General features: G+C 45.4%; 52 protein-coding genes and 3 pseudogenes (1 of these 55 running past the window's edge). 21 read left to right on the top strand and 34 right to left on the bottom strand.

What is annotated here, in order from left to right:
- From LRP50_RS12695 to LRP50_RS12665, 7 genes are all read right to left on the bottom strand, one after another.
- On the bottom strand, positions 1 to 379 hold the 5' portion of the coding sequence (locus tag LRP50_RS12695; RefSeq protein ID WP_274164838.1) for a chloramphenicol phosphotransferase CPT family protein. It extends 197 nt beyond the left edge of the window; only the first 379 of its 576 coding nucleotides appear in the window; the start codon lies at positions 377 to 379; its stop codon lies beyond the left edge, outside the window.
- 174 nt (positions 380 to 553) lie between these two features.
- The gene (locus LRP50_RS12690; protein ID WP_274164837.1) at positions 554 to 1,834 is read right to left on the bottom strand and encodes a cytosine deaminase; all 1,281 of its coding nucleotides are present in this window, start codon (positions 1,832 to 1,834) and stop codon (positions 554 to 556) included.
- Between the two features lie 44 nt (positions 1,835 to 1,878).
- Complete coding sequence (locus tag LRP50_RS12685; RefSeq protein WP_274164836.1) at positions 1,879 to 2,415, bottom strand: DUF4136 domain-containing protein; 537 nt, start codon at positions 2,413 to 2,415, stop codon at positions 1,879 to 1,881.
- Positions 2,416 to 2,700: 285 nt separating this feature from the next.
- Positions 2,701 to 3,363, bottom strand: a complete 663-nt coding sequence (locus tag LRP50_RS12680) for a hypothetical protein (protein ID WP_274164835.1) — start codon at positions 3,361 to 3,363, stop codon at positions 2,701 to 2,703.
- Between the two features lie 312 nt (positions 3,364 to 3,675).
- Positions 3,676 to 4,425: a LytR/AlgR family response regulator transcription factor gene (locus LRP50_RS12675; RefSeq protein WP_274164834.1), complete on the bottom strand. Its 750-nt coding sequence runs from the start codon at positions 4,423 to 4,425 to the stop codon at positions 3,676 to 3,678.
- Positions 4,413 to 5,438 carry a sensor histidine kinase gene (locus LRP50_RS12670; RefSeq protein WP_274164833.1) on the bottom strand — a complete coding sequence of 342 codons (1,026 nt, stop codon included), beginning with the start codon at positions 5,436 to 5,438 and terminating at the stop codon, positions 4,413 to 4,415. Before LRP50_RS12670 ends, LRP50_RS12675 begins: the two co-directional genes overlap by 13 nt.
- A gap of 363 nt (positions 5,439 to 5,801) precedes the next feature.
- The gene (locus LRP50_RS12665) at positions 5,802 to 7,622 is read right to left on the bottom strand and encodes a diguanylate cyclase domain-containing protein (protein WP_274164832.1); all 1,821 of its coding nucleotides are present in this window, start codon (positions 7,620 to 7,622) and stop codon (positions 5,802 to 5,804) included.
- Positions 7,623 to 7,939: 317 nt separating this feature from the next.
- Here LRP50_RS12665 and LRP50_RS12660 point away from each other — a divergent pair, with 317 nt between their 5' ends.
- Positions 7,940 to 9,532, top strand: coding sequence for an ABC-F family ATPase (locus tag LRP50_RS12660; protein WP_274164831.1), 1,593 nt, complete (start codon positions 7,940 to 7,942; stop codon positions 9,530 to 9,532).
- A 95-nt stretch (positions 9,533 to 9,627) separates the two neighbouring features.
- Here the strand turns inward: LRP50_RS12660 and LRP50_RS12655 are convergent, their stop codons facing one another.
- The 3 genes from LRP50_RS12655 to LRP50_RS12645 all read right to left on the bottom strand — a co-directional run bounded on the left by LRP50_RS12655 (position 9,628) and on the right by LRP50_RS12645 (position 13,006).
- Positions 9,628 to 10,431: a M48 family metallopeptidase gene (locus tag LRP50_RS12655; protein WP_274164830.1), complete on the bottom strand. Its 804-nt coding sequence runs from the start codon at positions 10,429 to 10,431 to the stop codon at positions 9,628 to 9,630.
- Between the two features lie 394 nt (positions 10,432 to 10,825).
- Positions 10,826 to 12,634, bottom strand: coding sequence for a M3 family oligoendopeptidase (locus LRP50_RS12650; RefSeq protein ID WP_274164829.1), 1,809 nt, complete (start codon positions 12,632 to 12,634; stop codon positions 10,826 to 10,828).
- Positions 12,635 to 12,796: 162 nt separating this feature from the next.
- Complete coding sequence (locus LRP50_RS12645; RefSeq protein WP_274164828.1) at positions 12,797 to 13,006, bottom strand: DUF2986 domain-containing protein; 210 nt, start codon at positions 13,004 to 13,006, stop codon at positions 12,797 to 12,799.
- A 335-nt stretch (positions 13,007 to 13,341) separates the two neighbouring features.
- Between LRP50_RS12645 and LRP50_RS12640 the strand changes: the two genes are divergently transcribed.
- Both LRP50_RS12640 and LRP50_RS12635 read left to right on the top strand, forming a co-directional pair.
- A complete protein-coding gene (locus LRP50_RS12640) occupies positions 13,342 to 13,863 on the top strand; it encodes a DUF3332 domain-containing protein (protein WP_274164827.1) in 522 nt (173 codons plus the stop codon).
- Between the two features lie 103 nt (positions 13,864 to 13,966).
- Entirely contained in the window at positions 13,967 to 14,317 is a 351-nt protein-coding gene (locus LRP50_RS12635; protein ID WP_274164826.1) for a DMT family transporter, read from the top strand.
- A gap of 165 nt (positions 14,318 to 14,482) precedes the next feature.
- Here LRP50_RS12635 and LRP50_RS12630 read toward each other — a convergent pair whose 3' ends face one another.
- Positions 14,483 to 15,433, bottom strand: a complete 951-nt coding sequence (locus tag LRP50_RS12630; protein WP_274164825.1) for a sensor domain-containing diguanylate cyclase — start codon at positions 15,431 to 15,433, stop codon at positions 14,483 to 14,485.
- 160 nt (positions 15,434 to 15,593) lie between these two features.
- On the bottom strand, positions 15,594 to 17,567 hold the full coding sequence (locus LRP50_RS12625) for a methyl-accepting chemotaxis protein (protein ID WP_274164824.1): 1,974 nt from the start codon (positions 17,565 to 17,567) through the stop codon (positions 15,594 to 15,596).
- Between the two features lie 340 nt (positions 17,568 to 17,907).
- Here LRP50_RS12625 and LRP50_RS12620 point away from each other — a divergent pair, with 340 nt between their 5' ends.
- Complete coding sequence (locus tag LRP50_RS12620) at positions 17,908 to 18,222, top strand: hypothetical protein (protein WP_274164823.1); 315 nt, start codon at positions 17,908 to 17,910, stop codon at positions 18,220 to 18,222.
- Positions 18,223 to 18,315: 93 nt separating this feature from the next.
- On the opposite strand, the gene LRP50_RS12615 is transcribed toward LRP50_RS12620, so the two are convergent.
- Positions 18,316 to 18,609 (bottom strand): hypothetical protein, encoded by a 294-nt coding sequence (locus tag LRP50_RS12615; RefSeq protein ID WP_274164822.1) that lies wholly within the window; start codon positions 18,607 to 18,609, stop codon positions 18,316 to 18,318.
- 292 nt (positions 18,610 to 18,901) lie between these two features.
- On the opposite strand from LRP50_RS12615, the gene LRP50_RS12610 reads away from it, so the two are divergent.
- On the top strand, positions 18,902 to 19,624 hold the full coding sequence (locus LRP50_RS12610; protein WP_274164821.1) for an alpha/beta fold hydrolase: 723 nt from the start codon (positions 18,902 to 18,904) through the stop codon (positions 19,622 to 19,624).
- Positions 19,625 to 19,806: 182 nt separating this feature from the next.
- Positions 19,807 to 20,076 (top strand): hypothetical protein, encoded by a 270-nt coding sequence (locus LRP50_RS12605; protein ID WP_274164820.1) that lies wholly within the window; start codon positions 19,807 to 19,809, stop codon positions 20,074 to 20,076.
- A gap of 156 nt (positions 20,077 to 20,232) precedes the next feature.
- Here the strand turns inward: LRP50_RS12605 and LRP50_RS12600 are convergent, their stop codons facing one another.
- The 5 genes from LRP50_RS12600 to LRP50_RS12580 all read right to left on the bottom strand — a co-directional run bounded on the left by LRP50_RS12600 (position 20,233) and on the right by LRP50_RS12580 (position 25,678).
- Complete coding sequence (locus LRP50_RS12600) at positions 20,233 to 21,024, bottom strand: substrate-binding periplasmic protein (protein WP_274164819.1); 792 nt, start codon at positions 21,022 to 21,024, stop codon at positions 20,233 to 20,235.
- 122 nt (positions 21,025 to 21,146) lie between these two features.
- Entirely contained in the window at positions 21,147 to 22,205 is a 1,059-nt protein-coding gene (locus LRP50_RS12595) for an endonuclease/exonuclease/phosphatase family protein (protein WP_274164818.1), read from the bottom strand.
- Positions 22,206 to 22,338: 133 nt separating this feature from the next.
- A complete protein-coding gene (locus LRP50_RS12590) occupies positions 22,339 to 23,610 on the bottom strand; it encodes a quaternary amine ABC transporter ATP-binding protein (RefSeq protein ID WP_274164817.1) in 1,272 nt (423 codons plus the stop codon).
- A complete protein-coding gene (locus tag LRP50_RS12585; RefSeq protein WP_274164816.1) occupies positions 23,603 to 24,502 on the bottom strand; it encodes an ABC transporter permease in 900 nt (299 codons plus the stop codon). The genes LRP50_RS12590 and LRP50_RS12585 overlap by 8 nt, the downstream gene beginning before the upstream one ends.
- A gap of 183 nt (positions 24,503 to 24,685) precedes the next feature.
- Positions 24,686 to 25,678: an ABC transporter substrate-binding protein gene (locus LRP50_RS12580; protein WP_274164815.1), complete on the bottom strand. Its 993-nt coding sequence runs from the start codon at positions 25,676 to 25,678 to the stop codon at positions 24,686 to 24,688.
- 421 nt (positions 25,679 to 26,099) lie between these two features.
- Here LRP50_RS12580 and LRP50_RS12575 point away from each other — a divergent pair, with 421 nt between their 5' ends.
- Positions 26,100 to 26,852 (top strand): response regulator transcription factor, encoded by a 753-nt coding sequence (locus LRP50_RS12575; RefSeq protein ID WP_274164814.1) that lies wholly within the window; start codon positions 26,100 to 26,102, stop codon positions 26,850 to 26,852.
- Between the two features lie 93 nt (positions 26,853 to 26,945).
- Positions 26,946 to 28,613, top strand: a complete 1,668-nt coding sequence (locus LRP50_RS12570) for a sensor histidine kinase (RefSeq protein ID WP_274164813.1) — start codon at positions 26,946 to 26,948, stop codon at positions 28,611 to 28,613.
- A gap of 43 nt (positions 28,614 to 28,656) precedes the next feature.
- On the opposite strand, the gene LRP50_RS12565 is transcribed toward LRP50_RS12570, so the two are convergent.
- On the bottom strand, positions 28,657 to 29,712 hold the full coding sequence (locus LRP50_RS12565; RefSeq protein ID WP_274164812.1) for an HlyD family secretion protein: 1,056 nt from the start codon (positions 29,710 to 29,712) through the stop codon (positions 28,657 to 28,659).
- Positions 29,713 to 30,054: 342 nt separating this feature from the next.
- Between LRP50_RS12565 and LRP50_RS12560 the strand changes: the two genes are divergently transcribed.
- Complete coding sequence (locus tag LRP50_RS12560; protein WP_274164811.1) at positions 30,055 to 30,612, top strand: dienelactone hydrolase family protein; 558 nt, start codon at positions 30,055 to 30,057, stop codon at positions 30,610 to 30,612.
- 126 nt (positions 30,613 to 30,738) lie between these two features.
- Positions 30,739 to 31,116, top strand: coding sequence for a nuclear transport factor 2-like protein (locus LRP50_RS12555; RefSeq protein ID WP_274164810.1), 378 nt, complete (start codon positions 30,739 to 30,741; stop codon positions 31,114 to 31,116).
- Positions 31,117 to 31,307: 191 nt separating this feature from the next.
- Here LRP50_RS12555 and gcvA read toward each other — a convergent pair whose 3' ends face one another.
- Positions 31,308 to 32,228, bottom strand: coding sequence for a transcriptional regulator GcvA (gene gcvA, locus LRP50_RS12550; protein WP_274164809.1), 921 nt, complete (start codon positions 32,226 to 32,228; stop codon positions 31,308 to 31,310).
- 116 nt (positions 32,229 to 32,344) lie between these two features.
- Here gcvA and LRP50_RS12545 point away from each other — a divergent pair, with 116 nt between their 5' ends.
- Entirely contained in the window at positions 32,345 to 32,632 is a 288-nt protein-coding gene (locus LRP50_RS12545) for a hypothetical protein (protein WP_274164808.1), read from the top strand.
- A 118-nt stretch (positions 32,633 to 32,750) separates the two neighbouring features.
- Here the strand turns inward: LRP50_RS12545 and LRP50_RS12540 are convergent, their stop codons facing one another.
- From LRP50_RS12540 to LRP50_RS12505, 8 genes are all read right to left on the bottom strand, one after another.
- Entirely contained in the window at positions 32,751 to 34,364 is a 1,614-nt protein-coding gene (locus tag LRP50_RS12540; RefSeq protein WP_274164807.1) for an AMP-binding protein, read from the bottom strand.
- A gap of 311 nt (positions 34,365 to 34,675) precedes the next feature.
- A complete protein-coding gene (locus LRP50_RS12535) occupies positions 34,676 to 35,182 on the bottom strand; it encodes a gluconokinase (protein ID WP_274164806.1) in 507 nt (168 codons plus the stop codon).
- 76 nt (positions 35,183 to 35,258) lie between these two features.
- Positions 35,259 to 36,575 (bottom strand): TRAP transporter large permease, encoded by a 1,317-nt coding sequence (locus tag LRP50_RS12530; RefSeq protein ID WP_274164805.1) that lies wholly within the window; start codon positions 36,573 to 36,575, stop codon positions 35,259 to 35,261.
- On the bottom strand, positions 36,568 to 37,125 hold the full coding sequence (locus tag LRP50_RS12525; protein ID WP_274164804.1) for a TRAP transporter small permease subunit: 558 nt from the start codon (positions 37,123 to 37,125) through the stop codon (positions 36,568 to 36,570). The genes LRP50_RS12530 and LRP50_RS12525 overlap by 8 nt, the downstream gene beginning before the upstream one ends.
- 77 nt (positions 37,126 to 37,202) lie before the next feature.
- Complete coding sequence (locus LRP50_RS12520) at positions 37,203 to 38,219, bottom strand: TRAP transporter substrate-binding protein (protein WP_274164803.1); 1,017 nt, start codon at positions 38,217 to 38,219, stop codon at positions 37,203 to 37,205.
- 441 nt (positions 38,220 to 38,660) lie between these two features.
- Positions 38,661 to 40,154 carry a CoA-acylating methylmalonate-semialdehyde dehydrogenase gene (locus LRP50_RS12515; RefSeq protein ID WP_274164802.1) on the bottom strand — a complete coding sequence of 498 codons (1,494 nt, stop codon included), beginning with the start codon at positions 40,152 to 40,154 and terminating at the stop codon, positions 38,661 to 38,663.
- Between the two features lie 16 nt (positions 40,155 to 40,170).
- Positions 40,171 to 41,331: an iron-containing alcohol dehydrogenase gene (locus tag LRP50_RS12510; RefSeq protein WP_274164801.1), complete on the bottom strand. Its 1,161-nt coding sequence runs from the start codon at positions 41,329 to 41,331 to the stop codon at positions 40,171 to 40,173.
- A complete protein-coding gene (locus tag LRP50_RS12505) occupies positions 41,328 to 41,618 on the bottom strand; it encodes a BCCT family transporter (RefSeq protein ID WP_274164800.1) in 291 nt (96 codons plus the stop codon). Before LRP50_RS12505 ends, LRP50_RS12510 begins: the two co-directional genes overlap by 4 nt.
- A gap of 341 nt (positions 41,619 to 41,959) precedes the next feature.
- Between LRP50_RS12505 and LRP50_RS12500 the strand changes: the two genes are divergently transcribed.
- Entirely contained in the window at positions 41,960 to 42,886 is a 927-nt protein-coding gene (locus LRP50_RS12500) for a LysR substrate-binding domain-containing protein (protein WP_274164799.1), read from the top strand.
- Between the two features lie 157 nt (positions 42,887 to 43,043).
- Positions 43,044 to 45,563: a CoA transferase gene (locus tag LRP50_RS12495; protein ID WP_274164798.1), complete on the top strand. Its 2,520-nt coding sequence runs from the start codon at positions 43,044 to 43,046 to the stop codon at positions 45,561 to 45,563.
- A gap of 166 nt (positions 45,564 to 45,729) precedes the next feature.
- Here the strand turns inward: LRP50_RS12495 and nhaC are convergent, their stop codons facing one another.
- Together nhaC and LRP50_RS12485 are read right to left on the bottom strand one after the other, a co-directional pair.
- Positions 45,730 to 47,160, bottom strand: a complete 1,431-nt coding sequence (nhaC, locus tag LRP50_RS12490; protein WP_274164797.1) for a Na+/H+ antiporter NhaC — start codon at positions 47,158 to 47,160, stop codon at positions 45,730 to 45,732.
- 534 nt (positions 47,161 to 47,694) lie between these two features.
- Complete coding sequence (locus LRP50_RS12485) at positions 47,695 to 48,195, bottom strand: hypothetical protein (RefSeq protein WP_274164796.1); 501 nt, start codon at positions 48,193 to 48,195, stop codon at positions 47,695 to 47,697.
- A gap of 244 nt (positions 48,196 to 48,439) precedes the next feature.
- Between LRP50_RS12485 and rbsK the strand changes: the two genes are divergently transcribed.
- The 3 genes from rbsK to LRP50_RS12470 all read left to right on the top strand — a co-directional run bounded on the left by rbsK (position 48,440) and on the right by LRP50_RS12470 (position 51,304).
- Positions 48,440 to 49,378, top strand: a complete 939-nt coding sequence (rbsK, locus tag LRP50_RS12480; RefSeq protein WP_274164795.1) for a ribokinase — start codon at positions 48,440 to 48,442, stop codon at positions 49,376 to 49,378.
- Positions 49,379 to 49,412: 34 nt separating this feature from the next.
- Positions 49,413 to 50,315 carry a patatin-like phospholipase family protein gene (locus LRP50_RS12475; RefSeq protein WP_274164794.1) on the top strand — a complete coding sequence of 301 codons (903 nt, stop codon included), beginning with the start codon at positions 49,413 to 49,415 and terminating at the stop codon, positions 50,313 to 50,315.
- Between the two features lie 77 nt (positions 50,316 to 50,392).
- On the top strand, positions 50,393 to 51,304 hold the full coding sequence (locus LRP50_RS12470; RefSeq protein ID WP_274164793.1) for a pyridoxal-phosphate dependent enzyme: 912 nt from the start codon (positions 50,393 to 50,395) through the stop codon (positions 51,302 to 51,304).
- Positions 51,305 to 51,408: 104 nt separating this feature from the next.
- On the opposite strand, the gene LRP50_RS12465 is transcribed toward LRP50_RS12470, so the two are convergent.
- Positions 51,409 to 51,792 carry a RidA family protein gene (locus tag LRP50_RS12465; protein WP_274164792.1) on the bottom strand — a complete coding sequence of 128 codons (384 nt, stop codon included), beginning with the start codon at positions 51,790 to 51,792 and terminating at the stop codon, positions 51,409 to 51,411.
- A gap of 56 nt (positions 51,793 to 51,848) precedes the next feature.
- Entirely contained in the window at positions 51,849 to 52,247 is a 399-nt protein-coding gene (locus LRP50_RS12460; protein ID WP_274164791.1) for a hypothetical protein, read from the bottom strand.
- A 212-nt stretch (positions 52,248 to 52,459) separates the two neighbouring features.
- Here LRP50_RS12460 and LRP50_RS12455 point away from each other — a divergent pair.
- Together LRP50_RS12455 and LRP50_RS25745 are read left to right on the top strand one after the other, a co-directional pair.
- A pseudogene (locus tag LRP50_RS12455) lies at positions 52,460 to 52,870 on the top strand (site-specific integrase); the annotation flags it as partial.
- 132 nt (positions 52,871 to 53,002) lie between these two features.
- A pseudogene (locus LRP50_RS25745) lies at positions 53,003 to 53,175 on the top strand (IS91 family transposase); the annotation flags it as partial.
- 257 nt (positions 53,176 to 53,432) lie between these two features.
- Here LRP50_RS25745 and LRP50_RS12450 read toward each other — a convergent pair.
- Complete coding sequence (locus LRP50_RS12450) at positions 53,433 to 54,017, bottom strand: DUF6630 family protein (RefSeq protein ID WP_274164790.1); 585 nt, start codon at positions 54,015 to 54,017, stop codon at positions 53,433 to 53,435.
- Positions 54,018 to 54,304: 287 nt separating this feature from the next.
- Between LRP50_RS12450 and LRP50_RS12445 the strand changes: the two are divergent.
- Positions 54,305 to 55,175 (top strand): annotated as a pseudogene (locus tag LRP50_RS12445) (IS110 family RNA-guided transposase); the annotation flags it as partial.
- A 1,319-nt stretch (positions 55,176 to 56,494) separates the two neighbouring features.
- On the opposite strand, the gene LRP50_RS12440 reads toward LRP50_RS12445, so the two are convergent.
- Positions 56,495 to 56,812, bottom strand: coding sequence for a hypothetical protein (locus LRP50_RS12440; protein WP_274164789.1), 318 nt, complete (start codon positions 56,810 to 56,812; stop codon positions 56,495 to 56,497).
- A 115-nt stretch (positions 56,813 to 56,927) separates the two neighbouring features.
- On the opposite strand from LRP50_RS12440, the gene LRP50_RS12435 reads away from it, so the two are divergent.
- Positions 56,928 to 57,083 carry a hypothetical protein gene (locus LRP50_RS12435; RefSeq protein WP_274164788.1) on the top strand — a complete coding sequence of 52 codons (156 nt, stop codon included), beginning with the start codon at positions 56,928 to 56,930 and terminating at the stop codon, positions 57,081 to 57,083.
- Positions 57,084 to 57,299: 216 nt separating this feature from the next.
- Complete coding sequence (locus LRP50_RS12430; protein WP_017014722.1) at positions 57,300 to 57,455, top strand: hypothetical protein; 156 nt, start codon at positions 57,300 to 57,302, stop codon at positions 57,453 to 57,455.
- The last annotated feature ends 216 nt before the right edge of the window (positions 57,456 to 57,671 follow it).

Genomic DNA, 57,671 nt, shown 5'->3' with positions numbered 1-57,671 from the left:
GGCGTTCTCTCTCCATAGCTACAAGTAAGTGGCATTTGACTCCCACGAGACAAACATCAAACTCAGAAAATGCTTCTAGCATGTCACGTTTTTCTTCATCTGGGATCCATGCATTATCGAGGATGAGTTTACATCCTGCGTTTGCAAGCCCTTTTGCTGCTTGGTGATACCCGCGTACCAGAGTGGGGTAATCATATCCTTGGCGTGTAATGGCTTTTCCTTCCATCATTTTTTCAAGGTCACTAGGCGGTAAAGCGTAGAGTACGCTATCAATGCTGAAGTTAAGGTATTGAACGGGCAACTGTTCAATCAAGGTGTTAGCTATACTGGTTTTTCCTGAGCTACCTGTACCATTGAGCAAAATGATTTGTGGATACATGACGTTTTCAACCTAGCGGAATGACATTAAGTGATTTAAACACACAGATTTTTCAGGTGTATAGGCATGTCATAACCAATTGAATAGGGAGTCGCAAATTTATTAGGAGAGCGCCAGTGTTTTTGCACTTACTTCTCATTCCCCCTAAGTATGACTTCAATCCGTTCAGAGTTCTTAGCGCTTGAACGTCACATTTTCAGTGGTGTTGAGGTGAACGGATGTAATTGAAGGCTGGGTTTGCGCGATCACCCGTCCAAAGCGAATGGAATACCTCACGGGCACTTGCCGACGAACGGCATCAAAATCATTGTCAGCAGGCAGGATGATAAGATTCCCTGGTTTACCAACGGCGATCCCATAGTTAGCCTCGATGTTTAGTGTGCGTGCTGAATGGTGAGTAATTAGATCGAGAGATTGGTTGAGTTGGTCATATCCCATGATTTGACAAACATGTAGCCCCATATGCAGTACCTGCAACATGTTCGCTGTACCGAGTGGATACCAAGGGTCAAAGATATCATCGTGGCCAAAACATACATTGATGTTCGAGGCCAGCATCTCTTTGACACGAGTGATACCACGACGCTTTGGGTAGTCATCAAAGCGGCCTTGCAGATGAATGTTGACCAGAGGGTTGGCAACAAAGTTAATTTCAGACAGTTTCAGTAAGCGGAATAATCGAGAGGTATACGCGCCATTGTACGAATGCATCGCTGTGGTGTGACTGGCTGTGACCTTGCTGCCCATACTGTATTTATGCGCCAGTGCTGCCACGGTTTCAACGAAACGGGACTGCTCATCGTCAATCTCATCGCAATGTATGTCGATGAGACAGCCATATTGATGGGCCAATTCAAAGGCAAAATGCAGAGATTCAATGCCGTATTCACGAGTGAACTCAAAGTGAGGAATTGCGCCGACAACGTCTGCACCCAGTTTGACGGCTTCTTCCAGAATCGCTTTTCCATTAGGGTATGAAAGGATGCCTTCTTGTGGAAAGGCGACAATCTGAATATCAATCCATTCTTTCATCTCCTCTCTAACTTCTAGCATTGCCTTTAATGCTGTGAGTGTCGGGTCAGAAACATCAACATGGGTTCGAACGTGTTGGATACCGTTGGCAATTTGCCATGTTAGTGTTTGTTTGGCTCGTACCTTCACGTCTTCAATCGATAGCGTTGCTTTACGTTCTGACCATCGTTCAATTCCTTCAAATAAGGTTCCTGAAATGTTCCAACTCGGTTCGCCAGCCGTTTGGGTTGTGTCTAAATGAACATGCGGCTCGCAAAATGGGGGAAGTACCAATCCGCCTTCAGCGTCAATCGTAACAACATTGGATTCAACGTGAATATCGTTGGCATCAATGGCGCAAATTGTCCCACTCTTTATCAATATATTGGACGGGGCACTTTGGCCTCGAATGACGGCATTAGTAATTAGCAAATCAGTTGTCATTTAGCGCACTTCCCTACCATTGAATATTCATCGTCGACCTAAGATTAATACTCAGGCTCCGTTGTTGTCGGCGGAAACTCTTCGAACATCTCTTTAATCTGCTCTTGTATAAAGGCATTTTTACTTGCTGGCGTCATTCGGTCAGTCAGTTTTCTCTTCGATACGGCGCGCCAAATCACTTGGTTGGATGTCGTGTTGACCATTTCTACAACGAGTTGCCCGTAGCTTCTTTCTTCATAGCGAGTTGGCGTTTCATAGCCCACGCCGAATCGTCGAGAGCCATATCCAAATCGAACGGATGAACCATAAGCGACATTCTCGGTTTTGGGCTCAATGAAGTAACGAACGTTTACGTTTGGCTCACTGCCAGTTTCAATGAGTCCCATGGCGGTCAACTCCTTTTTCACCGCTTGCTTCACACGTCCATCGTCTAGCGATGTCGGGTTTGAACCGGCGGGACTGACAATCTTGTAAGACTGTATGTCGCTATAGTCATATTGTTGATCATAATCGGTATAAACACTTTTTGCGCATCCTACCAACGTCAGAATAAAAATGAGTGAAATCAGGCGTAAGTACATAGTGTTTTCTCGGGTTCAGTGAAATCTATGCTTCGCTAACGAGAGGTGGCCAAGCATGATGGGTATTCGCTTTAGGTATTGCTTCATTGTCCTAGGTGCTTTCTTAGCACGATATTAACGTTAACATTCCAAATGTGAACAGGACTTGAATAAGACCACCAAAAATCTGAAAAAGTTGCCAGAGAGTGAACTTGGATTTCAACAGACAGTAAATGAAAGACTTTTATACCCAAACAACTTAAAGGTGCTTGGGTATGGAGAAAATGAGCGTGTGTGACGTCTTGATTAAGCTTTGGTGGTGAGAGAAAGTGCTTTTTTAGTCATTGGGTGTGTAGGTGCCAGTTTTTGCATGTTTTGAGCCCACCCTTTAGCCACTTTGTCGTCTTTCATGGCTAGCGCAGCTTCTACTGCACCAATATGTATCCACGCTTGCGGTCCAAAGGGATAATTTTGTAATTGCTCAGAAGCCATCATGTGCTTCAACATCTCATAGCCACGCTCTTTTTGATGGAAGTAATCGGGACTGTTGACGAATGTGATTGCGGCGATCGATTGAGTGAAAATTCCTTCGTTAAGGCCATAATAAGGCTTGGAATAGGCATCCATGCTCAAAAGATTTAACGATTTATTGAGGTTTTCTAAGCCAAGTTCAATGTATTCTTCTTGCTTCCAGGGGAGCCAAGAATCCCGAGCTTTCATGCTCAGTGTACTACCGTAATAGGCTGTCAGTAGCGGGTCATTTGGGTATTGTCTCAGTAGGCTCTCGACTGAACTCAATACCACCTCTCTTGCTTCACTTCTTCCTGATGATGCGTCGAGAAAGAATTCTTGCAGTGTTCTAGGGGCTGGATCAGCATTCACTTGGGCGAACCAAATGGGAAAAATGCTGGTTAATACAACGAAAACGAGGATCAGTGACCGACCAAATAGATTGTTTTTAAGGGTCATATCCTTGACTCCATTCATGTACCGCTGGTTTTTGATGAGTACCAAGTGGTTTCAACATACTTGGTTATTAGGGTCACTCTATCCTGATTAATGACAATGAAAAGTGCGGTGCGACAAACGGTGAATCCTGACGATGAATGGCAAACATTTGCGTTTGTAATGAGCTGGGCGGAAAGAATTAATGAAACGAATTGATAAAACTACAGCGCTACCTGATACCCAAGCTACCCAAAGTGAACGATTGAATGTCTTTTTTTATTCTGCTGATTTAGATTGCTGGAAAGGAATGAAATTAAGGATAATTCTGTTGTGTTACATTTGTTTGAATAGCGCGTTTGCATTTCGGCTTACGGGCAATTTATGAGCACTGTCATTGAGTTCGACGACCATTTTTCCCGTTATGTCTCGAGATACGCGGTGAATCGATGAGACTTTGACGATAATTGAGCGGTGTATCTGCCAAAAAGTGTCACTACATAAATTTCTCGAGAGGTTTTTCAGCGGCGTTCGAATAATGTATTCACTGCTCTGTGTCACTACAGTGACGTATTTGTCTTCTGCTTTAAAATACTCGACATCGTCTACATGGATGAGATGGATATCCTCACCTTTCGCTGCTTTTAGCCACGTAAGCGGCGCTTCTTTTTTAACTTGAGTTTGCGACAGTATGTTGATCAACTCTTCACGATTTAACGATTGTTCTTGCTGGCATTCAAGTCGCTCACATGTTTTTAGCAGTCGAGATTCGTCAATGGGCTTAACGAGGTAGTCGACAGCGCCCTGCTCGAAGGCCTCAATCGCGTAGTGGTCGTAGGCTGTAACGAAAATAATACGAGGCAACACATCTAGTTCGTTAATGATGGTGGCGACCTCTAGGCCATTTAGCCCTGGCATTCGAATGTCTAAAAACACGATATCAGGTTTGAGCGCTTTGATTTTTTCAACGGCTTCTATCCCATCTTTAGCACTTGCAACTACTTCAATAGATGAGCTTAGTTCACCCAGTAGCTTGCTCAAATGGTGTCGTAGTAACGGTTCGTCATCAGCAATCACTGCTCGCATTGAATAGAGATCCTTGTCGTGAATCCACCTCTGCTATGAGGAATAAGTTCTAACTTTCCGCCTTCACCATAAAGGGCAGAAAGGCGCTGTCGCACATTTTTCATGCTGAGCCCGTGACCTTTTGATGCGTCATTGAAACCAATGCCATTATCCGTCACTTCAACCGTTATCCTATTGCCCTCTTTTGAGATGTTAAGTTGAACGTGTCCCCCTTTTATCGAAGGCTCTATTCCGTGGACAACGGCATTTTCAACTGCGGGTTGAATCAAAAAGGGGGGGATAAGCGTTTGTGGCGAAATGGAATCATCAAGTGAAATCGTATAACCCATTCGATCGGAAAGTCGTATTTGTTGGATTGATAAGTAGCTATCTAACAGACGTAATTCATCTGTTAGAGAAATGGTATCTTTGCGGTGCTGCTTAAGACTTGCACGAAGCAGATCTGTGATTTTTTCGAGTAACATTTTTGCTTTGTGAGAATCGCTATCAATCAATACTTGGATGTTCGCCAAGGTGTTAAACAAGAAATGTGGCTCCATTTGCCCCTGTAGGCTTCTTAATTGACTATTGATCAGTGCTTTTTCTTGCTCAGCTTGTTGTAGCTTAATGTCCTTCAATTGTGACTCTGCTGTGGTCGCTCGCGCTTGCGTAATAAAAAAATAAGCAATACAAAAAGCAATGGCTGTGGTGATAGCAAGAGCAGGGAGAATACTATCTGTTTCTGATAATCCCTTGTAGTAGTTCATCCAAAACAACATGTTTGCACCACCAAAGGGCATACCGACTAAAGTGGCGACAATGACATTTTTCCAATGAGGTCGATTAGGGTAAGTTTTAGCAATGAAATTGTTGGATAGGGTAAAGGTTAAGCAATATCCGAAGGAAATAGCGACATGGTAAAGGTATGAACCTGCAAATAGAAATTGGGTGAGAAAAGCAACAATAAAGCATAGAACAACGGTGTATGAAATATTAGATAAATTGATAACTTTGTATGTTGGATTATTGTCCATTTGTCGGTGCCTCTTGAGTCATAGACGATGTTAATTTTTATCAAGGCAATTCGAAACATCTATATAGATGAATAAGAGTGATAAGTGTCGCGGAAACTAAAATTATTTGGTTTCAATCATTCGGAACCGAAAATGGATGCATGTTGAAACATTCATAAAAAATAGGCGCAGCAAAAAATATGCGCGCCTTTCGATAAGGTATTTCGGATGCACAGTGGCTTTTCCGTCATGTTTGGGAAAACAGTTTGGAAAAACAACCAACACAAGCACGTTAACTAAAACTGTGTTAGTCGTCAGTATGATGAGATAAGCGTCATTATGACGCGATAAGTGGTTTTAAACTGGAGTAAACGGCGAGGATACTCATGTTCCATTCGATGTGCTTGACGAAGAGTGTAGAGAAATAACTTCAGATTGAGTGCCGTTTCCGCCTTTTCGTTCTGCATCAAGGCGCATCATTTCACTGGTATTGAACATATGTTGAGGATTAATTCGATCTTCGGTACTTTCGAGTGAAGATAAGCCAATACTCAGAGTTAAAGCCCCCGTTTGGGAAAGCATAAATGGAAGGGTTTTGTGTTTCAGTCCACTATGAAGTTTTTGGCACACGACCTGAGAGTTGTCTCGTGTTGTATGTGGCAAAATGATCGCAAACTTTGCGTTGTGAAGGAAAGCAAGAACATCAGAGGAGCGCTGGCAAGTGTCTTTGATAATTTGACTAATGGCCATCAATTGCTTGTCTGCATCTTCTTGCCCTTGCGTATTTACGTACGCATCAAATTGGTCAACAGAAATGAGCAATAAGCTCAAGGGCGTTTTGTAGCGACTGGCTCGGCGTAACTCTTTGTCCAACATATCATTGAAATGACGAGTATTTCCCAATCCGGTTAGCTCATCTACGATATTGACTTCTTCTAACTGATGGGTAACGTCATCAAGTGCTTCTTGGTTTAGGTCTAACGCCTGATTAAGTTCGACGTTTTCATCGCTCATCTGATGTATGGTTTCTGTTTGGCGTCTTGCGAGTAATACAAAGGCAAGTACCATCGAACTGAGCCCAAACACGATGACAAGGGTAGTTAGCGCTTCCGTTTTATATTCTTGCCAAATGGGGGCTTGGTAGTTTATGAACCGAGAACCTTCTGGCAGCATCGTTGAGTCAATTTGATGCTTTTCAACCGCTTCCAAATCAAAAAACAGTGATGCAGGTGCAACCTGATCGGCAGGCAAGGGCGCATCAATGTCTTGATTAAGCACTTGTAAGGCGAGCTGTGCTGCCGCTTTACCTTGACTGAAACCTGTTACGATTTGTCCTCCTACGGGACCATGACCTATGTGGGAGTGCCAAAAAGTATAAACAGGTAATGGTGTTACAGAAGCTAGCAGGCGTGCAGTTTCTGCTGGGCTGTATAGGCTACCGTCCATTTTGGGAATAGTATTACTTAGTGCGAAGATGATTGTGTTGGCTGATAGGTGGCTTAGTGATTCATCAAGTTCATCCAGGGGTTTATCGAGATAGATTTCAGTGTTTATTTTCGTTGAAAGTGTAGGGAGAACATTATCCTTAATGACATCAACCATATGTTGGTTGTGCCCCTCGCGCTCAGAGCCAATAAACGCGATGCTATCAGCGTCTGGGTGAAGCGTTAGGGCGACGTCAATGGCATTGAGGTAATCGGTAAATTCCGAAATACCAGTGATACGTGGGGCATTATCCATTGTCTCGGTTGAAGAGTCGGTAAGTGCGGTATAGATAATAGGTTGTCGTGGAAACAAAGTGTTTTGATGCGTCAATGCAAATTCAATAGCGGGCTTGTCTGAAGTGATAACGAGATCAATCGCTTCGTTAACATTCTTCAACGCAAGAATATCGGCAAGTTTGTCTTTAATCGGGACGGCATCGTGGCGAAGCGTATCAAGGTATACGACAGAAAGCTCGATTGGCTGGCCAGAAGCGGAGAGCGTTTCTCTCAAACCATTTTCGACCTCGTCACTCCATCCATATCCTCGATGGAATGAATTGATGAACAGTATTTTCTTGGCACTTGTTTCTGCTGAGACGGGCGATGATGAAAGAGAAACGGCGCTTGCTGAAAGCAGAAAAATCATCACGATACTTGCAAATTGAATATTGAAACATCGAGCGATTAGGGCTGTGACCGTAAATAGAAAGCGTTTGCTCATAGCGTTCTCATCTGCTTTTTTGTCATATTTAGTGATCGTCTGACTCATAAGTGAGCCGATTAGCTTGTAAGTGTAGTTACATTTTCAGCTGTTAAGTCAAACAAATAGCAAGTTTTGAGATGTGTGAACAGTTAGCATTTTTTAGGGCAATGACTGGTAGTGTTAATGACAATGATTGTTCTGAGTCATCATTCGCTTTCTCAGTAGCCGATTTTTTATGACAAGTCTGTGACTCAATTCGCTGTTTGCTTGAAGTAATGGAGCAATCTCTGTACTCTTGCGGCGTTTTGTATTCATAGCTCAGGATTGTAATCACTTTGATTAGTACAGCGAATATCACCCAGCAATTTGGCGCCAAGCCCCTTTTCGAAAACATTTCGGTTAAGTTTGGCGATGGCAATCGTTACGGCCTTATCGGTGCAAATGGTTGCGGAAAATCAACCTTCATGAAAATCCTGAGCGGTGAGCTGGAGCCAAGCGGCGGTAACGTGAGCGTTGATCCTAATGAACGTGTTGCCAAGCTAAACCAGAACCAGTTCGCATACGAAGAATATTCGGTAATTGATACCGTTATCATGGGCCACAAAGAGCTGTGGAACGTGAAACAAGAACGTGACCGCATTTATGCGCTCCCAGATATGAGCGAAGACGATGGTATGCGTGTTGCTGATCTGGAAGTGGAGTTTGCTGAAATGGATGGCTACATGGCAGAGTCAAAAGCAGGTGAACTGCTTCTTGCTGTGGGTATTCCATTGGAGCAGCATTACGGCCTGATGAGCAGCGTTGCTCCAGGTTGGAAATTACGTGTTCTTCTGGCTCAGGTGCTTTTTGCTGATCCAGATATCATGCTGCTTGATGAACCAACGAACAACTTGGATATCGACACTATCCGTTGGTTGGAAGATACGTTGAATGAACGTAACTGCACCATGATCATTATCTCGCACGACCGTCACTTCCTAAACTCAGTGTGTACACACATGGCGGATTTGGATTACGGTGAATTGCGCGTATATCCAGGTAACTACGATGAGTACATGACAGCGGCCTCTCAAGCCCGTGACCGTTTGTTGACTGACAACGCGAAGAAGAAAGCACAGATTGCTGAATTGCAAACCTTCGTTGCTCGTTTTTCTGCTAACGCCTCAAAAGCAAAGCAGGCGACATCTCGTGCGAAGCAGATTGATAAGATCAAGCTTGATGAAGTGAAAGCGTCTAGCCGTCAAACGCCGTTTATTCGTTTTGAGCAATCAAAAGAGCTGTTCCGTAACGCGCTTGAAGTTGAAAACTTGAGCCAAGGTTTTGACCATGACTTGTTCTCGAATTTCTCTGGTATTTTTGAAGTGGGCGAGCGTATCGCGATCATCGGTGAAAACGGCGTGGGTAAAACGACGCTGCTCAACACCCTTGCTGGTGTGCTAGAGCCGCGTACCGGTTTTTACAAATGGTCAGAAAATACCAATCTTGGCTACTATGCACAGGATCACGCATCGGATTTCGAAGAAGATTTGAAACTGATGGATTGGATGGGTCAGTGGCGTCAGGAAGGTGAAGACGAGCAAGTTGTCCGTGGCTTCCTTGGTCGCATGCTGTTCTCACAAGATGATATCAAAAAGTCTGTGAAGGTTCTGTCTGGTGGTGAGCAAGGCCGTATGTTGCTTGGTAAGCTAATGATGCACAAGCCAAACATGTTGTTACTTGATGAACCAACCAACCACATGGACATGGAATCGATCGAAGCATTGAACACAGCCTTAGAGCAGTTCAAAGGCACCTTGTTCTTCGCTTCGCATGACCGTATTTTTGTTGATTCGTTAGCGACTCGCATCATTGAAATCAGAGATAACAAAATCACTGACTTCAAAGGCACCTACGCTGAATTCCTTAAGTCTCGCGGTGTTGATCACTAGTCGAGCTTAATACCGATCCGATTGGTATTAGATAAAAAAACACCCGCTAAGGCGGGTGTTTTTGTTTGCGTTTGTAGTTGGGTCAACAAAGTCAGTTACGCAGCCTGAACGTTTGGGTTGCGCACTGCGGCGGGTTTGGAGTGGCCGTACTCATTCACTGCCATGACGCGTTTTGTCATTCTCGGGTGACTTGAGCCAACCTCTTGAATAAAACCAAAGCCTGAAGGAACGCGATTCTCTTGTTCGATGAAGGCCACTTTATCTGTTAAATCAAACAAACTTGCACTACCTGATGCTAAAGCAATGAGTGCATCAATACTCGCTTTTTGATTTTTGACCAGTTCGGCAGCAATACGATCGGACGTTAGCTCGCAAGAGCGATTATAGGCTGCACCAAGGAATGGTATTAACTTTGCTGGTTTCATGATTAGATTGGTCCAGAAATTCATGTGTCCAGCAGCGTGATGTGCGAGTTCATGTGCGATGACAAATCGCAATTGGTCTTCTTTGTTATCTTTTTGCCACAATAAGTCGACCAAATCACTGTACAGTAGAACGTATTTCCCCGATAGAAACTTAATGGCTAACGCATTTGTCATACCTTGGGAGTTAACAACAAATATTTCAGGTTGTTTTTTTAGGTCAAGAGAAGCAGTAAATTCCTTAGCAATTGTGTCTATAGCTGGATATTGTTTGCTGTTTACGTTTACAGCATTTCCATAAACACTGACTTGGAAAAATTTTTCTGCAATCCACAATGAAATTGCAATCGGAATGAGAAAAATTAGAATGAAGAAATAAGTTCCAAGTAGAAGGGCTAACCAAATGAGTGATCCCACGATCAAACATATCGTCCGGTAAAGTGCTTCTTTGGGGTGTCGAATTTCTGAAATATTCATTGGTTAATGACCTAGTCCTTTAATAATAATTTCGCAGGACTATATGTGATTAATAAATGCTCAGACAAAGCATTTAGATGAGGTAAATTAATTTGTGTGAACCGACACGATATCACTTGCAATAACATATAAATCAATATGCACAAATGTGTGTGTAAACCCGAGGGAGGACTATTTTTTGAATTTTTCTGACGTTCTACTTTAGGACCCATTCCCCAGCGTAGTTATCGTAATCAAAAAAGATAACATGAGTAAGGCTTCACTGGATTTTCCGCTGAAATCCAACCACCCTCATGTTGATTAACTATATGTACTGAACGGGCCTATATAAGTACGTTATTTACCCCCTCCCAAAAACAAAATTGAAAAGCCAGTTTTTGAAAAGGGGGAAAAATTAACGTTTAACGACCGTTTTATCGACCAAAGCTTCAAACGCCTCAATGCGTTTTTCTGCGATTGAGATACTTTGCTGCCAGAAATCCGGTTGTTCTAAGTTGGCCCCGAGATGCTTAAGCGCGACTTCTTCTGCGCTCATTCTGCCCGTGTCTTTGAGCAGCGATTTGTAGTCTTCATAAAAGCGTTCGCCTTTACTGTTTCGCTGTGCGTAAACACCCGTGCTGAACAGATACCCAAACAAGTAGGGGTAGTTATAAAAGCTGATTTCAGCGATGCTGAAATGAAGCTTACTCGCCCAAAACAAATCATTCGGCTCAGACATAGCGTCGCCATACCACTGCTTCCATGTGTCGGACATTAGGTTGCGTAATTGTCGTGGCGTGAGTTCACCTTCAAGTCGCTGCTGATAAAAGGCTCGCTCGAATTCAAAGCGCACCGGAATGTTAAGCATCAGCGCGACGGCTGTTTGGGCTTCTTCCCAAAGCATCAGTAGCTTGTCGCTGTCACTCTCGGCTTCTTCCAATAACGCGTCACGCACCACGTTCTCAGCGAAAATTGACGCTGTTTCTGCCAATGTCATTGGGTAATCCGTTTCCACCATTGGCATGTCTTTCATCACCCAATTATGGAAAGCATGACCAAGTTCATGTGCAAGCGTCAGCACGTCAGACATACTGCCGCCGTAACTCATAAACACTAATGGGGTACGTGTTTTCGCGATTTTCGTGCAGAAAGCACCCATGACTTTATTGGGCTGAGGCGCAGCATCGATCAAGCGTTGCTCTACCATCATATCCACGAACTCTGCCATTTCAGGGTTAACAGAGTCGAAAGCACGACGAATGATGACGATAGCTTGTTCAAACGTGTAGTTGGTCGATACTTTGGCTTCCAAAGAAGGCATTGCTGCCATTTCATCCCATGGAGCCAAGGTATCGTTACCAAACATTTTGGCCATGCTCTTAGCGGCTCGGCGGGATAGCGCCTTATGCTTCTCTGTGACGCCCATCATGGCTTCAAGCGTTTTTTGCTCAATGCGACTTTCTTCTAGCGCTGGCGAAAGGAAATGAAGCGGTTTGGTGTGGCTGCGTTTCTCATATTCAGCTAAACGTCCACCTGCCAGTGCGTTGAGAATGGCAGCAAACGTGATTTCTTGTTTTTCCATCGCTTGATGAATAGCACGCCATGCAGGTTCACGGCGATAAGTGTCTCCACCATATAACAGGCTGGCTGCCTGAGATAATCCCATGGTTTCTTCGCTGCCATCGGGGAATGTCAGCATCACCTTGGTTGTACCAGTGATGGCGTCGTAGAGTCTTCCCCATGCATTTCGCCCATCGACTTGCGTAGCAGCTAACAGTTGTTCTTCAGGAACAGACAAGCGATAGACGCGGTGTTGACGCATACGGGAAAAGCGAAATGCATGCCGATCGTAGCTTCCAGTTTCATCATTGCCAGACATGACGGCGTCAAAAAATACAGGGTCACAGCCCGCAAGCTGACTTTCGAAAGGGCTGAATGCTTGTGTCAGTGTGGATTGCATCACATCGGTTTTAATCACCAACGCTTTTGCTGCCTCGTTTGTTGCATCGACAGCAGATTGACAAGCGGCGTAATTTGATACGGACTGAATGAGGATATGGATGTCGTCGTAAAGGCTTAATGCTCGCTGGCAGTCTTCAACATTGTCGATAGATAAGTGCGCGAGAGCATCTAAATTCTGCTTGCTGAGAAGTAAGTCGTTATTAATTTCTGGATCTTGAAGGCTTTGGTAAACAAATGAAAAATCCCAACTTGGCGCTGACATTCCGTCTTCCTCTTGCTTGCTAGTGTGAGGTAACCATAGCGCAATACAGAGGGTGAACGTAACTGTGGAGGTACAACACCAAGCTGGAAGTGATGACTGCTTCGAAATTTTCCACAGCAGTCATTGGTACCCGAGCATCTTCACGTTGCTGGGGAAGTCAGATCATGCGTTCTCTTGAGCGCTGGTATTTTCTTCAGCACCTGAGTTATCTGAGGTTGATGCTTGCGCTTCTTCCACTGCTTGTGCTTCTAATGCCAGCTTCTCACGATCGGCTTTTGAAACGTATTTTGGCTTGTTAGAAGTGTGCAATTTGGCCTTTTGCTTCTTCTCACGTTTCTTTAGCGTTTGAATGATTTTCTTTTTTCTGTTCATTAGGAATGACCGTCAATTTTTCGAGGGGGGATTGTAAGGACAAATAGCACATAGACTCAAGCACAAACACCGAACATCACGCTATTAGTGCAAATAAACAGCAATTGAATCCCGCCTCACTCATTCACCCGCTCAATGGTTTTGGGTTTTGATGCAAGTGATCTGTTTCGCATTCTTTGGGTTGTAACCAGATGTTAACTGTGCTGACTTTGCGCTGACAAATGGCTGTTAATTGCCTGTTATTTGCTCGCCGTTCACGGATGTTTCTTGCGCTTTTAAAATGGAAAATTCGCTGTATACTTCGCCAACTTTTTGAACTCATAGTGTGTAAAACAATGAAAAAAATTGCTATTAAAGCTATTGCAGCTGTTGTGCTGGCTTCATCTTTAACGGGTTGTATTGGCCAAATGGCAACCTCAGGTATGGTTATGAAAATGAACCTGACTGCTGTTGACAACCGTTATGCTCGCGCGGGTCTGTACTTGCTGATGAGCCCAGTTTACGGTATTGCAGCGACTGCTGACCTTTTCATTTTCAACTCTATTGAGTTTTGGACAGGTACTAACCCAATTTCAGGTAAGTCGCCGGCAGTTGCAGACATGCCTGCTGATGCAATTTTCAGAATCAACCAAAAGCTGGATAAAGATCTGACAACTGCACCGATCAAAATCTCTTCTGCTGATGTTAAGCAAGTAAACGATCAATCTATCGAAATGTCAGTTGCTTACGCAGACGGTACCACTCAAGTACTGCGCGGCGAGAAAGACGGTGAAATGGTGAATTTCTACTTGAATGAAGAGTTCATCACCACTGTGTCTGTTGAAGAATTGAATGAGTACGCGGCAAACCGCGTATAATTAGTTTTAATTCGATACATAGAGCCTCGTCCTTAATGGACGAGGCTTTGCTATTTAGGAACGTTAAACGACGAAGGGATGCCGAAATAGAGTAGACAGCATTATGATTAAAATTCTATCCACTGTTCCTCCACTGGCTTCGCTATCGGTAGCGATTCTATTCGAAATCATTGCTACATCTATGATGCCAAAAACGCAGTCTTTCACTCATCCAGTGATCACTGCTGTCGTCTTGTCGTGCTACGCCATATCGTTTTATCTTCTCTCCATCACCGTTAAAACGATGCCACTAGGCATTGCTTACGCAATTTGGAGTGCTGCAGGTATTGTGCTGGTGTCCTTAGTGGCATGGTTATGGCACGGTCAACAACTTGATCTTGCCGCTATGCTCGGTATGTCGTTGATTATTATTGGCGTTGTGGTAATTAACTTATTTTCGACCGTTGCACATTAACTTTCGCACGATATGAAGGTTGCCCTTGGGCGCTGAAAAGCGTCTTGTACACTGCGGCATCCTGCTAGTTAAGTCAGGTTTGATTGCTGTGTCTTTCAAGCGATAGCATCAAAGCACGAGTTATAAAACGCAAGTAATTAAGAGAGCGATTTCAATAGAGAGCTTTCAAGTTTTGGTTTTTAGTGCGAGGTTTTTCGCTTCGTCAAAAAGGTTATCGAAGTCATAATCTCCGTCGACATCCACCCATGATACTCCCACGTTGTAATCAAGCGTATATGAAAGCCGATTTTCAACAGCATACCTATCCACTCTTTCTTTGAAGCGATCCAAGATATCTCGTGTATTTGCGATGGAAGTGTTGGTGAGAAGTACGGAAAATTTGTCGCTCGCTAGGCGAGAGAGCACATCTGAATCGCGAAAGCCAAAGGTCAAAAGTTCTGCAAAAATCATGAGAGCATGGTCTCCTTCACGATTGCCTTGCATTGTGTTGATTTGTTTCACATCCCTCACATCAAAGTAGGCTAAGGCCGCTGGGGCTTTCAAGCGCTCACACATATTGAGACTGTTTTGAGAGAGAACCCGAAACCCATTAGCATTCAGAAGACCGGTTAACTGATCCTGAGTGGTTAAGAGAATGGCGTGTAATTCACTTTGAACTAATTCGGCAATGTCTTTCAAGCATTTAAGGTCTTCCGCGTCAAAGCCCCTAGGTTCATCATCCATGATCGAGAGTGTACCGATGATGGCCCCATTGACATGCTTAACTGGGTATCCTGCATAGAATTGGATATTGGGCTCAGATGTCACTAAGGGATTATCGTGAAATCGTGTGTCGTTGGCTGCGTGATTTACCACGAGCGGTTCAGAATTCAAGATGGTGTGGGCGCAGAAAGAGATGTCACGTGGAATGGTTCGATCAAGCGTGCCAATACAGGATTTAGCCCACTGACGGTCGTTGTCGATAAAGCTAATGGCTGCCACTTTGGTAGCAAACATTTGTCTCGCAAGCCGGCATAGTCTGTCAAATCTCTCATCATCTGCTGTATCTACAATATTGAGACTATGTAATGACTTGAGTCTGAGCGCTTCATCTACAGGCAATGCTGGCTTTTTCATGAGCAATCCAATGCATGGGTGATTTCATTACTATAGCTTATACCCAAGCTACTTGAAGATGCTGGAGTTAGGTTGATTCGGTATAAGGAATAGGATACCCAAACCCACTGACTCTACGGTTGCTATTTGAATAAGTGGCTCTGGGTATCAAGATGTTGCGTTAAGCGTGCACAAAAGATGTATCTGTCAGGCCTCGTTGGTTATTTATGTGTGCTTGGTTCGCATCTTGTAAAGACGAATCTTCTTGTTTTCCTGTGAACGTTCCAACAAGACCATCTAGTTCATTGGCCAATTGTTCGATTGTGGTCGCTGAATGACTGGATTTTTGAGCGGCAGACGCGGTTTCTCCAGCAAGTTCTGCGATGATCACAATGTTACGATCAACGCTGTCTGTCACCGTGGTTTGTTCTTCTGATGCAGTGGCGATTTGCATATTTTGCCCTGCAATATCTTCGATTTGCTCTACCATTGCACTCATCACTGCGGCACCTTCACGTGCTTGATTGACACTGATTGTGGCCATCTCGCTACTTTCATTCATGACGGAAACGCTATGGCGAATTCCGCCTTGCAACTGCTCTATGATCTTTGTGATTTCATCGGTAGATTGATGGGTTTTCATGGCAAGTTCTCGCACTTGATCCGCAACAACGGCAAAGCCTCGCCCTTGGTCGCCTGCACGTGCTGCTTCTATCGCCGCGTTTAAAGCCAATAGGTTTGTCTGTTCAGTAATGGATCGAATTACGTCGATCACAGAGCCGATATCTTCACTGTCATCATTTAAGCGCTGCATGTTGTCGCTGGCACTTCTCATGCTTTCAGAAAGTTGTGTGGCTTTTACTGAGGTTTCACTGTTCACCTCACGTCCTGTAGTGGCTGATGATTGTAACTCTTGAGCCACACTGGCGGCTCGCGCCACACTTTGAGCAATTTCACGACTCGTTGCTGTCATTTCGTTCATGGCTGTTGAAACTGAATCTGATTCAGCACGTTGCTTCTCTGCGTTGTTGGCGGTGGATCCGGCCATGACACGACTGTGTCGAGCATTTGATGACAGCTCGGTAGAAATGGCGGATATCTTTTCCATTGTGTGTTGTAGGCTCGTGATGAATTGATTGAAATGAGAGGCGAGTTGAGACAATTCGTCGTTTCCTGGGAGTTTCATACGTACATTAAGTGAACTGTTTCCTTTGGCAATGTTCGCCATAAGATGATTTGCCACCGCAATTTTTTGTGTGACGTGGCGGATAATCAAAATCAGTGACAAGCATACGATGACTGCCAGTGAGCCACCGATGAGAGTGAGTGTATTTGTGATTTGATGTTCGCGTTGGTCAATGGCGTGAATCAGCTCTTCACTCAATGATTTCATTTGCGTTTCTGTTTCTTGCACTGTGGCTCTCAAGCTTCCGTGTAACCCTTGTTTTGGGCTAAGGCCAATTTTCTTCAAACTCTCCGCTAACGAGTTAAATGCTTGATGGTAATCATTCAGTGAGGTGGTCATCAGGAGACGATCACTTGTTGGGATTTCGCGTTTAGTAAGAGCAAGACCTAAAGTCGAAAATAGTGCATTGAATTCGTCGATATACCTTTCATCTGCACGTAGGAGGAAATCTTTTTCATGGCGACGGAGCATAAGCAGCATGCGGTAAATAGTGTCGTCTTGGGCGTGTTGTATTGCTTGTTCAACTCTATGTGATGCTGTGCGGGTAGCCCCTTTAAGCCCGGTATCATGTTCCACACCAACCTTGACACGTTGGGTCACCAAAGAATCGAAGTCCCGTTGATAATTACTCAGTTTGGACAGCATGTTTCTGATTGCTTCTCGTCCAGGCATATCCAAGGCCGTTAGTTTGTCTAATGCGTTGGAGAGCCTCCCTCTAATCGCATTGTATTCTTTATCAAATTTGTCTTTATATTTAACGTCACTACGAGCCATAAAGTCTTTTTCGTGGCGGCGTAACATCAGCACGGAGGTTTGGCTTTTTAGAATGTCGACAGAAGCGCTATCGAGCGTACTTAGCTCTTTGAATGAAAGCTGAAACGTGATGGCAAACACGAAAACGGATGCCAAAATCAGAAGGACAATACTGCTCAACTGTGCCTTGATGGTTTGAGGGATGGGCTTACGCATGTTCTCTCCTATGAATCATTGATTGCGCATTGATAGCTACCGCTTCGATGACCACTGCTTCAATATCACGCTGTTGAATACGCTTGTCTGTACATTTTCTGTCTTAAATGTAGGACATAAATATGATGCGTCACGAAAAATGTTGCAAAAATATTACAGGGCCACTTTTAATTGCGATGCATTGTTGTTTTTCTGCGAATGTTGAGTGCGCTCTGTAGCGTTTAGTTGATTCAACGTGGACATCTGCTTACCTGCATTTGTATTGGCATTGAGCACCATCGCGAACTATGTTTAAGGAGATAAAGGCATAGATCTCAATAACTAAAAAAGAGAGGGTGTGATGAGTAAATTTGTGATTGCAGTGGGAATGATATTGGCTTCTTCTACCGCTTACGCGGGAGCAACGAACAGTGGTTTAGATATGCGTGTAACTACCGTAGGTCAAGGTGCTTGGGTTCAACTGATACAAAATGGTGAGCCAGTTGAAGGTGCCACCGTGACTTTGTCTGGTAATCTGGGTGAATATCAAACACCAGAAAATGGCCGAGTGTTTGTGATGACAGGTGCCCCGAACACGAGGACGGGTGTATTCACCGCAATGTTAAAAGATGGACAAGAGATTGAACGATCTGTTGTGATCCCTCGCGATCACTAGTTGCAGTTATCGTGCAAACCGATACGCGGGCGAGCCGTGTAGAGTCGTCAAAAATCCTGTCAGCGATGACAGGATTTTTTCTATAAAGGCTTATTAGTAGAAACTGTGCTTAGCGACATAGCATTGCTCATATCCGTCACGCCAACCATTCGCATAACGTGCTTCTTTGAACATACGCTCTGGATCCTGTCGAAAACCCTCGCCAATGGTTTTAGCTGCCGTGACTTTGCTGTGGCAACCGTCGTCATAACCCTCGAGGTAAGGCGTCGCAAACCCTAAGTCTGCGAGTTGGTCGTGTCGAGAACTTGTACACGCACTCAGGGTGATTAATGCAGTGATAAGACAAACAATATATATCGTGGGTTTAATGCTAAGGGGGTTACTCATGCCAAACATCCTCTTACTGACATGTTGAGGCAATGTGCCTTCGATGACATATGAGTAGACTAGATCGGTGTTGAGTGGTGAATATGTCTCATTAGTAAGTGCGGATAAAAAGTCTCTCTTTCGGCACATTTTGTCGCGATTCGGTGGGATTCAAATGCCATTTGAGCGGTCTACCTATTTAAGCAATCTGAAAGAGGGGTCGTGAATAGTTGTGGAAAGGGTACACATAGTCAAAAAAACAATGTTGCTGATTGCATGTCTGTTTAGTGCTTCAAGCCATAGTGAAAACAGCATGAATAAGGCAAATCATCCAGAGCAGGGCACAGATATTCGTTCCGTGTCTCTAAAAGCATCGGGAGACCCTGAGTCAGACCACCGAATAATTTTCATCCACGGCTCGCCAGGCAGTAAAGAGGGCTATGACGACTACCTCGGTCATCCCGCGTTGCAAAATCTTGATTTGGTGGCTGTCGATAGGCTGGGTTTCGGGCAATCGCAAACGCCCGTTGAGACCTCATTGAAGAAACAAGCTCAAGTATTGCTTCCATTACTGCAAGAAAAGAAAAAAACCTTGTTGGTTGGCCACTCTCTTGGAGGACCGATTGCGTTGCAATTGGCGTTACTTGCCCCTGATTATGTAGACAGTTTATTACTTATTGCATCTGCGTTTGACCCTCAATTAGAAGCACCAAAATGGTATAACTACATGGCTGATACCCTATTGGCTAAATGGGTTATTCCAGACGATATGCTTCGTTCCAATGAAGAAATGATGGTGCTTGAGATGGAATTGCAAAAGCTGGCGGCGCAAGATTGGAAGTCATTAACCATGCCTATCGTGTTGGTGCATGGTGAAGACGATGATTTGGCTGACCCGAATAACTCTTACTTTGCAAAAAAGCGCTTACCTCATGCTAATTTAAAAATACTCAAGGATGAGGGACATTTTGTATTGTGGCAAAATGTGCCCGTATTAGTGAATCAAATCAATGAAATGATTGCTTCGTCTCAATGACAAGTGCACTTCTAGGTAGAAGTGGTTGCACACTAAGAGTGTAAATATCTGTAAAGTACCCTTGAAAAGTGTCCTTGCTAGGCGCATTTTATCAAGTATACCCAAGCGACTTGATGCGAAAGGTGTTTGCAGGTTGCTTCGGTATCGGAAGTCAATACGATTTTAATCCACGGGAAATATACATGAGACAAATCCTGATCGGTGTGGTTACACTTATTCTCGGCTTCTTTACTTTGATGTTTGCCGCTGTGTTTGGCCTGATTGTGTCAGTGAGTGCACTGATTGCGAAGCCATTCATTGTAAGGAAGCTACGCAAAGCGCAAGAAGAGCAAGCAAATGTTTACCAAGCGCAATATGAGCAACAGACCGAACAAACGCCTTTTGGCCCTAAGCAACGTCATCAAGGGAAAACTATTGATGGGGATTATCAGGACGTCACTGATAACCGCTAATGGCTAGGGTTGACACAAAGAATACAAAAAGACGCCGATGTGAATCGGCGTCTTTTTTTGTATCTGAACATACTGAGAGTTCACGTTTGATCAGCAATAGGGCAATAGGCATTTAAACCATATGCCCTCTGTTCAAACTGGTTACATGGTTCTATGTCAAAAAGGAAAATAGTCCCACTCGTAGTCTTCGAACATCGTTTTTAGCTTGCCGGAATGTAATAACTCTTCAAAACCTTCGTCATAGAGTCGACGCAGCTCTTCACCTTGAGGTGTGTTTGTGAATGCAGGGTAGAGTTTTAAATCTATGAAATTTGAAATAATAAAGGCGTTTCTGTCTATGTTGCCTTTTTCGAATTCTTCTTCGATTTCGCTTCGTGCATCGATCAAAGCATCGAGTCTGTCAGAGTACAGCATGGTCAGCCCTTGTCTGCGAGACTTAACTTCTCGTATGTTTACAGTGGTTCCCATGTACTCGTTGTAGTCGTAACCTTTTACCCATGCGACCGTTTTCCCGTGCAACGATTGTTCACCTTGCCACTCTGGTATCACTGTATATTTGTATACCGCCGCCACTTGTTCTGCGTCAAAATGCCAGTAGGGATAGAGGACATTTTCTTGCTCATCGATGTATGAGCCGAGAAACGCATGCATTTTCTTGGATTGAACCAGGTAAACACTTCGTGAATAGGTCGTTGTGAGGAAATTTAGCTTGTAGCCTAAGGGTTCGAACACTTCGCGCATGATGTCGAAATACAGCCCTGAACCGTCTTTATGGGTAGCGTCCGTCCATGCTTCGCTGACGATGGTAATTTCTTGGTTTTGGTTTTGGTTTTCGGCTGCCGCATAAGCCGGTAGCGGAGCAAAAAAGCTCGTGAGGAGCAAACTGAAGAGGATAGGCAGTTTGATTGATTGCGTATTTAAAAAAGGTGTCCATGTGAAGCCAATCATTATCGTTCTCCAATGCAAAAAAGTGACCATCACGTCTTACAAATGAGATGGACACTTTAAAGCTATGCCAATTTGGAGAACACCGCGAGGAAATTGGAGTTGTTTTTGTGAAGTGCAGAGACTTATCGACGTAATCCTATAGTGACACTGACAATAGCATGGTCACTGCTGTAAGCATCTTGATCAAACTTTGGGTTAATCAGGTGGCTATCTTCGCAATGAAAATCACCGACCTCCGCGAGGCTGGCGGGATCGCTGCTGTTAAATTCGTTCGAGAGTAAAATATAATCCAACACAGAACCTTTGGCATGGAAGTAATGTGTACTCGGGCGTTCTAGACCTGTTTCTCCCGTGTTTTTAACGAATAAATCCCAACTATCATGGAGTTGATAGTGAGACAGCGGCATGTCAGCCATATCTTCAGTGATTGAGCGTAAGCCTGAAACGTGAAAAGCCCCCAAAACGTCTGAGTTCATATCATCGTTAAAATCACCCATAACAATGGCTGGATTGTTAGTTTCAAATCGACGCTGAATGATGGCGGCCATGAGTTGACACACTTCGGAGCCGCGTTGAATGGATGACGCCCATGAGCCTGCTATTTCAGCGCGCATGGATTCGTGCAGCGTTTTTTTGTGTTCTGCGGTTTGCTCACTTTCATCCAAAATTGGGCGTTTGGATTTCAAGTGCACCACATAGACATCGGTCTGTCCCAATGAAGGCAACTCGAGTGTTGCGCAAAGGGGCAGGCGGCTGTATTCAAAATCTTCAGTCATCCCGATTTGTTCAGATAAAACCGGATCGGCACGCAATGGCAATGCGCTTAAAATGGGGTAGCGAGATGCGAGGCAGACAACAGGGCTTTTGTAGACGTAATCATTGACTGAGTTGATGGGTTCTGGCTCATCAACCACTGAAAAAAAGCGATACCCTAAAGGTTCAAGTAACGCCTTTAATGCCGAGGCACTGAAGACTTCTTGAAACGCAATAATGTCAGGCTGATAACTGCCGATGTAGCGATTGAGCCACATCTTTTTTTGTCGCCATTGGTCTTCGCTGTAAATGTTACTGAACTCATAAAATGCGCCAGGTGGCTCGATAAAATTAAACAAGTTAATGGTTGCGAGCTTGAGGCCAAAGGCACTATGAGCGTAAGAGCTTTTGCTATTGGTAGCGAACACAATCTCGTCTCAATATTGAAAAATATGTATTTAGTATAGCGAAGACTTTGAAGCTGATCGGTGAGGTAGGTAGGATAAAAATGCGCTTCGGGAGGAAGCGCATTAAATCATTAAACAAGTTACTCGGCTTTTACTAAGCTGATGCCTTGGTTTCGTCAGTGTCTGTATTGGTAGGTTTGCTGAATTTTTCAGCTTCAGCACCGTTAGCTGCTGGTTGCTCACTCAATACTTCTACAACACTTTCACGAGAAAGCTGGCCTTGAAGTTCACCGTCTTGATCCAGCACAGGAAGCGGTAATTCATGCTCAATGGTGTCAGGGATTACGTGCTCAATGAGTGCGTCGGATTGAATGCCTGGCAAATCCTCTAAGACTTTGTCATCAATGGCGTCGTCATGACGAGATGTATCGACAGATTCTAGTTTGTCGATGCACAATGCCCCTTGATAACCATCGTCGTTGACATAGTAGCCGTGCTCGACCTTGGCACTGCGCATTTGAGCGAGAGCTTCACCAATGGTGTCGGCACTAATGCGAAGGCTTTGGGGTTGCATAACGGTATCAACAGTCAGCGCTCGCGCGCGGTTGACATCTTTAACGAATGCTTCGACGTAGTCATCAGCAGGGTCGAGTAGGATATCCACCGGACGGCCTTGTTGGACAAGCTTGCCGTCTCGCAGAATCGCGATTCGATCGCCGAGGCGAAGGGCTTCATCGAGATCATGCGTAATGAAGATGATCGTCTTTTGAAGCTTTTCTTGAAGTTCAATCAGCTGATCTTGCATTTCGCTTCGGATCAGTGGGTCGAGCGCCGAAAACGCTTCATCCATGAGAAGGATTTCAGCGTCCGTGCACAAGGCGCGAGCAAGGCCAACACGTTGCTGCTGACCACCCGATAACTGGGAAGGGTATTGTTGCTCGTAACCCGCAAGTCCAACCGTCTCCAACCACTCAGTGGCTTTTTTGTCGCGATCTTCTTTGCTGATACCTTGAACCTGTAAGCCATAGGCGACGTTTTGCAAAACGGTGCGATGCGGCATGAGACCAAAGCGTTGGAAAACCATAGACATTTTGTGACGACGAAAATGCTGAAGACCTTTGTCATCCAGCTTCATGACGTCTTCACCTTCAACAATGATTTGTCCTTCAGTCGGATCAATGAGGCGGTTGAAGTGACGAATCAGCGTCGACTTACCTGAACCTGAGAGACCCATGATCACGAAGATTTCGCCACGCTCAATATCAAGGTCAATTTGTTGAAGACCAACGGTGTGTCCAGTAGCAGCAAGAATATCGTCTTTCGATTTTCCTGCTTTCACATCAGGGAGGACTTTCTCTGGTGTTTTACCAAAGATTTTGTACAGACCTTTAATCTGAATCAGTGGTGTTTTGTTGGGCTTATTCATGGTGACCTCCACTCAAATGCTGCTGAGTGCGTTTTGCATAGCTCTGAGAAACCCTATCAAAAATGATAGCAAGGGCAACGATAGCAAGGCCGTTGATCAAGCCGAGGGTAAAATATTGGTTTGTGATGGATTTAAGGACAGGTTGCCCCAACCCTTTCACACCGATCATTGAAGCGATAACTACCATGGCTAGTGCCATCATAATTGTCTGGTTAATACCCGCCATGATTGTGGGCATTGCTAGCGGTAGCTGAACACCAAACAAACGTTGTGTCGGGCTCGCACCATAAGCCGTTGCTGCCTCAAGTACTTCTTTGTCGACGAGACGAATACCTAGGTTGGTTAAGCGAATGACGGGCGGGATAGCGTAAATAACGACCGCAATAACGCCAGGGATTTTACCAATGCCTAAAAGCATGACGACCGGAATAAGGTAGACGAATGCGGGCATGGTTTGCATGACGTCCAATAGGGGCGTCACGGCAGATTGAACGCGGTTCGAGCGCGCCATCGCGATGCCGATGGGTATGCCGAGGCAGATAGCCACCATGGTACACACCAATATGATGCTCATGGTGCGCATAGTGTCCTCCCACATACCGAAATAGCCAATGGCTAGGAATGAGAATATGACCGCGACGGAAAGCTTCCATGAACGGCTGGCAACGTAAGATACCCCTGCGAGAACAGCGATCATTAACCACCAAGGGGTGCCAAGAAGAAGTTTTTCAAACCAGATAAGAAATTGGAGAAGTGGGTCGAAAAAAGATTCGATAGTTTCGCCATAGCTTCGCGAAAATTCGCGGTAAGCGCCATCGAGTGTTTTACGAATTGCCAGAAGGTCGGAGCGTGACATCTCCGGAAATTCGGTCAGCCAAGAATTGTCTGCCATAACAGTACAGCGTCCTCTGCGTTTTAGAATAATGAGAAACTTTATACCCTTCAATGAAAGGTATGTGGCGACTTTCTTTGAGATTAAGAAAGATTGGTCGCAAAGTCTTGCTTAAAAAATGTTGCTTAATATGTCGCGAAAAATGGCGGACTGGAAAACCAGTCCGCCCTTGTTGCTCTGAGATTAAAGTGCTGCTTTCACTTTCTTAGCAACGTCAGCGCTAACCCAAGAACCCCAGATATCTTCGTGGTTCTCGAGGAAGTGTTGTGCTGCAATTTCGCCATCGGCTTGGTTCTCTTCCATCCACGCTAGTAGTGTGTTCAGCTCAGCATTTTTGAATGAACGATTAGATAAGTAGCTCACTGCTTGAGGAGAATTTTGAGCAAAGCTCTCGGTGATAACAGTGTCAACCGCTGACGGTGGGTACATGGTGACTTTAGGATCTAAACAGTCAGCATCAGTGGTACAGGTTTTGAAGTGTTCTTCATCAATGCCAGAGCCGAAGTCCACTTTTACCATTTCGTACTTACCCAGTACCGCTGTTGGTGCCCAGTAGTAGCCGAACCAGCCTTCACCGCGCTCGTAAGCTTTAGCGATAGAGCCTGAAAGACCAGCGCCTGAGCCTGGATCAATCAGTTCAAAACCTTTGTCTTCTAGACCCATTGCAGTGAACAGGTTGCCAGAAGAAATTTGACAGTTCCAGCCAGCAGGGCAGCCGTAAAATGCAGATTTTGTTGGGTCTTCTGGGTGCTCGAATAGCTCGCGATTTGCGATAACGCCGTCAATCGTCGCTAGGCTAGGGTTCTTGTCGACCAAAAATTTTGGCACCCAAAAACCTTCTTCACCGCCGTCTGAAAGTACTGCTCCTGCAAAGCGAAGTCGACCTTCCTCAACACCACGATCTAGCGCGGCTTTCAGGGAGTTACTCCAGAATTCAGGGGCGATATCCGGTTCACCTTTCTCAATCATTGACGTTCCGGTTGGCATAGTGTCGCCAGGAACAAGCTCAGCGTCGCAGTCGTAGCCTTCTGCGAGAATGAAGCGGTCAATATTTGCGATGAGGGTTGCGGAGTTCCAGTTCATGTCTGCGATAGTCACTTTGCCGCACTCTGCTGCAATGCTTGTCATTGGCAATGCCGAAAGCAGCAGACATGAAGTGGTTAGAAGTTTTTTCATGGAAGTTCCCTCTCATTTAAATAATCACGATAAATGCATATGGCTCTAAGCATTTATCTCGCGAATATTGCACTTTGTAATCAATCCATTTGCAGTTTAAATAACTGAAAAATATGCGCGCAATGACGTTAATCATAACAAGTTTGCAGCAAAATTTCTTTAGTGTAGTTACTTAATAAGCCGCAATTGCTTCGCGTGCTAATCAATTTTGCGGGAGAGGGCTAGAGATGTGATTTCAATAACTTAATGATTTGAAAAGCGAAACTGTCAGATGCCTGATGCTGAATGTATGAAATGTAAGATAGTGTAATCAGAACAAAGATTCGTGCTGGAATTTGTCAAAAATATCTGTTTTTGTGAAATATAAGGGCTCTTCTGCAGTTCTTTGGTAGGGATATTTGCAGATGAATGGGAGCTTTCTATGCAACAGTCTGTTTTAGTTTTAGAAGATGACGCAGATATTTCGGGTTTGATTGCTTTGCATCTTAAGGTGATGGGCTTTGAAGTGACTAGAGGCACATCATTGGTAGCAGGGTATCAAGCGCTGGTAGAAAACAATATTGTTGCCGTCGTTTTAGATCGTGGGTTGGACGATGGTGATGGTAAAACCTTCTGTGAGTATCTGCGCCAAAAGCAAAATGGCATCCCTGTTTTGATGTTGACTGCACTGGATTCTGAATCTGACATGGTAGAAGGGTTTGAATCTGGCGCGGATGATTACTTGGCTAAGCCATTCAGTGTGGTTGAGTTCCAAGCGAGAGTTCGCGCTTTGATGAGACGCGCCGCAGTACATAATCACTGGCAAAACAGTTCGGAAGCAGTCATAGAGCCCTCAAGTGAGGATGAGAATGAAGCCTCCTTGATGTTTGATCACTTGGAAATTTCAACCGAGACTCACAGTGTCACCTTGGGCGGTAAGACCATCAATTTAACGCCCACAGAGTTCTCTCTATTGTGTTGCTTGGCGAAAAGGCCAGAACGTGTATTCAGTAAAGATGAGCTATTGAGCCGTGTGTGGAATACAGATTATGACGGCTATCGACACACCGTTTGCTGCGCGATTAACCGTCTCAGAAGCAAACTTGAAAGTGATCCTGATATGCCGAAGTACATTCATACTGTGTGGGGGGTAGGCTATAAGTTTAGAGAGGCAAACGCATTACAACGACTTTAACGATGACGTTTTAGCGCTATTGTTTAGTGAACAAGCCGCGAGTGCAGGACAGAGCAGTTGGATTGATGTTTAGGTGGGTTTTGGAGTGAGATATTGACGTTTAAACACCGATTAATGCTATTCACTTTGGTGTGGTTTTTTATCAGTGCGACGATACTGACGTTTGTGAGTGTGACTTTGTGGCAGGGTAATGAACTGAGGTCACAACAAGAACTTCATAGAGATCTCGCGTTGCATATGCGAGATGACAACCCCCTGATGGTAGGGGATGACTACAGCACGGAAGCTCTCTCTTCCATATTCCACACTCTCATGCTGCTTGGTCCCGATTTTGAAATCTATTTTCTCGACCCTAAAGGTAATATCACGACGTCAGGGCCACCTGTTGATCAGGTATTGCGTAGACAAATTGACATTACACCGATCCAACAATTTTTAAACGACCAACCATTTCCGATTTTAGGTGATGACCCTTTATCTCAATACGGGAAGAAGGTGTTTTCCGCAGCGCAGATTGATGCAAATGGCAGCGTGGCGGGCTACCTGTATGTGTTGATAGGCAGCTCCCAACGCAGCCTTCCATTAGATCCAGACACCTTGGTGCTGTATATCCCTGTCGTTATCGCGGCGCTGGTGGCGATATTGTTGTTTGCATTTGGTGTCTATCGCATGGTCATTCGACATATTATTACGCCTGGCAGGCTGATGGTGAATCAGATTGAACAAGCCGCCACCTCCGAATTTCGCGTTACGCCACCTCTTCAATTTTCTGCTGCTGAACTCCAAGACATGGCTATCCAATATCGGCGTATGATGGCGGTTATTCAACAGCAGTTTATTCAACTTCGGATTCAAGAAGCTCAACGACGAGAGCATTTGATACAACTCAGCCATGATTTAAAAACGCCGTTGGCAAATGTACTTGGTTATTTGGAGACATGGCGTATTCAGCACAAAGAAGGTCGAAGTATGATTGATACGGCGTATCACAATGCTCAACGACTTCAGCGTCATTTAAAGGATCAGTTGGAAGCTGCGCGATCGCCTACAGCAAAAGTTGTTTTGTCTTACCAAGAGATCGATGTTGACACCTTACTTCAAGAAATCAAAGAGCGCTTTGTCTTGTCGGCGCAACAAAAAGACATCCAGGTTTCGGTTAACGTGAGTACGCCTTGCTCCATTCTTGCTGATGAACAGCTGATTAATCGAGTCTTCGACAACTTGCTTGAAAACGCAGTGCGCCATAGCCCAAAGCATTCGACGATAGTGTTGGAGACAGTATTCATTGCGGCACGTCGTGTGGGTTTTCGCGTTTCAAATGCGGTCGATGAAAATGCAGTGCTCGGTTCGCTTGGCATGGGAACAAAAATTGTCGAAGCTATATTGAGCCTTCATCAAAGCCAACTTGAACATCTTGATGTGGAAGAGGGAAAAAAGTGGGGGCATGGTTTTTGCGTTTATTTTGAGTTGTCTTCTATCACAAGCTCATCCTCACGTGAGGTGCGCGCGGTTCCCGATTCAGTGGTCTCTGCGCTGGATGAAGACGATGAACCCAAACTCAACTCATCATTGCCCTCTGTCGAGGTATCAAACATCGAAAACGAACAAGAAGATCACGTTTCTACCCCAGCTATGGTTGCTAAGGAGGACGTCGATATGAATACGCCTTTGCCATCCTTTGCTGCATCAGCGAACCACGCCGACGAAAGCAATACAGTGTCAGGAGGTCAGGGAGAAGACAGCCAATTCAAGGAAAAATAATGGCTGATTACTGGCATTGTTCGATATGTAAATGAACATGCCGTCAAACATAGCTAAGATAGCTCCATACCCATGTCCAAAAATCCAATAACGCCTCACCAAACTCAGACTGTCTCGGGTAGAAACTTACTGTTGCCAGCCCGCCATACCTGAGCGTAACGTCCTCAGGTAAGTCAAAAAATCGCACATTGACTGGGAAACGTTGAGGGTATTGGATATCTGCTGGCGATTCAAATAAGCCATTGATGCTGTCTATTTTCAGGCTACCATTTCCACTGCTTCCCCAACCAATAGAGGTGACTTCTCCGTGGTATACCTGGCCGGGATACGCCTCGAATATTATTTTGACCAGCGTGCCCTTGTCGACATAGCCAAGAGAGATTTCTTTTACCATCGCAGTCAGCCACAAATGGTCAGTGTTTAGGTAAGTCAACAGAGGATGACCCGTGGTCGCGTAGTCTCCCGCTGCCACACGGATATTTGTCACTGCGCCCGAAGCGGGTGCCTTAATATCGGTATAAGACAGATTGAGCAGCGCTTTGTCGAGTTCATTGAGTGCGCTTTTTACGGCGAGACTATTGACCGCTTTGTGACCAAGTGCTTCATACGCTTTCATTAGTGAAGCAGTGGATTCGGACAGCGCATTTTGGGCAGCATTCAATGCTAATTGACTGCGATTAAGGAGGGCTTGGTCGATAACACCTCGGCGAGCGAGTAAGGTATTTCGTTCAGTGTATTGTTTTGCCTTGGCCAATCTGACGCGAGCGGCCACTTCATTGGTTTTCGCCGTGCTAATCGCTTCTGAATTTACTTTGAACGCCTTCACCACTTTTGCTAGCGATAATCGAGCAGATTCCGCGGCTAACTCAAACGATCGCCTCTCAATACTCAGTAGTGCTTGCCCTCGCCGAACTTCGGCATTGTTGACGACAGAAATGCTGGATATTGGTCCTGATACCTGCGGGCTAATGCGAATAAGCTGTCCGTTGATTCTTCCGTGTTGAGTCATGGGCGTGAAGCGTTCTGCCCACTGTACATAAATCCATGTCACTAGAGCGAATACGAGCAAAAAACAAGTAAAACGGCGAGCCTTATTCAACGCTTAAATCCTTATCGCGAAACCCTTAACGAAAGGGCAATGTGGGAGAGGGGAAACTCAAGGATTGTAAGTCTATTAAGGGAAGACAGAAGAAGTTGTCTAAGTTAAGAAACTTTTCTGCAAACTATGTTGTGCAATGCTAACTGCCGGAGAGCGACAAACGAGAAAACAGAAGGTGGATAGGGGAGACCCTCGGATTCAATCCAAAGGAATCCGTGAAGTATGTAGAAATACACCGCTCTGTCTTGCTTTCCCATTCGTAGATCAACTGCCTTTAGTGATACGCTTTTTAAAACAAAACGTTATGTGCGATCGACCCACTGTCAAAAGGAAAGGATGTAAATGAAGGTTGTATTGGTCACAGATATCTTTGGGCTATGTGAATCAATTGATTGCTTAAGCAATCATCTAACTCATCTTGACGTTGATCTAGAGGTTATTGACCCCTATGAGGGGATGCGTCATAGCTTCATAAATGAGCAAGATGCCTATGATGCGTTCGTTAAACAGTGCGGACATGACAAATACTTATCTTTAGTATCAGAATCTATCTCAGTAGTGAAACCGGAACTGATTATAGGTTTCAGTGCAGGCGCGAGTGCGGTGTGGCGAGTTTCTAGTTTGGATAGTGGAGATTGCCGTCAGGCGATTTGTTTTTATCCGACGCAAATAAGAAATCATCTTGATATTAAGCCCCAGATCCCAACAAAGGTCGTTTTTCCTTGTACAGAAAGAGCATTTAATGTGGAAAATGTTAGTAAACACATTTCAACTTATGAGCTTGTGAATACTGAAATCACCTCTTTCCAGCATGGCTTTATGAATAAGTGCTCTGCGGCATACGACTTAGCCGGAGAAGCATATGGTTTAAAGCTAATCGAAGTACACATCACATCCTAATGTGTAGGATGGACTCGCATACAATATACGCATTAAACATGTTCCCCTTTGCGGGTTGGACCCGCAAAAAACACATGCCGTCTATGGGGGGCACTACTTCTAATTTGCAATATCCAAGGATTTTCGATGAGTAACATTGATGTAGTAAGGGAACTTTGGGCGAAATTTAGCCGTGGCGAATACGTTCAGGCAAAGGCGTTATTGCATGAGAATTTACGAGTTGTGTGGCCTACAAGTCGCGAATATTACGAGACACGTGACGAATATATAGCGGTAAATGAAGTGTTTGGTGCTGATTGGAAATTTGAAGTGTTAAGCCTTGAAGAAACAACCACAAATAAAGTCATAAGTGTGACATACGTATCCAGCCCACATTGTGATGATAGTTTCTACGCAACCAGCATCCTGAGCTTGGAGAACGGGATTATCACTAACATGGATACATATTGGGCTTTTCAAGACAAACAACCTGAGTGGCGCAAACAACTTAGTAAGGTGTATTAACTTATATATAACAATGGCTAGGGGACTAAAAGGACCCATTTTTGGTTTTTTCTAAATTTTGGCAGTTAAGTGAGTTTTCACGTGAATGTATTTTTAACCCTTAAAGCGATGTTTTATACCTAGGCAACAATCTAGAGTTCATAGTGAAAGGACGTTGTTTGCCCTTATCTGATATCAGTATCGATGCCCGCTTAGAGTTTAAATTGGTCTTGGATCTCTTTCTCTATCCACTGCTTGAATGCTTGTACTTTCTTTAAACGTAAGTGCGATTCTGGGCAAACGAAGAAATAGCTGAATGCGACGAGTTGATTGAAGTCCTCACCAAAGGGATAGACTAATTTTCCTGCGTTGATGTCCTGCGTGACTAACGCCTTGGCGGTGAGCGCAACACCTTGCCCTTCAATGGCGGCTTGCAGAGTTAAAAATTCCGACGAGAAATGGTGCCCTGCATCAGGGTCGATATCTGTGAGACCTGCCGCCCTTAACCACATTCCCCAGCAAGGTGCGCTCTGTTGACCGGTTTGCCACGCCGAACGGAGCAGCATGTGATGTCTCAGATCATCGGGTTTCTGCAAGGGTTTAGCGCTGTTTAGCAGAGCTGGGCTGCACACTGGTATCACTTCTTCGGGTATCAAGGTCTGACAGAAGAGATTGGGATACCCTCCGCCGCCATATCTTAACGCCACATCTACACCATCGGAGCGAAAATTGACCAGGCTCTCACAAGCGTCAACGCGCAGTCGATACTTCGGATAGGCTTTGTAGAAACTACCTAGCCTTGGCAAAAGCCATTTTGCCGCGAATGTGGGAGATGCGCTTACCACCAATTCGTTACTTTGCTGTCTGCGTCGTAATTGCCTGACGCCTTCCTCAAGCTTGGAAAAGCCTTCTTCCATAAACGGAAACAGTTGCTCTCCCGCTTCAGTGAGTTCAATCGATCTCACCTTTCGCTCAAGCAATTGCACGTCTAAGTAGTTCTCTAATGACTTTATCTGCTGGCTTACCGCAGCAGGTGTGACATGCAGCTCTTCAGCCGCCGCTTTGATACTGAGTAATCGGGCAACACTTTCGAAAGCCCGTAATGCGTTTAGTGGGGGTAAGTGAATTTCCATGATTTAGATTTTCTAACTCCACATAAGGAATGCTCGTTTGTAGAACATAGCAGGTTATCTCATCATCAACCAACGGATAAGAAAATCTAACGCAATCCACGCTGGAGGGTTGAAACATGAAACCACTGAATGCAAAACACACATTGCTGGTCATGCCGTTTAATCAAAGTGCGCAAACGTCCTCTTTGATTAGCCGTTTATTGCTCAACGTGTTCAATGCTGTTGAAGGAAAAATCCGGGCATATCAACTTAAGAAAGTAAAAGAAAACATCTACCGTGAAGTGGCTGACTATCCGGCATACCTTTTGGAGGACATTGGTATGCAGCAAGAGGATATTGAAGCCATTGCTGATAGAAACAAGGATTTGAACACAATGAGAATACGTGAGTCAGGCAGAAGATAGGAAGGCCGTCAGTATTGCAAAATAGTGAACGCTGGCGCCCTACGTAGTGTGCATTTCATTAGCGTCTCATAGCGCTACACAGGTCGCTGCACCAAGCGTTATACCTAGTGTTTGCTACTTATTTTGGAATGAAAGATTGCTGATACATTTCTAATAGTGAGCATTTATCTACCTTTCCTCTTGGGGTAAGTGGTAATTGATCAAGTGCGATGACACCTACAGGCACGCAATAGTAAGGCAGGTAAGTCGCGACATGTTCAGTGGCCATTTTTTGTTCAATGGTTGAAGGGGTGACAAAGGCGACAAGGTGGTCGTTGTCCAGTTTCAAGGTTACGGCTGATTGACAGCCGGGCACTGATTCCAATACGGAAGAGATAGAGTTTAGCTCAACGTGAAACCCCTTAACTTTAACTTGATCATCAGTGCGTCCATGGTGTTCAAGCTCTCCGTCATCATTCCAACGTGCAAGGTCACGGGTTCTAAACATCACATGGCCATCGCCTAAGAAGGGATCGGGGCGATAGCGAGACTGGCTGAGTTCGGCGTTAGCTAAATAGCCTTTTGTGACACAGACGCCACCTGCCCACATTTCACCGACGTCGCCAATGGGACAGGGTAGAAGTTCATCATTTAGAATATATACAGTGTTGTTTGGGGTAGGCTTGCCAATGGAGAGTGTGTCTCCAGGGCGATATAATTTAGCCGTGTTGATGATGGTGGTTTCTGTTGGGCCACTGCAGTTATAGAAATCACAGAACTCGCCCCATGTTTCAGCAAGTGGCTCTGGGCAGGGCTCGCCGGCAACCGCAACGACGGCGACATCCTGACATTTGATAGGGGCGATCTGACCAAGGATGGAAGGTGTTGCGATAATAACATCGACGTTTGATGCGGTATTTTCGATGACACTATCGCGGATCAGTAATGTGGCACCATGGCAAAGTGTGACATAGATTTCCCAAGCCGACATATCAAACGCAATATTCATTAATTGTGAGACGCGCGTACCCGGCTTTACACCGAGATTCCCTGGAGAAGTCATCACAACATTGCAGACGTTTTGGTGCGTAACCTGAACACCATTGGGTTTTCCGGTTGTTCCCGACGTAAAGAGAATAAAGCAGTTATCGTTGGGTTTAGACGCCCGCTTTTTAGTGACATTGAGTTCATTAAACGCGCGGGTTTTCATTAAGCTATCAAGGGCGATAATTTTGCTGTTCCCGAAGTCGGGTAAGTACTTTTCATGGCGATTGAGGGTCAACACTATTTTGATACGGGCAACATTGGCAATGTGTTGTAACTGTGAATTCGGTGTTATCCCTGCATGCTGAGGGACGTAGTTTGCCCCTAATTTTAAACACGCGAGCATGCCCACGAGCATTGGCAATGATCGCGTGAGAAATAAGCCAACTGAATCACCGCGTTTGACGCCTTTTTTATGAAGTAGTGTGGCCAGTTTTTCAGCATTATTATCAAGTTCTTGGTAGGAGATAGAACGATTACCGTGAATCGCCGCAATGGCGTAGGGCGTCTTGGCAGCATGATGTTCGAATGCACTGTTCAGGGTGTTAAACGCTGGCTTTTCATTGGAACCACGACCGAATTCGATAAATTTTCGGACATCGCCCGCGTTGAGACTTTCCAACGGGGAAATGTGAAAGACGGTCTCATCGTCTGAGAGTAGAGAGGGGGGCGTTGGTGGAAATGCCATCGAGTTAAGTGTCGCAGTCATTGAATTCTCCTTTACATTGCTCTCTTCAAATTGCTGGGAGCAATATGAAGAGATACAGAGAATCTAACTGACAAATCTCACAAAATTATCACAGAGGTTTCGCAATCTCCTATTAATAGATAATCCACTGATTAATATTGAAAATAATAAATAACTCGTATCGTTTTAGAGAGAGTATCAACGCATCGAGGAAGAAAACGCGGAGGGTTCTTCTTATGAATGGCTTCAATTTTCGTGGTCGTTAAGCACACCAGAAAGTGACGGTGTCACTTATTAGTGTGCTTGAATGGACTGCAATGAAGATAAAGCGGCTATTTTGAGTTTTGCGATTTCCCGATAGCATGCATCACTGCATTAACGACTTCGTCAGCATCATGGGTGATATCGATGAAAACGGCTTCATCTTGTGTAGGTTCTACGAGGGTTTCGAATTGGCTTTTCAGCATGTCTTGCCCCTTAAAATAGTGATCGGTGCGTTTTTGATGGCGTGACCAAATGGTGTCGAAATCACCACGTAGAAAAACAATGGTCATGCCTTCGTTGTTCTGGCGTAACGTATCTCGGTATTCTTTTTTCAATGCAGAACAAGCGACCACCAGTTCATCGTTTTTGATAAACAAGGTATTAAGCGTGCGAAGCCAGCCTTGACGATCAGTATCGCTCAAAGGGATTCCTTGACGCATTTTCTTCACATTCTCTTCAGGGTGATAATCATCACCGTCATAAAACGGGATATCGAGCCTTTGGGCAACGAGGCTACCAATCAGACTCTTTCCAGAGCCTGATACGCCCATCAATAGTATCTTTTTCGGTTTCATGGGAATCATAGTCCTCTTACCTTCATCCATGCCATACGGCGTAAAGATGCGAATGTATAACTGGAATGCGCTTGCATTACTTCCACCACATAGCGAGCTGAGGGAAGGCAATGGTGAGGCTTAGCACGCAGATTTGGAGCGCGATGAATGGCAACAAAGAACTGAAGATTTCACCCAGACTAATATCTTTGGGTGCAACGGATTTGAGGTAAAACGCCGCAGGGCCAAATGGTGGTGACAAGAAAGACACTTGCATATTGAGGCAGAACACCACGCCAAACCAAATAGGGTCGTAACCGAGCTCAGTGATCATTGGAACGAAAATAGGCATGGTGAGCAAGGCGACACCGACCCAATCGAGAAACATACCAAGCACCAGTAATATAAGCATCATGATCAGCAAGGTTGATAATGCCCCGCCGCCACTGAGCGAGAAGATAACGTCGCCTACAAAATCAATCCCGCCCATCAAGTTGTAGATGCCGACTAAGGCGCTTGCCCCTATGCCAATCCAAATGATCATGCCGCACGTGCGCATGGTAGCGATGGCGCTGTCTCTCATCATGCTGAAATTCAATTCACCACGAATCCATGCACTCGCCATGATGCCAATAACACCCAGCGCTGAGGCTTCGGTGACAGATGCAATGCCGGAATAGATACTGCCGAGCACCACTGCGACAGAAAGCAGCGGGAAAAACAGTGCCTTCATATAACTGATCTCTTTCTCCTCTTCTGCATCAGAGGGAACGGAGTCAGGTGCGAGAGAGGGGTCTAGATAACAGCGGATCAACACATAGGCGACATAGAAGCTAGCTAAAAGTAGGGCGGGCACAAATGAAGCTTTGAATAAATCACCAATGGAAACACTCGCGGTCATGCCATAGATAATCAATACGATACTTGGGGGTAGCATGGTGCCTAATGCACCACCGGCACAGGTTGTGCCGATCGCGAGTTTCCGGTTGTACCCTAAACGTAGCATTTGCGGCAAAGCGAGAATGCCGAGCAGCACGGTTTCACCGCCAATCACGCCGCTCATAGACGCCAATATAACGGCAACCATCAGAGTTTGTACGGCGACACCACCACGTACTCGGCGGCCTACCACTCGCATGGCATTAAACAGATCTTTGGCAATCCCTGAACGATCAAGGATGGACGCCATGAGCACGAACATGGGAACAGCAAGAAACACATAGCCGGAGACAAAACTGTAGGTACGGCTGGCAATCAAAGGCAGTGCATCCGGTCCAAACCAACCCAAAGTGAAAAATAGTGCGACGAAGCCAGTTACGAATGCCAGTTGCATGCCTGTGAGCAATAGCGCGACCATCATTGCGAGCATGAGAATACTGCCCCAACCAAGGCCGATTGAAGACAATTCAAACATCTTTCGATTTCCTAATACTGCTGATTTCTTGAAGTAGGTGTAACGTAAATTGAATCACCAACACGCATAACACGGCGAACAGTAGCCCTTTAAGCAAGGCGGGGTATGGCGCATTAAGTACAGAGCCAGACGTTTCGAGGCGAAGATCGCCCCAAGGTGCGAACCAAGATTCTTCAGCGGTGAAGTAGGCGGAATAAGCCAGCATGCCAGCAAACACAAGACCGACAATATGATGGAAAATATTGAGGTAGCGGCGTTTTTTGGCAGACACTGCATCATAAATCAGCACGACGCGAACATGCTTGTTGGTAGCAAAAGCATAGATGCCGCCAAAAATGAAAAGTGCACCACCAATGAAGGAAGCGGTCTCATGTACCCAAGTTGTTGGCGCATTGAAGGCATAACGCATGACGACTTCATAGAAAGAAATCAATGCAGTGACAATAAAGAGAAGACTAAGCAGGTCGCCGATGCGAACGATAGCCCGATCCAGCGGGTTGCGCGGCGTATTCTCATCCGCTTGAACTGACGCGGGCGGTTTATTATCCATAACAATTCATCCCAAAAATGAAGAGGGCAAATGCCCTCCTCGGGTCAAACACCCTCACTAGGGCAAACAACGTACGATTACAACAAACCGTTTGAGGTCAGGAACGTGGTGACAGAGTCATAGACCTTTTGTGCATTTGGCGAACGTTCGGCAAACACCTTCCATTGGGTCTTCGCGATTTCACGGAATTTCTTACGTTCGTCGTCAGACCAATTGTGGATGGTGATGTTTGGGTTGTTCTGTGCTTCTGTGAGTGCTGCTTGGTCTGCAATTTTTAGTTGGGTGGTGATGTCGTATGAGAAATCCCTCACCGAGGTTTGCAATATTTGTTGTAGATCCGCAGGCATGGCGTCCCATTTCTTTTGCGAAATTGACACATCGATGAGTGGGAGAGAGTGGAAGCCCGGCTGGACAGGGTGCGTGGCAATGTCGTTCATGCCCGCTTTTTGGTTGGTTGAAAACACGGTGTAATCCGCCGCGTCGATCACGCCTTTGCTCAAGCCAGTAAATACTTCGGAACCAGGCAGGTTAACAGGGGTTGCGCCTGCGGCGGCAAATACTTGCTGCACCAAGCCTTCAGGTGCTCTGAGTTTCAACCCTTTAAGATCATCAACGCCATCTAATGGCTTTTTCGAAATGAAAGACTCGACACCCGTGGTCGATGCGCCAATGAACTTCACACCGTACGGCGCGTACAGTTCGGTCATTAATTCGTTGCCGCCACCGTAGTTCATGTATTGCAGCAATTGTGTGGTGTCTGACCATGCGCCAACCATGTTGCCAATCAAACCAAATGCGGGGTCTTTGCCTGAGAAGTAACCTGTCGCCGTGATATGGCCATCAATAATGCCCAATTTGATCGAGCCTAATGTTTCAGTATGTTTAACAATAGAGCCAACAGGCAGTAAGTCGATATCGATTCTGCCATTCGACATTTGTTCAACACGCTCTGCCCAATCTTGCTGGATTTTGAAGTTAAGGTCGCCTGATGGATCAGATGACTGAATTTTTAGTTTAAAATCAGCGGCTAAGGTTGATGCAGAAAAGAGGCCAGTGACGGTAGCAGCTAACAAAGCTTTAGATAGCATGTTCATTTCAGAGGTATCCTTATGGGTTCCACGTTGGAAAATAACAGCGTTTCCACTGAAGGTTTCTTGTTCTGATTGTTACGAATGTTACCGGTAACGTTGCAATAGTGTTACCGGTAACTTAATTATCTTCCGAGACCTAGATCTCAAAATCAGCCTTTGGTTAATTTATTGTTAATAAAGATTGGGCGTGATACGCGGTAGAACAGTCGATATTTTATTGTTATTGCATTGAAAAATAAGGCTTTACTGTTTCTAGTGTGAAAGCGAGGTAGGATAAGGAAAATGTATAACAAGCAGAATGAACGCAACATCGTACGTTATGAAAGAGCGCCACCTATCGATTTGTGGCTCAATATCAATGCTATGAATAAAACAAACGCCCAAAACCAATGATACGGTTTGGGCGTTATTCAATTCTGTATATGTATTAAACAGCAAGCGTGGCTAGAGTGTAGGCATCGAGAATACCGCACCTTCGCGAACATTCGCGGATGGCCAGCGTTGAGTGATGGTTTTTCGGCGTGTGTAGAACTTCACCGAGTCTGGACCATAGGCATGCAAATCACCGAACAGAGATTGCTTCCAACCCCCAAAGCTGTGGTAAGCAACCGGCACAGGTAGTGGCACATTGATCCCGACCATGCCTACCTTGATGTTGTCTGAGAAATATCTCGCCGCTTCCCCGTCACGGGTGAAGATGCAAGTGCCGTTGCCGTACTCATGGTTGTCGATGAGCGTCATGGCTTCTTGCATTGAATCGACGCGAACAATTTGCATGACAGGACCAAAGATTTCTTCTTGGTAACTCGTCATGTTCGGCAGCACATTGTCGATCAACGTCGGGCCAACAAAGTACCCGCTTTCATAGCCTTCTACTTCTGGGTTTCTACCATCAACCACAAGGATCGCACCGTCACTTTCAGCAGAGGAAATATAGCCATTCACTTTCTCTTTATGCTCGCGACTGATAACAGGACCGAAGTCATTGTCGTTATCATAAAAAGCGCCCACGCGGAGTTCGTCAAGCTTTGGTTTAAGCATCGCAGCTAAGCTATCTGCCGTTTCTTGGCCTACGACAACGGCGACGGATAGCGCCATGCAACGCTCGCCACTAGAGCCATATGCGGCTCCAACCAATTGATTCGCCGCATTTTCAAGATCGCAATCTGGCATAACTATCGCGTGGTTTTTCGCTCCGCCCAACGCCTGGCAGCGCTTGCCGTTTTGCGTGGCTTGCTCATAGATATATTTGGCAATCGGTGTACTGCCAACAAAACTAACCGCCTCAATGCCTTTGTGCGTTAGCAGACCATCTACCACAGATTTACCACCTTGAAGAACCTGCATTACACCGTCAGGAAGGCCAGCTTCTTTGAGCAACATCGCGATAAATAAAGAAGTGCTTGGATCTTTTTCTGATGGCTTGAGGATAAAGCAGTTACCGCATACCAAGGCCATTGGGAACATCCACAGTGGTACCATCGCTGGGAAGTTAAATGGTGTGATGCCCGCGACGACACCCAGAGGTTGATGCTCTGACCATGAATCAATGGAAGGACCGACATTCTTGCTGTATTCACCTTTGAGCAACTCTGCTGCTGCACAGGCATATTCGACGTTTTCGATGCCGCGTTGCAGTTCGCCCGCTGCGTCGTGTGCAATCTTTCCGTGCTCTTCGCCAATGAGACGGCATATTTCATCTTTGTTTTCTTCAAGCAACTGCTTGTATTTAAACATGATGCGCGCACGTTTAATGGCAGGTTGATCGCGCCATGATTGAAACGCGGCGTTGGCAATATCAACGGCTTCGTTAACCAGATCGTCAGGAGCGAGCATTAACTCACGGATCGCTTCCCCAGTAGCTGGGTTATAAACAGGTTGCGTGCCGGCATTGTCTTCGCGCAACTTGCCGTTGATGAGGTGTCCAATATTTTCCATGGATGGCTTCCTTTTCTTAAGACCAAAGGCCTCGATACAATGATTTCATTTCTTCTGGGTTGGGAACTCTTGGGTTGTTGGCGGGCGATCCTGATGCGAGAGCTTGCTCTATCATGGTATCGACCACAGATTCAAAGTTGTCGCGTGTCACCCCAAACTCTTCCAGTGTTGGGACGTTGAGCTCTTGATTGATCGCGGCGAGTTCTTCCACTAACCGTACATTGGCAACATCAATCGAATCTGTTTCACGGGCCAGCCCCATTGCAACGGCACACTGTGCGTATCGCACAGGTGCTTCTTGAATAGAGAAAGCGGTAATACTTGGTAAAAGCATGGCGTTGGATAGGCCATGAGGAACGTGGAAAAACGCCCCAATCGGGCGGCTCATTCCATGGACTAGCGCAACAGAGGCATTGGAAAAGGCAATCCCTGCTAATGTTGCGCCTCGCATCATGGCTTCGCGAGCGTTTGTATCGTTGCCATTGTGGTAAACCGTGCGAAGGTTAGGTGCAATTAATCGCATCGCTTCTAGCGCGTTGAAGTCGCTAAATGCACTGGCTTTAAGGCTGACGTAGGCTTCAATAGCATGAGTTAATGCATCGATACCCGTATCCGCGGTGATGCGCGCGGGCAATGACATCGTCAGTTCATAATCCACAATCGCTGCCGTAGGGGAGAAACCTAATCCAACACACAGCATTTTCTCGTCGGTAGCGTCATCAGTGATCACGGTAAACTTGGTCACTTCAGAGCCTGTTCCGGCCGTGGTTGGAATGGCAATGATCGGTAAGCCTTGCTCATTCACAATACGCGGGACTTTGTAGTCACGCATTTTTCCGCCGAAGTGAGCAAGAATCGCAATGGCCTTAGCACTGTCGATGGCGCTGCCGCCGCCGAGCGCAATCAAGCAATCAAACCCGCCGTCTTTAGCGATTTGTACAGCTTCATCGACTGAGCTCGCTGTCGGTTCAGGAATGGTGTCCGCATAGACACGAGATTCAATATCCGCATGGGTGAGCAATTGTTGAACCTTATCGGCATAACCAAACTGCACCATGGTTCTGTCGGTGATTAATAACACGCGTGATGCATTTAAGTTCTTCACCAAATCAGGCGTACGAGCGATTGCTCCGCCGCCAATTTCCATCATTCTTGGTAAGGTGACTGATGCGCTCATTTGGTTGCTCCTATTACGTCTGGTTTTCCTAGTTTGATGCTCCCATAGCGACTGAAAACGAGATAGATAGATATAAATAAGAAGATGCTCATCAATCCGACGTAGTACCAAGCCAAATTCGTTGCGATATAATTCTTTGATGCAGAATAAACGCCACTGGCGTGTTCTGGCGCTAACGTGGTGTAGATAACAAACAAAATAATAAGAAAGGAAGACCCAGTGGCCATTACAGGGTTTACCCCTGCAAATATTCCTTTTTTATTATTCCTACTTATCTCATTTCCCATTGCAATGCTCCTGATTGAAATCTGCCCTTGTGATTTTTAGTGACGATTGTCACCTTGTGTTGTTATTGTTTTCTTTATTTAACTTCATTAGTCTTTCTGGTTCTTCATTGTTTATATTTAGATCCAGCTAAACATCTACGTTCACGCTCATTTAGACAATCAAAAAAAATACAGCCATTGGCATAAGAAAATTTATACATCCCAATAGATGATTAATTTATTGCGCAAATTACGTTTTATTGAGTTACATTAAAAAGCACTGGGAATGGGTTTGGGTATTTACCCAAACCCATTCTCGCTGAACAAGTATCTTGAAGTCGTGAGTAAACAAGGATGTAAACATGAAGAAGAGGCTTCCCCCGTTGAACTGGCTACGCTCTTTTGAAGCCGCGGCTCGGCATTTGAGTTTTACTCACGCATCGCAAGAGTTGCATATTACACAGGCAGCAATGAGCCAACAGATAAAAGGCTTAGAGAGTCAGTTGGGCACAGCACTGTTTGTGCGTCTTCCACGAGGCCTTCAGTTGACTGACGCCGGGGCGGCTTATATGCCCGTTGTGCATGATGCTATAGAGAAGCTTTCAGAAGTGACGGAGGAGCTCTTTGGTCAGAATAGGACTAAGTTATTAAATATTAGGATTAATTTGGTCTTTTTTATTCATTGGCTTGCGCCAAGATTGGAGAGCTTTATGGCGAAATATCCTGAAGTTAACCTAAAAGTCACCAGTAATATCTGGGTGAATAATCGTCATGGCTCGAATGATTGTGACATAGAAGTCACCTATGGAAATGGGCAATGGCCGCATCTAACAGCCCATCGTTTAACCTGGGATACCCTGTCTCCCGTTTGCAGCAAACAGTATGCGGAACGTCTGCCGTCAGACATCAGTTCAGAGACGCTACTAAAAGAGAAATTGCTGCATGTAATTGGTTATGAAGACGGTTGGGGTCATTGGTTTGCTAGCATGGGGTTACCTTATGCCGAGTTTCAGCAAGGTAGCCAATATGACACATTAGTCAATGCGTTAGAAGTAGCAATAAATCATGGCGGTATAGCACTTGGTCGGAGCAGTTTGGTTAAAAGATATGTTGGCGAGGGAAAGCTTGTTCGCTTATTTGAGACAGGCGTAACGACACGTGAAGCATTTTATCTTGTTAGGTCTAATTCAAGGGCCTTACATCCACACGCTCAGTTGTTTATTGATTGGATATTGTTGGAAGTGGAGAGGGATTCATCCAATAATGACTATAGAGATTTATATAATTAATTTTCTGTCGTATTAATTTTTTATACGTCGAGACCTAAATTTTATTAATGGTTGTTTATTTCACTGCAACCTATCATTGCCTGTAATGAAACTCCCTCTCCGTGTGAAGGAGGTTTCTCATTTCAGGTTAACATCTCTATGGTAGGAGCATAAATAAATGAGAAATACACTGCCGCTTGCAGGAATCAATGTTGTAGATTTTGGCCAATATATTGCTGGTCCCGCTGTTGCGATGATTCTTGCCGATTTAGGTGCAAACGTTGTACATATCGACCCGCTAGGTGGCCCAATGTGGGATGATCCTGCTAATGCGGTGTTAAATCGAAATAAATTGTGTATTGAACTGGACTTGAAAACCAGTGAGGGACGCGAAAAAGCCCTTTGTCTCTGCGCTACTGCTGACATCATTATCGAAAACTTCCGCCCCGGTAAACTTCAAGGTCTAGGGATTGATTTTGAATTACTTCGTCAGGCCGATCCAAGGCTGATTACCTTATCTGTCCCCGGCTTTGCTTCTAACGACACACTCAGAAGGGAATGGAAAGCCACGGAAGCGATTATCTCTGCCACCTCCGGCGTATATGCTGACATGGGCTTCAACCGATTACTCATGGGCTGCAATCCAAGTTTCTCTCCATTGGCTTTAGGGTCAGCGTACGCGACAACGTTGGCAAGCAGTGCTGTATCTCTCGCCTTATATGCACGTGAAAAGAGTGGTCGGGGTGATCATATTGAAGTCCCTATAGCATCAGCTTTGATGGAAGGGCTGTCCTATAACTCGATAGTGATTGAAGACCTCCCTGAGCGTTACGCTACCATGCGCGAGCATGAGATTGCTCGTCGTCGTGAGCATGGGCTTGAAATGGATGTGACATACGAGGAGTTGCAGGAGTTTCTTGACCCATTTTTCCGCACGTACGAATGCAAAGATGGGCGTTTTTTTTACGTCGTCTGTCCTTCGCATCGTAATCATGCGAAACGCTGCCTGCAGGTTGCGGGACTCTATGATGAGCTCGTTGACGAAGGGCTTCCTGATGTTGAGGACTTGTATCTGCCCATTGCTGAATGGGACGGAGAGACCTCTATTGGCGTGTACCCATTGCCAAAAAAATGGGCGGACATTATTGCTGAAAAAATGAAGCGTGCTTTTGTGACTAAAACCTCTGAAGAATGGGGCCAGTTATTTGGGGAGCATGGCATTCCTGGTGCGCCACATCGTTCTACACAAGAATGGATGGGCAACCCTCACAATGTTGAAAGCGGCCTGACGGTCACCGTGAATGATGAAAACTATGGTGAAATGAAACAGCCGGGACCGCTCATTTGGTTTGAAGGCATGGGAGAGGAACTGTGCGACGTGTCACCTCGTCAGTATGGTGATTTTAATGATGCCAAATATCTCTTTTCTTTCCGTTCAGAACCTACGTTGAACATCGCATCTCTTGATCAGGAGCAAGGCCAACAAGATGACATCAATCCACTTTGGCTAGATGGTGTGCGTGTACTCGACCTTACCAATGTCATTGCAGGGCCCCATTCCACAGGGTTCTTGGCGCGCTTTGGTGCCAAAGTGACGAAACTGGACCCTACCAAATCCCTTTACGATCCACTCATTGGCGTCTTGTTTAGCTTTTTGTCTAACTGCGGAAAAGAAAGCCTATTGATGGATATGCTGACTGACCAAGGAAAAACCATTTTTGAACAATTGGTTAAAGAAAGTGACGTGGTTGTGATCAACGCTCCAGAGCGTCAAGTTGAGGCGTTAGGGTTAAGCGATGCACGGTTGAAAGCCATCAATCCCAATGTGATATTTTGTCGTTTAGATTGCTTTGGTGGTCCTAAGCGCGGTGAAAAAACCGACTACATTGGCTATGACGATATTATTCAAGCCAATAGCGGGATCATGAGTCGCTTTGGCGGGGCGCAAACCCCAGAAGAACATGCCCATATCGGCACTTTGGATGTGAACTGCGGTTTTGCTGGTGGTTTGAGTATTGCAGTGGCGTTATATCATCGTGAAAGAACGGGACAAGCACTGCGTGCGAGAACATCACTGTCGTCAATCTCGAATCTAGCGCAGATAAAATATAGCCATGACTATGCTAGCCGCGGACCGTTTAACGAGCCGTCCGGCCGAGAGGCTTTGGGCTACCATAGTCTGTCCCATATTTATCCGACATCGGATGGTTGGCTGTATCTTGATGCGTCTGAAAAGGATCTCGAGACGTTTGAGTTGCTCAAGCACTTTCGAGGGGTTTCTGTTTGCAATGAAGCTGATCGAAAAGCGCTTATCGCCAATGCCTTGCGGAAGCAGACCTGTGATTACTGGATCAATACATTTTGTGAGCTAGACATAGGTGCAGCGGAAATAAAAAGCATTGAATGGCTACGCGATAAGTACAGCCGAAAAAGCGATGGAAAAGTGGGGAGTGACCTAGGGAGCTATGCATTTTCTGTTTATGAAGACCACCCAAGTGGCTTAGAAACTACCACCGTCGATCATTATTCTATTCGGCCTTCCCATGCAGGGATCATTGCGCTCAAACCGACAGAGAGATTTGGCACTTCGAGCCGCGAGGTTCTTTCTCGTTTGTCGTTAAGCGATGATGCGATTCAAGCGCTAATCAATACGGGTGTTGTCAGTGAAGGCTGGTCTGATGCATTTATACCGAACTAATATTTTAAACGAAGTGGTTGGGTAAATAGCGAGGCTCGTCTTCTTAACGCCTTTTTAGCGAAAGGCTTAGGTGTCACTCTGAGAAGGTAGGGTTTTAACATATTCACGATAAAAAATGGCGCTCAATGAGCGCCATTTTTGATGTTATTACTTATTCAATCCTTTCTTATAAATCACGTTCCACGCTCGATTCACGCGGTTCCTCATCGTCAATCTTCCAGATAGTCCAGCCCATTACACCAAATATTATGGTCACAATCGGAGAGATCCAGCAGAAGAAATTGAAGGGTAAATACGCGAGTGTCGCAACACCCAATGTGGCTGCTTGATAGGCACCGCCCGAGTTCCAAGGAACAAGGTTGGCGGTTACCGTGGCAGAATCTTCAACCGCACGTGAGAGGTTTTCGGGTGCAAGCCCCCGCTCTCGATAGGCTTCAGAGTAGCTTCGAGCCGTCATCACAATTGCCATGTATTGATCACACAAAATTAAGTTTGCGCCAATAGCGGTTAGTACAGTCGAAACGACCAGGGAGCCGGTAGATTTTGCGGCAGAAAGAATTTTGTCCGCAATAACGCGAAGCTGGTTGGTTCGCTCCATCACGCCGCCAAACATCATGGCAACAATGATCAAGCTGATGGTATACATCATCGAGTCCATACCGCCGCGAGAAAGCAGGGAATCTACATCGGAGACACCCGTTTCAGAGGTATAGCCACCAAACGCAACACTTGCTATGGCGTTGTAGTCTGCGCCTTGCAGACTGGCTGCACAAATCGCACCTGCAATAACACCCAATGCAATACCAGGGATGGCAGGCATTTTCTTATAAGACACACCAAGTACTATCAAAAGGGGAAGGAACAGAACGGGGTTGATGAAGAAAGTGCTATCCAGTGTAGTGAGAATCGTATCGATGCGTTCGATGTTGCTGTTACTTGCACTGTATTGCAGGCCAAGTACGATTTCGATGATCATTGTGATGCTTATCGAAACGCCTGTGGTGTAAGACATGTGCTTGATGTGGGTAAACAGGTCGGTTCCCGCCATTGCGGGGGCGAGGTTAGTTGTGTCTGAAAGCGGTGACATTTTGTCGCCAAAATAGGCGCCTGATAAAACCGCACCAGCAACAAGTGGCAAGGGAAAGCCGAGCCCACCGCCAACGCCCATCAGCGCGACACCAATCGTCCCTGTTGTACCCCAACTTGTGCCTGTTGCCAGCGAGGTGACGGCACAGATAATCACGCAAGCGGGCAAGAAAATCTCTGGTGCCAACACTTGCAGCCCATAATAGATTAGCGTGGGCACAACGCCCGCAAGAATCCAAACGCCAATGAGTGAGCCGACAATCATGAGAATAATCATTGCGGGCAAGGCATTGTAAATGCCGTTTACCATCCCCGCTTGAATGTCTTTCCATTGGAACCCACAACGAAGCGCGACAATACAAGCGACGATGACGCCGAGTAGCATCGGTATTTGGGGGTCCAGCCCATAGATGACGATTGATATACTGATACCAAGCACAAGTGATAAGAGCGAGAGAATGGCTTCCCATAGCAGTGGTGCTCTCGCACCTTCAGGAATATCCGTCTTCATGTTACCTCCAGTTGTTTACATTTTTGACCGGAAAATGTGCGTTCTTTATATACGTTCATGTGTTTTACGAGCGGAAAAAGAAGCGGTTTCTGATAAAGCACAGGTGTTAGGAAGCAATGCCGAAGGCCCAATTGGCCTGACATGACTCTTCTCGTTTTGGCGGGAGATCGTATCCGTCATAGGAAACCCTCTCCGAAGAATGAACAGAATTCATCGGAGAACACAGCACATGCTTATTATTATTGGTTGAGGGCAAATGCCCGCAAGGTACTTTTTAGCAAGGTTTTATCTCTTGCTTCTTTCATCGTATGCGTCATGGACAGGGATGTGGTGTTGTAGATACGAGACGTAGCGTTGTTTTATCGCAGTTTGATGACCCTTTGCTTGTTTAGAAATATCAAATACTGTTGAAATTGAGCGTTAGCGCCAAATTGCTGTCTTCAAGCCAAAGAATGTGCACTGTTTTTTGTGCTTGCGCCTCGCGGGCAGAGATGAGGAAGAAAGGGCAGGTTTTCGTCAAAACGGAAGGCAAAATTAATGAAATACAGTTTGATTAATAAATGAAAGACTTTCACAGATTTTGATAGCTTGAGCATAGTCCGCTTCGTCGTCGACATAGATGCCAAGCTGAATATAACTGGTGTGTGAAAAGGCAAAGCAATACACGGAGGCGACGCGGTAATCGTTGGTTTCTTCAAACAGGCGATAGCGATAAAAGATAAGCCCATCTCTTTCCGTCTGCTGAACATCGAACGCTTTCTCCGCTTGTTCTTCTGCAACCCATTCCAGCGCTTCTTCGCGAAACTCTTCAGGCTCAATGCCCCACACAGAGCACCATATTGTTAGGCCCGATTTCCAGATCACTAAGTCTTCATCTTCCATTTTGCTCTGAAATGTTGATGGGAGAGTGACTGTCCATTCATCAGTGAGCGGGGTGTTTCCTGAAACGGTCAAATATTCAATATCATCGTGCATGTGAGTGAGAACGCCTGCGTAAATATATGGAACAAAGTAAGAGATTGCGAAGCCTACCATTTAAGACACGCTTGCGTCTTGTTATCCCATGATTTTGTGCACCATGACTGTTGGTATACAAGGTGTGTAGGAGTCAATTCTGATGACAAAATAGTCAAAAAGAAGTAAAGGGGAGCGAAATTGATTGAAGCCCTTAGCAATTCGTTTTCAAATGGGTTGGAACTATCAACCTTGTGCTCCTCACGCATTATCAGTGTAGAGTCATTCAACTATAAGGCTTTCCCAAAAAGCCAAGGATATCGTCATGAACCAGCTAGTGGTATTGGGCAGCGTAAATGCAGATCACGTTTTGCAAGTCCCTTCTTTTCCTCGCCCTGGCGAAACACTTATTGGTCGTCAATACCAAGTTATCCCTGGTGGAAAGGGAGCAAATCAAGCCGTTGCTGCTGCAAGACTAAATGCCGATATTGGTTTTATTGCCTGTGTGGGTGACGATGCGTTTGGCGTGAATATTCGCCAGCGTTTTGAGAGCGATGGTATCAATATCGCTGGGGTGAAAATTCAATCGGATTGTCCAACGGGCATTGCGATGATTCAGGTATCAGACAGTGGCGAAAATAGCATTTGCCTCTCACCAGAAGCGAACGCCAAGCTCACCTCTTCAGTGATTGAGCCAGAGTTAGAACGCATCAAAAATGCAGATTATCTGTTGATGCAACTAGAAACGCCGCTCGATGGCATTGAGCGTGCAGCGATTGTGGCGAAAGCGCATGGTACTCAGGTGATCCTAAATCCTGCGCCAGCCGCCGATTTGCCTGATAGCCTGCTTCAGTCTGTTGATATCATCACGCCTAATGAAACCGAAGCAGAAGTGTTAACGGGCATTAAAGTTGAATGCGAGAGCAGCGCACAACAGGCAGCAGGGATCCTTCATCAAAAAGGGATCAATACCGTGATGATCACTTTGGGGGCCAAGGGTGTGTATCTGAGTCAGCAAGATGAAGAAAGCCTTCAACTGTCTGGTGGAATTATCGAAGGTTTTCGTGTTAAGGCCACAGACACAACGGCTGCGGGTGATACTTTTAACGGCGCATTTGTGACAGGTTTGATGGAACGAATGTCTATAACGTCAGCCATTCGGTTTGCTCATGCCGCCGCTGCAATTTCGGTCACGCGTTTTGGTGCGCAAACCTCCATTCCGACTCGAGAGGAAGTGGACGTGTTTTTGGCGAGTCAGAAATAACATCGGATGATTGTATGAAAACAGGGAGGTATGCTTGAACACTATCGGTGAAAGGGCGTTGATCGTCGAAGGTGGTGCGATGCGAGGCATCTTCTCTTGCGGTGTGCTTGACCATTTTATGGCTCAAGGATTTTCATCGTTTGATAGCTTCTGGGGTGTGTCTGCCGGTGCCAGCAATCTTGCGGCTTACCTTGCGAATATGCCCGGTCGTAACCGCAAAATTTATCTCGATTATAGCCTGCGCAAAGAATTCATCAGACCGGGGAAATTTGCCTTGGGCGGTGATTTGATGGATCTCGATTGGATGTGGGAGATCACACTCAAAGAGCTAGGGATAGATAAAGACGTTCTTCGTGCAGACCCAAGGCCATTCTTTCTCGGCGTCACGCGGCAAGACACAGGCGAAGCGGAATACTTAACACCACATGTAGACACACTGGCCGACACAATGAAAGCCAGTAGTGCGTTGCCCGTGATGTATCGACACGGCGTTGATCTAGGCGGTGTACGGTATGTTGATGGCGGCGTGGCGGATGCCATTCCTGTTGCCGAAGCGATTCGTCGAGGAGCAAGGTCTATCATGGTGCTTCGAAGCCGTCCAAACAGCTATCGTAAATCTGCACCCAAGTTCGCGGCATTAACCAAACGTTTATTGAACGATCACCCCCAACTCATTGAGCCCATGCTTACCCGCCATCTTCGCTATAACGCCGCGTTGACATTGATTAATAATCCGCCTCCCGGCGTTACCATCATTGAAATTTGTCCGCCAGAAAATTTCAGCCTTAAACGCTTGAGCCGAAATGCAGCTTCACTCGAGCTTGCGTATGACATTGGTGTGGCGTCAGGGCAAGGCGCGATTGAACGTTGGCAGCAAGCACAGGAAAAATCGCTCGCTTGTTGCCCATCGTCTGTCGAAGATCAAACAAAAGGCTGATTGCACCTTGTTACCTTGTTATTGTTCAAGGAAAGGGCAGGTATAATGCCGCCTCGTTAAATCGCCAGTATTTGTTCATGAAACTTGCCAATAGCCCAGTCACTCAGCACATGTTTGAAGATATTCCGTTTTTTCTAAAACGAGATGATCTGCTGCATAGCCAATTTTCCGGTAACAAAGCGCGAAAATTGATGTCGCTATTGCAACATGACGACCCCAATATTACTCACCTGATCGGTTATGGTTCGCCCCAAGCGAATTCGCTGCTTTCTCTGGCAGCCCTCGCTGCCATCAAAGGTTGGCAGCTTGAGTTCTATGTTGATCGAATTCCGAGTTGGCTAAAATCAAGCCCTATTGGTAATTACCGCGGTGCGCTCGATCTCGGCGCAAAAGTGATCGAGATGTCGGACGTTAGCGCAGAGCCCATACACCCAGAAGTATTTATTAAAAAACACAGACAGGATGAACATCACCTGCTGGTGCCTGAAGGGGGACGTTCACCAATTGCAGAAGCCGGTGTGAAAACACTCGCGGATGAGATTATAGAGTGGTCGCTATTCAACCAAGAGAAGCCAATTGTTGTCGCCTTACCTTCAGGAACAGGTACAACGGCGCTGTATCTCAACAAACACCTGAGTGAGCATGGTATTGACGTGGTTACTTGCCCATGTGTGGGTGGGGAAGACTATCTAACCGCTCAATTCAACGAACTGAATGAAGCCAACCATCCGACGGTGTTAACGCGCAGCCAGAAACATCATTTCGGTAAGTTGTATGAGGCGGATTACCGTGTTTGGCAGTATTTACTTGACCAAACCCACATCGAGTTTGACCTTCTGTATGACCCATTAATGTGGCGTTGTTTACTGGAATGGTATCCTCAAAATAGCGATAAGCAATTGTTGTACATTCACCAAGGTGGTGTGCTGGGCAATGAAAGCATGCTGCCGAGATATCAGCGAAAATTTGATGATGTGCATCGCACCTAAGTGCAGCATATTCAGCTAATCGTCGTTCATTCCTCATATTACCTCCATTGGCACATAACGTCGCAATCATGTGCGCTGGAACGGAGGTGTTATGCACGGCGAAATTATCTTTTTGCCACAATACGCATTTCTACCAAGGCATTTTCTGGAATGAACTCAGATACTCCTATAGCAGACCACGCTGGATATGGAGCTTTCACATACTCATCTTTGACTTTTGAAAAAACCTCAATGTGCGCCTTTAGGTCAATGTGGAATGTGGTCATTTCAAGAATGTCATCGTAAGTTAGCCCTGCGGCATCGAGATATATACCTAGTTTATGAAACGCATCGTGGAACTGCTCTTGGGGATCAATGCTGATTGGTTTATCTTTTCTAGCAGCAGTAACGCCGGATAGATAAACCGTTCCATCTGCTTCAATTACAGGTGAAAAGTGCCAATCGTCGTAGTAGTGTTTGAATTGCTCAGGAACAATGGACTTCTTCATATTACCTCTTAGCCTGCTATTTTGCGTCTTTTGGTTTACGTGCTTGTTATACGTATTTACTCTAAAAGGTGAATTGCGTCTTCTGTTAAGGCCCAATCTTTCATATCAGGAACTATCTGACTGGATAAAAACTCAAAAACATCACTGAACTCGGAATCTACTATATCCCAGCATCGTTCGGATTCACCTGAATTAAAAGTTGGGTGGAATACTAAAACCTTATCTGCAATTAAGCCGTTTATAACTTCTAACCCAGCAAAATCATCATTATCTTGACGGCTAGCAAATACAAACACTTTTCGGTGTTTAGTATCTTCGTTTGCAAATGCTTGAGCGGCAAAATCAAATTCCGTTGGTTTAGAAAGAAAATGCCACGGGCAAAAGTGTTCAGTATTTTGAACTAAAAACCAGCGTAATGCGTTTGGCCAATTTGAATCGATAATGTTAGTTTTCATCCAATCCCAAAGATACGTATAAAGCCTTGAACACGTGCAAAGTTACGCTCCAGCAACATATGGTAACGTTAGCGTAGCGAACGATATGTTGCTGGAGCGAACTTTGTCCCTTGCAGCAATTTGTTGAACGAAGCCGCTATGCGGCAGAATAACAACACACCGCTTACGTTTCTCCCAACTCTGCCAATCGGGCAGCGTACAGGATAAACACTATGAACCGTCAACAACAGCAGCGCTTCGATACGCTTTATCAACAGCACCTCAATAACTTAACCCTTCAAGGGAAACGACCCGCCACCATTGATGCCTACAGCCGTGCCGTCCGCCGCATCGCACAGTTCTTTGATTGTCCACCGGATAATCTCTCTCAGCAACAGCTCAAAACCTACTTCGTGAACCTTATCGGAACCCACTCCTGGAGCACCGTCAAACTCGACCGCAATGGCTTGCAGTTCTTCTATCGCTACACCCTTAATAAACAATGGCAATGGCTCGATATCGTTAAGCCGCCTCAGGTCAAACGCTTGCCCGATATCTTAACCCCCAGGGAGGTCGGCTTACTCATCACCTTCACCCGACAACCTGACTACCAACGCTTCTTCTACACCCTCTATTGTCTCGGGTCATGCCAGTCTCACGACGACGGCACGCTACACCCAACTCACGGACGTGAAACACGCCCAGCTTCATCTGGCGGTGAATCAACTCGCCTCTGGGCTCACTATTTAGTGAGAGGCAACATGAGTACCTTTATCGGGTTGCTGCATGGCAGTGCGAAGCGAAAACGACACCATATTCAGCTTATGTTGCTTCAAATGGCACACAGGACGTTGCCACTTGAGCCCGCGCCGAACAGCCCGTGACGCGATGTTGTCCAACGTGCTGGGAACGACTCTTGCTCTGCGTGGGCGTCACTCGAGGGGGGTAGCCGAAAGGCGAACAGGATAAGGATAATGGCGGCCATTTAATCGAAGGAGAAAGCGCGGAAGAAAAGACACACAGTGACGTAACCCATTGAAGTTATGGAATGTCTAATAACTTCATGGCGCCGTTCGCCTGTTAATCAGTGGCGGGTACATCCATCCGGCGCTCACCCGAGCAATTGACTGAATAAAGCAGCAACGGGCTTGTGCAACACCCAAATAAAGTGTCGGCTGCGCGACACTTATTCTTATTTTTAGGTTTTTAAAAATCATCATCAATGTTGCTTAAACTCGTACATTCATTACCATGCTCATCACACCTAATTGTTTTGACAACATCATACTGTTTCTCACTAACAATAAATGGAATATAACCATCCCAAATCTCCCCTGGATTGAAAAACGCTAGCCTGAAGCCTCGTTTTTGGAGATGTTTATCAACAATAATTAATTTTTTAATTATATAGTCACCCTGTTCTAGCTCCCCCAAATCTACGCGTTTATCGAATTCTTTTAAAAATTTCCAGTCGAAGTCATGTATGTTTTTTTCCTTAAGCTGATTTGTTATCAAACTTTTCAGTTGATTCTCTTCATGCTCTCCCTTCCAGTCGATAAATTGAGCTGCTTTTTTTTCAACTGAAAACGCGTAAAGCAACTGTGCATTCGTTAGCTCATCTTCATCACCCCAAAAATCTAGATCAAGATGCTGAGTATACTTTTTCACATTAGCAGAATGATAAAATGACTTTATATTTTGTGACTCATTAAATTCCGTCAATAAACTGTTAAATTCTACTTGGTTGCTTTTATTTAACATTAAGCTAGCTATTAACAATAATGCTTCCATAAGTTACCCATTATTTTTCTTCATCTATATTGATGCCCACACTTACATGTTGAGAATTCACCGACCAAGCTCTCTTCGAAATATAACGCCAAGCTAACCCGTACGAGACCTTGGCGTAGACTTTTGCGAAGCAAAATTGCCAAGCGTAAAGTGTCGGGCTTAGTGCCTTGATACTCATTGAGCCTTCAGCTCCAGTTTAACCCTCGGGCTAAGCTGGAAGGCGACAAAACCAACACGGAGAAGACTCAATGAGATTTTATAACCAATAGCATAACTATTACTGCGGCATCGATCTGCATGCGCGTATTCTTTACGTCTGTATTCTCGCCGAGACAGGCAATGAAGTCCTTCACAAGAAGATCGGCGCAGACCCAGATGCATTGCTGGTATTAGGTCAGTGACCTTTGCCTCGACTACGCCTTTGATTTTGTCCTCGGCCATGCCTTGTACATGAAAGCCATTCATGGGGGCAAAACCAAAAATGATCGTATTGATTCATTTAAAATCGCATCTCTGATCCGCGGCGGTAATTTCCCGCTGGCCTACGTTTACCCGAAAGCCATGCGCGCTACCCGTGATTTACTCCGCCGACGAACCAAACTCGTGCGCCACGGCGCGCACCTTAAAGCACATGTGTCCAACACCTTTACTCAATACAATGTGCCATCACCCAATCTCGCCCTCCGTTATCCCTCTTCCAGGGAAGACGTGCGCAACCGCTTCAATGAGCCGGCGATTAACCGCAACATCGATATCGACCTCAATATGATTGGCTTCTACACCAAAGAACTCACCCATGTGGAATGCTTCATCGAGAAAAACGCCAAGCAACACAATCCGAAAGACTACATACTGCTTCAAACTGTGCCCGGCATTGGCCGTATTCTTGCTCTGACCATTTTGTATGAGATTGGGAATATTCAACGTTTTCCTTCCGTTCAACACTTTGCCTCTTACTCCCGCTTGGTGAAGTGCAAAGCCGAGTCGGCGGGAAAACAATATGGCACCAGCGGGAACAAAATTGGCAATGCCCACCTAAAATGGGCCTTCTCTGAAGCAGCTGTACTCTATTTACGAGGGAATGAAAAAGCCCAGAAATACCTCGCGCGACTGCAAAAACGCATGAGCAAGGCAAAAGCGCTGTCTGCCTTGGCGCACAATGGGGTGAGCTGAACGTCTAACTGGTGCTGAGGAAGAACACTTTGCTGACTGCGTTTATTGGGTATAAGCCCGCCAGAGTCTGCTGTGTCCACCGTTGTCCAAGCCCTTTGGCCTTGATTAGCTATCCCATTGGTGCGCATTACAACGAACAACAAAGTTGCTTACACCTAGCCTGAGCCTGAAGATAACTGGAAAACAATTGTTTAGCCTTCTTCTTGAATAGTGCCAGCCTGGGTTAACGGAAAAGTGTCTAGTGGCCCTGTCACTCGAATGACAGGCAGCGGTGAGACCGCAGTAAGAGACCCTCTATATGTGTTTGCCGTAAGCAACGACTTAATGGCTCAAATGACAAAGCGAAGTAGATGACTTTGTTGTTCGAAAGCAATGACTGCTTACGCAGTCATAAAGACAGCTATTGCCTCTTGACCGGAGAAGGGCTCATATGTGTTAGCCGCTGATTCTCCATACTATCGCGGTTTCGCCGCCAACACCCAACGAACGCGCCATTTTGCGAGTTCAATTACGGCCTAAAAGACAAAATCACTCGATAAAACCACAAGCGATAAATTCAACTTAGCAAAGATAGCCACATGATTTTGCATCGAGTTTGGGATTGGTTTGATGATACTTTTGGATTTAAACAGCCTGCGACGAAGAGAGGAAATAGCTAGCCAAACATCGCAAAATAAACACTGTAAGAACTGACGGATAACGCTGCCATAAACGGCGAGCGATTTTTGCGAGTCCAGCGCCCGCAGGGCGTGATGTTTGATGGCCTTGTTAAATTTTCACTTCACCATCGACGAAAACAAGTACTCATTTTCCTCTACTGACAGCAGAATTTTGTAAGATATAAATGTTTTAAATTTCAGGTCATACTCGAAATTTGCCAAGAGAGTCCCGTCATAAGATGATTTATCATCTTGGACATCTAACTCACACTTTAAGGAATACTGGTATTTTGACAACTCATAAAATTCTAAAGAATGTCGTTCATTATTCCATGTCGAACCGTCACACCAAAAGTCACTTGGGAGCTCCGTTTTCCTAAGGAGACACGTTACATAATAGCTAACCCAGAAATCTAAGTTACTCATGAATTCTGAGTTCGAAATGTTGGCTCCTTGCTGCTTCAACGTATTGCCAAGATCAGCCTCTAGTCGCCTTAAGCGTTTCTTCAATTTTCTCTGATTGATCAGATGCACCACAAAATTTAACGCCGCAAGCAACTGCAGCTGTAACGGAACTTGTGTTTGTGCGAAGTTTTTCCCGCACGAACACAACTGGAGAGTAAGCTGTCAGATTGACTTGCCTTGTTATACATTTTTTAACTCATATGCCAAATCGTGCTGGCTAGTTGCATCAAGGTACTGTTTTAACGCAGCAAGATACTGCTTTTCTGTGATGATGATGTCTTTATCTGTGTACGCCGAACAGTAAATTTCAATACTACCCTCTGGTATAAACTGCTGCTCTACTTCTCTTTCGTAAGCATCAAGGTCAGAAGGGTATGTTACACCGTAATCACCATCATCACCGCCAAAACCATGACGATCGTTTGCGAAACGAACAAGCTGTTCATCCGTAGGGAAGCTGTAAGTGAATATGTGATTAATAATCTTCTCTAATTCCATACTCTGACTTGTGTATAACGTTGTGATAACGGGCACTTGCCCGCACTGAACCTCACCAAACCAATGTATTCACGCCACTTTCTAAGCGCTTCGAGATTGGCAAGGTGTCCCGTTGATGACCTTGTTAGCCGCTGAAGCTTCATACTATCGCGGCTTTGCCGCCAACATCCATCGAACGCGCCATTTTGTGAGTTCAACTGCGGCCTTAAAGACAAAATCACTCGATAAAACCAAAAGCATTGAATTCAACTTAGCAAAGATAGCCACATGATTTTGCATCGAGTTTGGGATTGGTTTGATGAGCGTTTTCAGATTAAACAGCCTGCGACGAAGAAAGGAATTGCCTAGCCAAACATCGCAAACTAAATACAGATAAGAATTGACGGATAACGTTGTGATAACGGGCACTTGCCCGCACTAAACCCAACCAAACCGATGTATTCACTCTACTTTCTAAGCGCTTCGAGATTGGCAAGGTGTCCCGTTCATGACCTTGTTAGCCGCTGAACTTTCATACTATCGCGGCTTTGCCGCCAACACCCAACGAACGCGCCATTTTGTGAGTTCAACTGCGACCATAAAGACAAAATCACTCGATAAAACCACAAGCGTTGAATTCAACTTAGCAAAGATAGCCACATGATTTTGCATCGAGTTTGGGATTGGTTTGACGAGGGTTTTGAGGTTAAACAACCTGTAACGAAGAGAGGAAATAGCTAATCAAACATCGCAAACTAAACACTGGGAAGAACTGACGGATAACGCCGCCAACAGCGGCAGACTTGTTATTGTGACTTTTGTGCAATAATGGCGAAGCCATGCACTAAAGGCGCTACGGCAAGGCTGTCCGACTGCTTGG

Source organism: Enterovibrio gelatinilyticus (assembly GCF_028683095.1).
In the GTDB taxonomy this organism is placed as follows: domain Bacteria; phylum Pseudomonadota; class Gammaproteobacteria; order Enterobacterales; family Vibrionaceae; genus Enterovibrio; species Enterovibrio gelatinilyticus.
Note: the sequence above shows the minus strand (reverse complement) of the source record. Positions and strands in the feature narration are given on the sequence as shown.

What these genes read in the sequence shown, in the direction of transcription:
- LRP50_RS12575 (WP_274164814.1), top strand. Translation starts at nt 26,100, where the DNA reads ATGCAACAGTCTGTTTTAGTTTTAGAAGATGACGCAGATATTTCGGGT.
- LRP50_RS12680 (WP_274164835.1), bottom strand. Translation starts at nt 3,363, where the DNA reads ATGACCCTTAAAAACAATCTATTTGGTCGGTCACTGATCCTCGTTTTC.
- LRP50_RS12545 (WP_274164808.1), top strand. Translation starts at nt 32,345, where the DNA reads ATGAAACCACTGAATGCAAAACACACATTGCTGGTCATGCCGTTTAAT.
- LRP50_RS12525 (WP_274164804.1), bottom strand. Translation starts at nt 37,125, where the DNA reads ATGGATAATAAACCGCCCGCGTCAGTTCAAGCGGATGAGAATACGCCG.
- LRP50_RS12430 (WP_017014722.1), top strand. Translation starts at nt 57,300, where the DNA reads ATGACCTTGTTAGCCGCTGAACTTTCATACTATCGCGGCTTTGCCGCC.
- LRP50_RS12485 (WP_274164796.1), bottom strand. Translation starts at nt 48,195, where the DNA reads ATGGTAGGCTTCGCAATCTCTTACTTTGTTCCATATATTTACGCAGGC.
- LRP50_RS12635 (WP_274164826.1), top strand. Translation starts at nt 13,967, where the DNA reads ATGATTAAAATTCTATCCACTGTTCCTCCACTGGCTTCGCTATCGGTA.
- LRP50_RS12495 (WP_274164798.1), top strand. Translation starts at nt 43,044, where the DNA reads ATGAGAAATACACTGCCGCTTGCAGGAATCAATGTTGTAGATTTTGGC.
- LRP50_RS12500 (WP_274164799.1), top strand. Translation starts at nt 41,960, where the DNA reads ATGAAGAAGAGGCTTCCCCCGTTGAACTGGCTACGCTCTTTTGAAGCC.
- LRP50_RS12535 (WP_274164806.1), bottom strand. Translation starts at nt 35,182, where the DNA reads ATGAAACCGAAAAAGATACTATTGATGGGCGTATCAGGCTCTGGAAAG.
- LRP50_RS12640 (WP_274164827.1), top strand. Translation starts at nt 13,342, where the DNA reads ATGAAAAAAATTGCTATTAAAGCTATTGCAGCTGTTGTGCTGGCTTCA.
- LRP50_RS12605 (WP_274164820.1), top strand. Translation starts at nt 19,807, where the DNA reads ATGAGACAAATCCTGATCGGTGTGGTTACACTTATTCTCGGCTTCTTT.
- LRP50_RS12470 (WP_274164793.1), top strand. Translation starts at nt 50,393, where the DNA reads ATGAAACTTGCCAATAGCCCAGTCACTCAGCACATGTTTGAAGATATT.
- LRP50_RS12690 (WP_274164837.1), bottom strand. Translation starts at nt 1,834, where the DNA reads ATGACAACTGATTTGCTAATTACTAATGCCGTCATTCGAGGCCAAAGT.
- LRP50_RS12555 (WP_274164810.1), top strand. Translation starts at nt 30,739, where the DNA reads ATGAGTAACATTGATGTAGTAAGGGAACTTTGGGCGAAATTTAGCCGT.
- LRP50_RS12655 (WP_274164830.1), bottom strand. Translation starts at nt 10,431, where the DNA reads ATGAATATTTCAGAAATTCGACACCCCAAAGAAGCACTTTACCGGACG.
- LRP50_RS12675 (WP_274164834.1), bottom strand. Translation starts at nt 4,425, where the DNA reads ATGCGAGCAGTGATTGCTGATGACGAACCGTTACTACGACACCATTTG.
- LRP50_RS12590 (WP_274164817.1), bottom strand. Translation starts at nt 23,610, where the DNA reads ATGAATAAGCCCAACAAAACACCACTGATTCAGATTAAAGGTCTGTAC.
- LRP50_RS12645 (WP_274164828.1), bottom strand. Translation starts at nt 13,006, where the DNA reads ATGAACAGAAAAAAGAAAATCATTCAAACGCTAAAGAAACGTGAGAAG.
- LRP50_RS12600 (WP_274164819.1), bottom strand. Translation starts at nt 21,024, where the DNA reads ATGATTGGCTTCACATGGACACCTTTTTTAAATACGCAATCAATCAAA.
- LRP50_RS12530 (WP_274164805.1), bottom strand. Translation starts at nt 36,575, where the DNA reads ATGTTTGAATTGTCTTCAATCGGCCTTGGTTGGGGCAGTATTCTCATG.
- LRP50_RS12450 (WP_274164790.1), bottom strand. Translation starts at nt 54,017, where the DNA reads ATGGAAGCATTATTGTTAATAGCTAGCTTAATGTTAAATAAAAGCAAC.
- LRP50_RS12665 (WP_274164832.1), bottom strand. Translation starts at nt 7,622, where the DNA reads ATGAGCAAACGCTTTCTATTTACGGTCACAGCCCTAATCGCTCGATGT.
- LRP50_RS12510 (WP_274164801.1), bottom strand. Translation starts at nt 41,331, where the DNA reads ATGAGCGCATCAGTCACCTTACCAAGAATGATGGAAATTGGCGGCGGA.
- LRP50_RS12650 (WP_274164829.1), bottom strand. Translation starts at nt 12,634, where the DNA reads ATGTCAGCGCCAAGTTGGGATTTTTCATTTGTTTACCAAAGCCTTCAA.
- LRP50_RS12615 (WP_274164822.1), bottom strand. Translation starts at nt 18,609, where the DNA reads ATGAGTAACCCCCTTAGCATTAAACCCACGATATATATTGTTTGTCTT.
- LRP50_RS12505 (WP_274164800.1), bottom strand. Translation starts at nt 41,618, where the DNA reads ATGGGAAATGAGATAAGTAGGAATAATAAAAAAGGAATATTTGCAGGG.
- LRP50_RS12435 (WP_274164788.1), top strand. Translation starts at nt 56,928, where the DNA reads ATGACCTTGTTAGCCGCTGAAGCTTCATACTATCGCGGCTTTGCCGCC.
- LRP50_RS12465 (WP_274164792.1), bottom strand. Translation starts at nt 51,792, where the DNA reads ATGAAGAAGTCCATTGTTCCTGAGCAATTCAAACACTACTACGACGAT.
- LRP50_RS12670 (WP_274164833.1), bottom strand. Translation starts at nt 5,438, where the DNA reads ATGGACAATAATCCAACATACAAAGTTATCAATTTATCTAATATTTCA.
- LRP50_RS12620 (WP_274164823.1), top strand. Translation starts at nt 17,908, where the DNA reads ATGAGTAAATTTGTGATTGCAGTGGGAATGATATTGGCTTCTTCTACC.
- LRP50_RS12610 (WP_274164821.1), top strand. Translation starts at nt 18,902, where the DNA reads ATGAATAAGGCAAATCATCCAGAGCAGGGCACAGATATTCGTTCCGTG.
- LRP50_RS12460 (WP_274164791.1), bottom strand. Translation starts at nt 52,247, where the DNA reads ATGAAAACTAACATTATCGATTCAAATTGGCCAAACGCATTACGCTGG.
- LRP50_RS12515 (WP_274164802.1), bottom strand. Translation starts at nt 40,154, where the DNA reads ATGGAAAATATTGGACACCTCATCAACGGCAAGTTGCGCGAAGACAAT.
- LRP50_RS12630 (WP_274164825.1), bottom strand. Translation starts at nt 15,433, where the DNA reads ATGAAAAAGCCAGCATTGCCTGTAGATGAAGCGCTCAGACTCAAGTCA.
- LRP50_RS12520 (WP_274164803.1), bottom strand. Translation starts at nt 38,219, where the DNA reads ATGAACATGCTATCTAAAGCTTTGTTAGCTGCTACCGTCACTGGCCTC.
- LRP50_RS12540 (WP_274164807.1), bottom strand. Translation starts at nt 34,364, where the DNA reads ATGACTGCGACACTTAACTCGATGGCATTTCCACCAACGCCCCCCTCT.
- LRP50_RS12585 (WP_274164816.1), bottom strand. Translation starts at nt 24,502, where the DNA reads ATGGCAGACAATTCTTGGCTGACCGAATTTCCGGAGATGTCACGCTCC.
- LRP50_RS12625 (WP_274164824.1), bottom strand. Translation starts at nt 17,567, where the DNA reads ATGCGTAAGCCCATCCCTCAAACCATCAAGGCACAGTTGAGCAGTATT.
- LRP50_RS12580 (WP_274164815.1), bottom strand. Translation starts at nt 25,678, where the DNA reads ATGAAAAAACTTCTAACCACTTCATGTCTGCTGCTTTCGGCATTGCCA.
- LRP50_RS12560 (WP_274164811.1), top strand. Translation starts at nt 30,055, where the DNA reads ATGAAGGTTGTATTGGTCACAGATATCTTTGGGCTATGTGAATCAATT.
- LRP50_RS12440 (WP_274164789.1), bottom strand. Translation starts at nt 56,812, where the DNA reads ATGGAATTAGAGAAGATTATTAATCACATATTCACTTACAGCTTCCCT.
- gcvA (WP_274164809.1), bottom strand. Translation starts at nt 32,228, where the DNA reads ATGGAAATTCACTTACCCCCACTAAACGCATTACGGGCTTTCGAAAGT.
- rbsK (WP_274164795.1), top strand. Translation starts at nt 48,440, where the DNA reads ATGAACCAGCTAGTGGTATTGGGCAGCGTAAATGCAGATCACGTTTTG.
- nhaC (WP_274164797.1), bottom strand. Translation starts at nt 47,160, where the DNA reads ATGAAGACGGATATTCCTGAAGGTGCGAGAGCACCACTGCTATGGGAA.
- LRP50_RS12685 (WP_274164836.1), bottom strand. Translation starts at nt 2,415, where the DNA reads ATGTACTTACGCCTGATTTCACTCATTTTTATTCTGACGTTGGTAGGA.